General features: G+C 73.6%; 48 protein-coding genes, 1 tRNA gene and 4 pseudogenes (2 of these 53 cut by a window edge). 27 read left to right on the forward strand and 26 right to left on the reverse strand.

What is annotated here, in order from left to right:
• The 3 genes and pseudogenes from eccB to KRR39_RS25320 all read left to right on the forward strand — a co-directional run.
• Positions 1-208: the 3' end of a type VII secretion protein EccB gene (gene eccB, locus KRR39_RS21985; RefSeq protein ID WP_216939501.1), read on the forward strand. Its footprint begins 1,163 nt before the window's first position; 208 of the gene's 1,371 nt are visible here — the last part of the coding sequence; the start codon falls outside the window, past its left edge; its stop codon occupies positions 206-208.
• Between the two features lie 239 nt (positions 209-447).
• Positions 448-783, forward strand: a pseudogene (locus KRR39_RS26390) (S8 family serine peptidase); the annotation flags it as partial.
• Entirely contained in the window at positions 770-1,495 is a 726-nt protein-coding gene (locus KRR39_RS25320; protein WP_302053524.1) for a S8 family serine peptidase, read from the forward strand. The pseudogene KRR39_RS26390 and the gene KRR39_RS25320, both read left to right, overlap by 14 nt.
• Before the next feature lie 9 nt (positions 1,496-1,504).
• On the opposite strand, the gene KRR39_RS21995 is transcribed toward KRR39_RS25320, so the two are convergent.
• The 5 genes from KRR39_RS21995 to KRR39_RS22015 form a co-directional block, all read right to left on the reverse strand.
• Positions 1,505-1,912, reverse strand: a complete 408-nt coding sequence (locus KRR39_RS21995; RefSeq protein ID WP_216939502.1) for a hypothetical protein — start codon at positions 1,910-1,912, stop codon at positions 1,505-1,507.
• A 52-nt stretch (positions 1,913-1,964) separates the two neighbouring features.
• Entirely contained in the window at positions 1,965-2,711 is a 747-nt protein-coding gene (locus KRR39_RS22000; RefSeq protein ID WP_216939503.1) for a hypothetical protein, read from the reverse strand.
• Entirely contained in the window at positions 2,708-3,703 is a 996-nt protein-coding gene (locus KRR39_RS22005) for a hypothetical protein (RefSeq protein WP_216939504.1), read from the reverse strand. The genes KRR39_RS22000 and KRR39_RS22005 overlap by 4 nt, the downstream gene beginning before the upstream one ends.
• Before the next feature lie 70 nt (positions 3,704-3,773).
• Positions 3,774-3,974: a hypothetical protein gene (locus KRR39_RS22010; RefSeq protein ID WP_216939505.1), complete on the reverse strand. Its 201-nt coding sequence runs from the start codon at positions 3,972-3,974 to the stop codon at positions 3,774-3,776.
• Positions 3,975-4,010: 36 nt separating this feature from the next.
• Positions 4,011-4,646, reverse strand: a complete 636-nt coding sequence (locus KRR39_RS22015) for a hypothetical protein (RefSeq protein ID WP_216939506.1) — start codon at positions 4,644-4,646, stop codon at positions 4,011-4,013.
• Positions 4,647-4,739: 93 nt separating this feature from the next.
• Here KRR39_RS22015 and purS point away from each other — a divergent pair, with 93 nt between their 5' ends.
• Together purS and purQ are read left to right on the forward strand one after the other, a co-directional pair.
• Entirely contained in the window at positions 4,740-4,982 is a 243-nt protein-coding gene (purS, locus tag KRR39_RS22020) for a phosphoribosylformylglycinamidine synthase subunit PurS (RefSeq protein WP_216939507.1), read from the forward strand.
• Positions 4,979-5,644: a phosphoribosylformylglycinamidine synthase subunit PurQ gene (purQ, locus tag KRR39_RS22025; RefSeq protein ID WP_216939508.1), complete on the forward strand. Its 666-nt coding sequence runs from the start codon at positions 4,979-4,981 to the stop codon at positions 5,642-5,644. Before purS ends, purQ begins: the two co-directional genes overlap by 4 nt.
• Before the next feature lie 28 nt (positions 5,645-5,672).
• Here purQ and KRR39_RS22030 read toward each other — a convergent pair whose 3' ends face one another.
• Together KRR39_RS22030 and KRR39_RS22035 are read right to left on the reverse strand one after the other, a co-directional pair.
• Entirely contained in the window at positions 5,673-6,683 is a 1,011-nt protein-coding gene (locus tag KRR39_RS22030; RefSeq protein ID WP_254185345.1) for an LLM class flavin-dependent oxidoreductase, read from the reverse strand.
• A 55-nt stretch (positions 6,684-6,738) separates the two neighbouring features.
• Positions 6,739-7,773: a PQQ-dependent sugar dehydrogenase gene (locus tag KRR39_RS22035; protein WP_216939509.1), complete on the reverse strand. Its 1,035-nt coding sequence runs from the start codon at positions 7,771-7,773 to the stop codon at positions 6,739-6,741.
• Between the two features lie 275 nt (positions 7,774-8,048).
• Here KRR39_RS22035 and KRR39_RS22040 point away from each other — a divergent pair, with 275 nt between their 5' ends.
• The 4 genes and pseudogenes from KRR39_RS22040 to purL all read left to right on the forward strand — a co-directional run bounded on the left by KRR39_RS22040 (position 8,049) and on the right by purL (position 12,941).
• On the forward strand, positions 8,049-9,227 hold the full coding sequence (locus tag KRR39_RS22040) for a PAS domain-containing protein (RefSeq protein WP_216939510.1): 1,179 nt from the start codon (positions 8,049-8,051) through the stop codon (positions 9,225-9,227).
• A pseudogene (locus tag KRR39_RS26395) lies at positions 9,224-9,931 on the forward strand (diguanylate cyclase domain-containing protein); the annotation flags it as partial. The gene KRR39_RS22040 and the pseudogene KRR39_RS26395, both read left to right, overlap by 4 nt.
• 19 nt (positions 9,932-9,950) lie before the next feature.
• Positions 9,951-10,568, forward strand: a complete 618-nt coding sequence (locus tag KRR39_RS25325; protein ID WP_302053605.1) for an EAL domain-containing protein — start codon at positions 9,951-9,953, stop codon at positions 10,566-10,568.
• A gap of 90 nt (positions 10,569-10,658) precedes the next feature.
• Positions 10,659-12,941: a phosphoribosylformylglycinamidine synthase subunit PurL gene (gene purL / locus KRR39_RS22055; RefSeq protein WP_216939512.1), complete on the forward strand. Its 2,283-nt coding sequence runs from the start codon at positions 10,659-10,661 to the stop codon at positions 12,939-12,941.
• A 24-nt stretch (positions 12,942-12,965) separates the two neighbouring features.
• Here the strand turns inward: purL and KRR39_RS22060 are convergent, their stop codons facing one another.
• Entirely contained in the window at positions 12,966-14,324 is a 1,359-nt protein-coding gene (locus KRR39_RS22060; RefSeq protein ID WP_216939513.1) for a glycoside hydrolase domain-containing protein, read from the reverse strand.
• Positions 14,325-14,457: 133 nt separating this feature from the next.
• Between KRR39_RS22060 and KRR39_RS22065 the strand changes: the two genes are divergently transcribed.
• From KRR39_RS22065 to KRR39_RS22085, 5 genes are all read left to right on the forward strand, one after another.
• Complete coding sequence (locus KRR39_RS22065) at positions 14,458-14,826, forward strand: sterol carrier family protein (protein WP_254185347.1); 369 nt, start codon at positions 14,458-14,460, stop codon at positions 14,824-14,826.
• A gap of 42 nt (positions 14,827-14,868) precedes the next feature.
• The gene (locus KRR39_RS22070) at positions 14,869-16,224 is read left to right on the forward strand and encodes a dipeptidase (protein ID WP_216939515.1); all 1,356 of its coding nucleotides are present in this window, start codon (positions 14,869-14,871) and stop codon (positions 16,222-16,224) included.
• A 122-nt stretch (positions 16,225-16,346) separates the two neighbouring features.
• Positions 16,347-17,882 carry an amidophosphoribosyltransferase gene (gene purF / locus KRR39_RS22075; RefSeq protein WP_216942936.1) on the forward strand — a complete coding sequence of 512 codons (1,536 nt, stop codon included), beginning with the start codon at positions 16,347-16,349 and terminating at the stop codon, positions 17,880-17,882.
• Between the two features lie 34 nt (positions 17,883-17,916).
• A complete protein-coding gene (purM, locus tag KRR39_RS22080; protein ID WP_216939516.1) occupies positions 17,917-19,011 on the forward strand; it encodes a phosphoribosylformylglycinamidine cyclo-ligase in 1,095 nt (364 codons plus the stop codon).
• Positions 19,012-19,214: 203 nt separating this feature from the next.
• On the forward strand, positions 19,215-19,412 hold the full coding sequence (locus KRR39_RS22085) for a DUF3073 domain-containing protein (protein ID WP_216939517.1): 198 nt from the start codon (positions 19,215-19,217) through the stop codon (positions 19,410-19,412).
• Positions 19,413-19,517: 105 nt separating this feature from the next.
• On the opposite strand, the gene KRR39_RS25710 is transcribed toward KRR39_RS22085, so the two are convergent.
• Complete coding sequence (locus tag KRR39_RS25710; protein WP_367303762.1) at positions 19,518-20,225, reverse strand: Glu/Leu/Phe/Val dehydrogenase family protein; 708 nt, start codon at positions 20,223-20,225, stop codon at positions 19,518-19,520.
• Positions 20,211-20,546, reverse strand: a pseudogene (locus tag KRR39_RS25715) (Glu/Leu/Phe/Val dehydrogenase dimerization domain-containing protein); the annotation flags it as partial. The pseudogene KRR39_RS25715 and the gene KRR39_RS25710, both read right to left, overlap by 15 nt.
• Before the next feature lie 365 nt (positions 20,547-20,911).
• Here KRR39_RS25715 and KRR39_RS22095 point away from each other — a divergent pair.
• Positions 20,912-21,127, forward strand: a complete 216-nt coding sequence (locus tag KRR39_RS22095) for a BldC family transcriptional regulator (RefSeq protein ID WP_216939518.1) — start codon at positions 20,912-20,914, stop codon at positions 21,125-21,127.
• 143 nt (positions 21,128-21,270) lie between these two features.
• Here KRR39_RS22095 and KRR39_RS22100 read toward each other — a convergent pair whose 3' ends face one another.
• The gene (locus KRR39_RS22100) at positions 21,271-23,787 is read right to left on the reverse strand and encodes an SCO7613 C-terminal domain-containing membrane protein (RefSeq protein WP_216939519.1); all 2,517 of its coding nucleotides are present in this window, start codon (positions 23,785-23,787) and stop codon (positions 21,271-21,273) included.
• Positions 23,788-24,017: 230 nt separating this feature from the next.
• Between KRR39_RS22100 and KRR39_RS22105 the strand changes: the two genes are divergently transcribed.
• A complete protein-coding gene (locus tag KRR39_RS22105) occupies positions 24,018-25,058 on the forward strand; it encodes a fatty acid desaturase family protein (RefSeq protein WP_254185348.1) in 1,041 nt (346 codons plus the stop codon).
• A 240-nt stretch (positions 25,059-25,298) separates the two neighbouring features.
• Here KRR39_RS22105 and KRR39_RS22110 read toward each other — a convergent pair whose 3' ends face one another.
• Together KRR39_RS22110 and KRR39_RS22115 are read right to left on the reverse strand one after the other, a co-directional pair.
• Positions 25,299-26,462, reverse strand: coding sequence for a fatty acid desaturase family protein (locus KRR39_RS22110; protein WP_216939520.1), 1,164 nt, complete (start codon positions 26,460-26,462; stop codon positions 25,299-25,301).
• Between the two features lie 76 nt (positions 26,463-26,538).
• Positions 26,539-27,657 carry a ferredoxin reductase gene (locus tag KRR39_RS22115; RefSeq protein WP_216939521.1) on the reverse strand — a complete coding sequence of 373 codons (1,119 nt, stop codon included), beginning with the start codon at positions 27,655-27,657 and terminating at the stop codon, positions 26,539-26,541.
• A gap of 86 nt (positions 27,658-27,743) precedes the next feature.
• On the opposite strand from KRR39_RS22115, the gene KRR39_RS22120 reads away from it, so the two are divergent.
• The 3 genes from KRR39_RS22120 to KRR39_RS22130 all read left to right on the forward strand — a co-directional run bounded on the left by KRR39_RS22120 (position 27,744) and on the right by KRR39_RS22130 (position 33,256).
• Positions 27,744-29,015 (forward strand): PucR family transcriptional regulator, encoded by a 1,272-nt coding sequence (locus KRR39_RS22120; RefSeq protein ID WP_216939522.1) that lies wholly within the window; start codon positions 27,744-27,746, stop codon positions 29,013-29,015.
• Positions 29,016-29,095: 80 nt separating this feature from the next.
• Complete coding sequence (locus KRR39_RS22125; RefSeq protein ID WP_254185781.1) at positions 29,096-32,833, forward strand: SpoIIE family protein phosphatase; 3,738 nt, start codon at positions 29,096-29,098, stop codon at positions 32,831-32,833.
• Positions 32,834-32,836: 3 nt separating this feature from the next.
• Positions 32,837-33,256, forward strand: a complete 420-nt coding sequence (locus KRR39_RS22130) for an acyl-CoA thioesterase (RefSeq protein ID WP_216939524.1) — start codon at positions 32,837-32,839, stop codon at positions 33,254-33,256.
• A gap of 6 nt (positions 33,257-33,262) precedes the next feature.
• On the opposite strand, the gene KRR39_RS22135 is transcribed toward KRR39_RS22130, so the two are convergent.
• From KRR39_RS22135 to KRR39_RS22160, 6 genes are read right to left on the reverse strand one after another with little or no spacing between them, the layout of a single operon-like run.
• Positions 33,263-34,819 (reverse strand): response regulator, encoded by a 1,557-nt coding sequence (locus tag KRR39_RS22135; RefSeq protein WP_216939525.1) that lies wholly within the window; start codon positions 34,817-34,819, stop codon positions 33,263-33,265.
• Positions 34,816-36,186 (reverse strand): sensor histidine kinase, encoded by a 1,371-nt coding sequence (locus tag KRR39_RS22140; protein ID WP_216939526.1) that lies wholly within the window; start codon positions 36,184-36,186, stop codon positions 34,816-34,818. The genes KRR39_RS22135 and KRR39_RS22140 overlap by 4 nt, the downstream gene beginning before the upstream one ends.
• A complete protein-coding gene (locus KRR39_RS22145) occupies positions 36,183-37,211 on the reverse strand; it encodes an ATP-binding SpoIIE family protein phosphatase (protein ID WP_216939527.1) in 1,029 nt (342 codons plus the stop codon). Before KRR39_RS22145 ends, KRR39_RS22140 begins: the two co-directional genes overlap by 4 nt.
• Positions 37,208-37,630: an anti-sigma regulatory factor gene (locus tag KRR39_RS22150; protein ID WP_216939528.1), complete on the reverse strand. Its 423-nt coding sequence runs from the start codon at positions 37,628-37,630 to the stop codon at positions 37,208-37,210. Before KRR39_RS22150 ends, KRR39_RS22145 begins: the two co-directional genes overlap by 4 nt.
• Entirely contained in the window at positions 37,627-38,034 is a 408-nt protein-coding gene (locus KRR39_RS22155; RefSeq protein WP_216939529.1) for an STAS domain-containing protein, read from the reverse strand. Before KRR39_RS22155 ends, KRR39_RS22150 begins: the two co-directional genes overlap by 4 nt.
• Positions 38,034-38,918: an STAS domain-containing protein gene (locus tag KRR39_RS22160; RefSeq protein WP_254185349.1), complete on the reverse strand. Its 885-nt coding sequence runs from the start codon at positions 38,916-38,918 to the stop codon at positions 38,034-38,036. The genes KRR39_RS22155 and KRR39_RS22160 overlap by 1 nt, the downstream gene beginning before the upstream one ends.
• A gap of 141 nt (positions 38,919-39,059) precedes the next feature.
• On the opposite strand from KRR39_RS22160, the gene KRR39_RS22165 reads away from it, so the two are divergent.
• A complete protein-coding gene (locus tag KRR39_RS22165; RefSeq protein WP_216939530.1) occupies positions 39,060-39,983 on the forward strand; it encodes an endonuclease/exonuclease/phosphatase family protein in 924 nt (307 codons plus the stop codon).
• Between the two features lie 86 nt (positions 39,984-40,069).
• Here KRR39_RS22165 and KRR39_RS22170 read toward each other — a convergent pair whose 3' ends face one another.
• The 6 genes and pseudogenes from KRR39_RS22170 to KRR39_RS22195 form a co-directional block, all read right to left on the reverse strand.
• Positions 40,070-40,618 carry a DUF998 domain-containing protein gene (locus KRR39_RS22170; RefSeq protein WP_216939531.1) on the reverse strand — a complete coding sequence of 183 codons (549 nt, stop codon included), beginning with the start codon at positions 40,616-40,618 and terminating at the stop codon, positions 40,070-40,072.
• Between the two features lie 117 nt (positions 40,619-40,735).
• Positions 40,736-41,780 (reverse strand): annotated as a pseudogene (locus tag KRR39_RS22175) (NAD(P)-dependent alcohol dehydrogenase).
• Between the two features lie 77 nt (positions 41,781-41,857).
• On the reverse strand, positions 41,858-43,114 hold the full coding sequence (locus KRR39_RS22180; RefSeq protein WP_216939532.1) for a Bcr/CflA family efflux MFS transporter: 1,257 nt from the start codon (positions 43,112-43,114) through the stop codon (positions 41,858-41,860).
• Between the two features lie 38 nt (positions 43,115-43,152).
• Entirely contained in the window at positions 43,153-44,484 is a 1,332-nt protein-coding gene (locus tag KRR39_RS22185; protein ID WP_216939533.1) for a sugar porter family MFS transporter, read from the reverse strand.
• Between the two features lie 226 nt (positions 44,485-44,710).
• Positions 44,711-44,784 (reverse strand) — tRNA-Phe (locus KRR39_RS22190).
• A 48-nt stretch (positions 44,785-44,832) separates the two neighbouring features.
• On the reverse strand, positions 44,833-47,202 hold the full coding sequence (locus tag KRR39_RS22195) for a putative bifunctional diguanylate cyclase/phosphodiesterase (RefSeq protein WP_216939534.1): 2,370 nt from the start codon (positions 47,200-47,202) through the stop codon (positions 44,833-44,835).
• A gap of 172 nt (positions 47,203-47,374) precedes the next feature.
• Here KRR39_RS22195 and KRR39_RS25330 point away from each other — a divergent pair, with 172 nt between their 5' ends.
• The 3 genes from KRR39_RS25330 to KRR39_RS22205 all read left to right on the forward strand — a co-directional run bounded on the left by KRR39_RS25330 (position 47,375) and on the right by KRR39_RS22205 (position 49,478).
• Positions 47,375-47,770, forward strand: coding sequence for a response regulator transcription factor (locus KRR39_RS25330; protein ID WP_254185350.1), 396 nt, complete (start codon positions 47,375-47,377; stop codon positions 47,768-47,770).
• 4 nt (positions 47,771-47,774) lie between these two features.
• Positions 47,775-48,056: a winged helix-turn-helix domain-containing protein gene (locus KRR39_RS25335; RefSeq protein ID WP_254185351.1), complete on the forward strand. Its 282-nt coding sequence runs from the start codon at positions 47,775-47,777 to the stop codon at positions 48,054-48,056.
• A 519-nt stretch (positions 48,057-48,575) separates the two neighbouring features.
• Positions 48,576-49,478 carry a sensor histidine kinase gene (locus KRR39_RS22205; RefSeq protein WP_216939535.1) on the forward strand — a complete coding sequence of 301 codons (903 nt, stop codon included), beginning with the start codon at positions 48,576-48,578 and terminating at the stop codon, positions 49,476-49,478.
• Positions 49,479-49,583: 105 nt separating this feature from the next.
• Here the strand turns inward: KRR39_RS22205 and KRR39_RS22210 are convergent, their stop codons facing one another.
• Positions 49,584-50,663 carry an inositol-3-phosphate synthase gene (locus KRR39_RS22210; RefSeq protein ID WP_216939536.1) on the reverse strand — a complete coding sequence of 360 codons (1,080 nt, stop codon included), beginning with the start codon at positions 50,661-50,663 and terminating at the stop codon, positions 49,584-49,586.
• Between the two features lie 586 nt (positions 50,664-51,249).
• On the opposite strand from KRR39_RS22210, the gene KRR39_RS22215 reads away from it, so the two are divergent.
• The 4 genes from KRR39_RS22215 to KRR39_RS22230 form a co-directional block, all read left to right on the forward strand.
• Complete coding sequence (locus KRR39_RS22215) at positions 51,250-52,311, forward strand: glycosyltransferase family protein (protein WP_216939537.1); 1,062 nt, start codon at positions 51,250-51,252, stop codon at positions 52,309-52,311.
• 120 nt (positions 52,312-52,431) lie between these two features.
• Positions 52,432-53,700 (forward strand): aminoglycoside phosphotransferase family protein, encoded by a 1,269-nt coding sequence (locus KRR39_RS22220; RefSeq protein ID WP_216939538.1) that lies wholly within the window; start codon positions 52,432-52,434, stop codon positions 53,698-53,700.
• Entirely contained in the window at positions 53,700-55,877 is a 2,178-nt protein-coding gene (locus KRR39_RS22225; protein ID WP_216939539.1) for a phosphotransferase, read from the forward strand. The genes KRR39_RS22220 and KRR39_RS22225 overlap by 1 nt, the downstream gene beginning before the upstream one ends.
• Positions 55,862-57,007 carry the 5' portion of a glycosyltransferase family 4 protein gene (locus tag KRR39_RS22230; RefSeq protein WP_216939540.1) on the forward strand. Its footprint extends 120 nt past the window's final position, so the window shows 1,146 of its 1,266 coding nt (coding positions 1-1,146); the start codon lies at positions 55,862-55,864; its stop codon lies beyond the right edge, outside the window. The genes KRR39_RS22225 and KRR39_RS22230 overlap by 16 nt, the downstream gene beginning before the upstream one ends.

Genomic DNA, 57,007 nt, shown 5'->3' on the forward strand with positions numbered 1-57,007 from the left:
CATCGGTTCCGGCACCACCTTCCTGGTCGACTCCACGGGCACCCGTTACGCCGTGGGCAGCAAGAGCGACGTGCAGGGCGCGCTCTCGGCCCTGGGCTACTCCGCCGACAAGCCGAGGCCGGTGCCGTCCGCGTGGCTCGCGCTGTTCGCCGACGGCCCGGCGCTGACCTCGCAGGCGGCCACCCAGGCGAGCGGCAGCCAGTCGTGACGGTCCGCAGCCCCCGCAGGGCCACCGCGGCGGCGGCGCTGTCGGTGGCGCTGGTCGGCGTCGCCGCCCCGGCTCCGGCCGCCCCGTCGGTGCCGGTGGCAGCCGAGGGGCAGCAGTGCGAGGTCGGGAAGACCCGCTACGTCGCGGAGTCGTCCGCCGCGCTCAGCAGCCTCAGCGTCCCGCAGTCCTGGGCCCTGGCCACCGGCAAGGGCGTCACCGTCGCGGTGGTCGACTCGGGCGTGGACGCCGGGAACGCCCACCTCGGCCGGGCCGTGCTGCCGGGCACCTCGTTCGTGCCGGGTGCCCCGACCGACGACCTGCTCGGCCACGGCACGGGCGTGGCCGGGATCATCGCGGCCCGCTACGTCCGCGGGTCTGCCCTCATCGGGGTGGCGCCCGAGGCCAAGATCCTGCCGGTGCGGGTCTTCCAGGACGAGGACTCCACCGGGACCCAGCCGGTCGCGTACCCGCCCGACACCGGCCGGATGGCGGCCGGCATCGCCTGGGCGGTCCGCCACGGCGCCGACGTGGTCAACGTGTCGATGAGCACCCGCCCCAGCGATGCCGCGCTGCCGCGGCTCAAGGCCGCGCTCGACCTCGCGCACCGCAAGGACGTGGTCGTCGTCGCGTCCGGGGGGGAACCAGGACCAGGACGCCCCGTTCGCCCAGGTCCGCTACCCCGCGGGTGGCCGGGGCGTGATCGGGGTGGCCGCGTCGAGCGGCGTGGGCGAGGTGGACAACTGGTCGATCCACGGGCCGCAGAACGACGTGTCCGCGCCGGGCTCCGAGGTGCTGATCGCGTTCCACGCCAACGGCGACTGCATCGCCGGGCAGGACCACGCCTACACCAGCTGGGCGACCGGCTTCGTCAGCGGACTCGCCGCCCAGCTCCGCGAGCGCTACCCGAAGGAGTCCGCGGACCAGATCGCCTACCGGATCATGGCCTCCGCCGACCGGCCGCGGCTCTCCGAGCGGGACGACGTGCAGGGCTGGGGCGAGATCCGGCCCTACTCCGCGCTCACCATGTCGATCGACCCGAACCGGCCCGGCCCGCCGCTGCCCGGTGCCGCCGCCGGTCCGGAGCAGGCCGCGGTGACGTCGCCGGTGACCCCGCTGGCCGCCCGCAGCGACCCGCTCGCCCCCGCCCGCGAGCAGGCCCTGTGGTGGGGCCTCGCCGCGGTCGGGCTCTGCGCCCTCGCGCTCGTGGTGCGCCCGTGGCTGGGTGGGGTCAGGCTCGGGCGTCGTACGACGCGCGGCCGGCGTCGCCGCACCCCGGACGTGGTCTGAGGGAAGGCGTCAGCCCTCCATCTCCTCACGCAGCCGGACCTGCGCCGCCCGGGCCTCGAGGTCCGCCTCGACGACGTCCGGGTCCTGCTGGGCCTGGGCGGCCATGAGCGGCAGGTTCCGCTGCAGGTCGTGCCGGGCCCGGGCGGCGCTCGGGTGCGTGTCGCGGCCGGACAGGACGTCCTCCCAGGTGGTCTCGCGCAGGTCGATGCGCTGCTGCAGGCGCTGGGCGTCGCGTCCCAGCTCGCCGTCGCGCGCGGCCTTCACGCGGTCCTCCTGGCGCTTGTCGCGCTCCTGCTTGAACTTCTCGTGCTCCTGACGGATGGACGCCGCCATCGAGCGGAGCGACGAGACGGCGTCCGCGGTCTCGCGACGGGAGCTCTCCAGCGCGGCGCGGAGCCGCGGATCCTGCTCGGGCATGAGCTGCTGCCTCCTGGCTGGTGGGTGGATCGACGTACCGCGGACCGGTGGGTCAGCCGAAGCCGTGCTGGCTGGTGTCGTCCATGTGGGTGCCGGCCCGGGTGCTCTCCACGACGTTCCCGAAGTCGAGCACGGTGTCGGCGGCGTTGAGCGCGACGTTGACGTAGCGGAGCACGGTCACCACCGCCTTGACGGCGCGGGTGAACTTCTCGATCGCCTCGATGCCCCGGTGGATCAGGTTGATCACCTTGCGGGCCTTGCCCGGTGCGCTGAACGCACCCTTGGCCCAGCCGAGCGGCCCGGAGGCGGCGTCCAGCAGGAGCTCCTGGATCACGTCGTTGACGAAGCTGACCGCTGCGGCCACCACCTCCGCCGTGGCCTGCGCGACCTCGAGCACGTGTCCCAGCTGGTCCTGGATGTGCTGCGAGGCCTCCTTCTGGCCGTCGTGCATGTCCGCGATGTCGTGCAGCCGCCGGCCGGCCGCGTGCGCGGCGTGGCCGGTCCACACGGACGGGAGCTGGTCGGCGACGCCGTCGTAGTTGTCGGCGATCGCGCCGACCGCCGACCCGACGTTGCCCCACGCCTTCTGCATCGACGCCAGGGCGTTGAAGTCGCCGGCGATGGGCTCGAAGAGCGCCTCGAGCATGCTCCAGCCGGTGAGCTGGTCCACGGCCCAGTCGATGGAGCTGATCAGGAAGCCGCACTGGTCCTTGAGGCCCTCGATGTACTCGCCCATGCCGCCGTCCGGCTGACCGCCGCCGACGGGGGAGCTCGCGTCGTACGTCTCCGAGATCGTCATGGCCGCGCCCAGTCCTGCGCGCTGCGGTCCTCGGGCTGGTCCTCGTAGTCGTCGTACTCGCCGAGGTCCTCGTTGGTCTCGTGCAGCTGCTCGGCACCCGCGACCACGTCGTCGACGTTCGCGACCACGTCGGCGACCTGGTCGTAGGCGCCCTTGTAGGTGCCGGCCGTGCTGAGCACGTCCTGGCGGTGGTGGTAGTCGGCCGAGTCGCCCTGGCGCTGGTCGCTCGCCGCCTCGTGACCTGCCTGGGTCGCCTCCGCCGGGGTCCGGCCGCCGGCGATGGCGTCGTCGTAGGCCCGGGTGAACGCGCCGGCCTGCCGGTCCTGCAGGGAGTCGTAGACCCGACCGTCGGCGACCGAGTCCACGTCACGCTGGGCGTGGCTGAGCGCCTCGGCGGGCGTCATCCCCTGGGAGCGGTACTCCAGGTAGTCGTGGCGGGTCTGCGCGTCGCGGACGTAGGCGAGGACCTGGTCCTTGGCGTAGGTGCGTGGTGACAGGCCGGGTGCCAGCGTGCTCGGGTCGCCGGGGGCGACGCGGTTGACCGGTTCGCTCATCCAGGGCGGCAGCTTGGCCAGCCCGAACGGCTCCCCGTCCTCGCCGGGCGGGACGGCGCCGGCGGGACAGCTCGGGCCCCCGGGCGTGGTGGCGCCGCTCCCCGGGGCGACGTACGGCGGCAGCGCCATCTCGTCGCCGAAGAGCTTCTCGAACACGCGGTGGGAGGAGCGGTCGGACTCCAGGTAGTCGTCCCTGCAGGCGGTGAAGGTCTCGGCGACGGTGTCGGCGACCTTCTTCGAGGTCCGCATGCCTTGCTGGGCGTTGTGCACCGTATCCCGGTAGTTGCCCTCGAAGATGTTCAGCACCCCGCGGAAGGCGTCGAAGCGCGAGCACGCGCTGTCGACGTAGTCGGACACCGCTGCGACGTGGTCGTGCTGTCGTCTGCCCACCTCCGCCGCGGCGGTCAGGCTGTCCGGATCGACGTGGAACTGAACCATGGTTGAACTCCCCCGTGACGTCTACCGCGGGCAGTCTTCCCGGCGCAGCCGCGCGTGAAACCTGACGGCGTCAGGACTCGTGGGTGGGCGGCAGGGCGTCGCGCTCGGCCTGCTCCTTCTGGTAGCGGCGCTCGAGGCGGTCGCCGAGCTGCGCCTTCTGGCGCTGCTCCTCGGTCTCCCAGTCCTTGGACCGGTCGCGCTTGAGGTAGGCGACCAGGGCGGCGCCGAGGCACACGACGAGCACGACAGCGACGAAGATCCAGGTTCCCATGGGTGAGACCTTCCCGACCGGGCGGCCGGTGAAACGTCAGCGGAGAGCGCGGGCGCGCCGGAGCGAGCGGAGGTAGCCCACGGTGATCGCCGGCCACAGCACGAGGCAGACCAGTCCAGCGGCCAGGTAGCCCGGCGACGTCCTGGACGGTGACTCCCAGCCTCCGTCCTGCCGGTAGACGTCGACGCGGTCGCCCGGGCCGGGACCGAACAGCTGCGGCTCGGCGTAGAAGCTGCCGGTGCGGCCGTCGGCCAGCCGGAAGGTCAGCACCGAACCGGTGTTGCGCGTCGTGCGGGTGCGCGAGGCGGAGCTCCGGTCGACGACGGTGGCCGGCAGCACCCGGGTGCCGGCGGGGACGTCGTGGTGATCGACGTACATCCAGACGGGCACCACACCGCTGAGCAGCGTGAGGGCGACGCACGCCACGACGGCGCCGGCGACGCCGCGGCGGGGTGCGGCCGGCCGGGGTACGTCGGGCAGCGACGCCAGGTCGACGACCGACCCGTCGGCACGTTGCACGACGCGGGCCCCGCGGCCCCCGCCGGGACGCTCGAGGACCTGGCGCGCGTCGGCTCCCGGGTCGCGTGGGCGGTCCCGCCGGAGCGACCGGGCGAGCAGGCCGAGGGCGACGAGCACGCCGAGCGCCGCGGCTGCCATCGGGAGGAGGTCCACGCCCGCCATGCTCTCCTCGCGGACGTGCCGCGAAACGTCGGGAGGACCCGCCCTAGACTGACCCGAGTCGTTCCCCCCCACCCAGGAGTAACCGTGGCCCGAGTCGTCGTCGACGTCATGCTCAAGCCGGAGATCCTCGACCCGCAGGGCAAGGCGGTGCAGGGCGCCCTGCCGCGGCTCGGCTTCGAGGGGGTCAGAGAGGTGCGTCAGGGCAAGCGCTTCGAGCTCGAGGTGGACGGCGAGGTCACCGAGGAGCGGCTGGCCCAGCTGCACGAGATCGCCGAGAAGTTGCTGTCCAACCCGGTCATCGAGGACTTCGAGGTGCACGTCTCGTGAAGGTCGGCGTGGTCACCTTCCCGGGCTCCCTCGACGACGTCGACGCCCAGCGCGCGGTCCGGCTCGCCGGCCACGACGTGGTCACCCTCTGGCACCGTGACCACGACCTGCAGCAGGTCGACGCGGTCGTGCTCCCGGGCGGCTTCTCCTACGGCGACTACCTGCGGTGCGGGGCGATCTCCCGGTTCTCCCCGCTGATGACGGAGATCGTCGCCGGCGCGGAGGGCGGGCTGCCCGTGCTCGGCATCTGCAACGGCTTCCAGATCCTCTGCGAGTCCCACCTGCTGCCCGGGGCGCTGGTCCGCAACCAGGCGATGAAGTTCATCTGCCGCGACCAGAGGCTGCGCATCGAGAACACCGGCACGCCCTGGACCGCGTCGTTCACCGCGGGCCAGGAGATCGTCGTGCCGCTGAAGAACGGCGAGGGCTGCTACGTCGCCTCCGAGCCGACGCTCGACGAGCTGGAGGCCGAGGGCCGGGTCGTGGCCCGCTACCTGGGCGCGGACCCCAACGGCTCGATGCGCGGCATCGCCGGCATCACCAACGCCCGCGGCAACGTCGTCGGGCTGATGCCGCACCCCGAGCACGCGGTCGAGGAGGGCTTCGGCTCCGGCGTCGACGGACTCGGGTTCTTCCGGCTCCTCGAGCAGCTCGTCGGCTGACGCTGTCGGTGGCGGCTGCCACCTTGGGTCAGGCGGAGTAGGCCTTCGCGATCAGCTCGTAGGACAGGGCGCGCTCCGCCGCGTCGTGGATCTGCGTGGTGATGACGAGCTCGTCGGCGTCCGCGTAGGTGCGCCGGCGCTCCAGGTCGTCGCGGACCTGGCCGGGCGTGCCGACCGACATGAACCGCCGGCGCTGGGCGGCGAGCTGGAGCTCCTGCTCGCTCCAGTCGTGGGCGGCCGCCTCCTCGGGGGTGGGCAGCGGGCCGGGGCGGTTCTGCATCAGCCGCACCATCGAGAGGTCGTTGGCCCGGGCGAGCGCCTCGGCCCGCTCCTCGGTCTCCGCGGCGATCGCGGCCACCCCGAGGATCGCCCGCGGCTCGGCCAGCCGGGTGGACGGCTCGAAGCGCTCCCGGTAGCCCGCCACCGCCTCGGCCGGGTCGGCCGACCCGAAGTGGCCCGCGAACGCGAACCCGGTGCCGAACGCGGCAGCCGCGTGGCCGCCGTACAGCGACGAGCCGAGGATCCACAACGGCGGCAGCGGTACGTCGTCCGGGATCGCGCGCAGCGGGGCGAAGGGATGGTCGTCGGGGAAGCCGTCGACGTAGGCGAGCAGCTCGGACAGTTGCTGGGGGAACTCCTCGGACTCGACGCGGCCGCGCCGCAGCGCGTAGGCGGTGAGCTGGTCGGTCCCGGGGGCCCGGCCCAGGCCCAGGTCGATCCGGCCGGGGTGCAGGCCCTCGAGGACCCGGAACGACTCGGCCACCGCGAGCGGAGCGTGGTTCGGCAGCATGATGCCGCCGCTGCCGACGCGGATCGTCCGGGTCGCCGCGGCCACCGTCGCGATCATCACCATCGGCGCGCTGCTCGCCACGCTGCCGATGTTGTGGTGCTCGGCCAGCCAGTAGCGCTGGTAGCCGAAGGACTCGGCGGCCCGGGCCAGCGCGACGGTCTCGTGCAGCGCCGCCGAAGCGGGCCGCCCGGACGGGATCGGCGAGAGGTCGAGCACGGACAGCGGGACGGTCGTCGGCAACGGGGTCACGTGTACTGCGAACGCCGCCGGGCGCCCGCGGATTCCCGGGACCCGGCCCGCCGGCTCAGCCGAAGGTGACGCGCAGGACCTTGTCGGTGCCGCCGCCGTTGCTGGTGGTCAGCCACAGCGACCCGTCGGGCGCCCGCTTGACGTTGCGGATCCGGCCGAACGTCCCGTGGAAGTAGCGGGTCTTGCGGCGCAGCCCGCGACCGTCGATGTCGACCGACCAGAGGCACTCCCCGCGCAGCGCGCCCACCCAGGCCCGGCCGTGCAGCGTCGTGACGCCGCTGGGCGAGCAGTCCGCGGGGTGCCACTGCACGAGCGGGTCGCGGAACCCGCCGGCCCGGTCGGTGCCCTCGACCCGCGGCCAGCCGTAGTTGCGGCCCGGGAGGATCCGGTTGAGCTCGTCCCAGGTGTTCTCGCCCAGCTCGCTGGCCCAGAGCCGGCCGCTCGCGTCGACGGTGATGCCCTCGACGTTGCGGTGGCCGAAGGAGTAGACCCGGTTGCCGAACGGGTTGCCCCGCTGCGCCGTCCCGTCCGGCTTCAGCCGCAGCACCTTGCCGGCCAGGGACCCCTTGTTCTGGGCCAGGGCGCTGTTGCGGGTGTCGCCGGTGGTCGCGAACAGGCTGGGGTAGCTCGTGAACCAGAGACCGCCGCCGTTGTGCGTGGAGTCGCTCGGGATGCCGGTCAGGATCGGGTGCGGCGCGCCGGACAGCCGCCCGTCGACGTACCGGATCCGGACGATGCGGTTGTCGCTCGGGGTGGTGAGGAAGAAGTACACCCACCGGTCGCGGCTGAACGTCGGGGAGACCGCCACCCCCATCAGGCCGCCCTCGCCGCCGTCGTTGTGGACGTCGGGCACCACGCCCGCCACCGTGGCCCCGCCGCCGGGCCGGACGTGCAGCACCCGGCCGCTGTTCCGCTCGCTGACCAGCGCACCGCCGCCGGGCAGGAAGTCGAGGCCCCAGGGGTAGTCCAGGCCGGTGGCCAGCGTGCCGCCGAGGCGGGGACGGGCGTCGGCCGGTGCGGCGGCAAGCGCCGAGCCGGTGACCGCAGCGGGCGCCACGAGGCCCGCCTTCAGGACGGTACGACGTTCCACGGGGGGCCTCCGAGCGCGTTGTGCTCACCGTAGCCACCGCCCACCAGCGCTTGACCCCCGACCCGATCCACCGGGTTCTCCCCGGTCCGGTCCAGCCTGGGGTCGCCCGGAGCCGGCACCGGGGGAATCTGACCGATTTAGCCGCGTTCCGCCGCTTGTGCCCCTAGCCTGGTGGGGATGGACCGAACGCTCGCGGGTTCTGGCACGTCGCGGCCCGGCCGCGCGCCAATCACGGGAGGCACGACGCGACACCGGTCGCCCGAGGGGAGCACGCCATGAGCTCCGCGACGGCGCTGCCCTTCGACGGTCCCGGGCGCCCGGCTGTCGAGGCGGACGAACCCGCGACCCCCTCCACGATCCCCGCGGACGTCGCCCAGCAGGTGCCGGCGGCCGTCTACACCGCATGCACCGGTGCCGACGGGGCCTGGCTCTACGCCAGCCCGCAGATCGAGGCCATCTTGGGCTACGGCCCGCAGGAGTTCGTCGACGACCCCGGGCTCTGGGCCCGCCTGCTGCACCCCGAGGACCGGGACTGGGTCCTGGCCGACGAAGAGGCGGCCCACGCACCGGAGGTACGCCGGTCCTACGCGGAGTACCGCCTGATCGCCCGCGACGGTCGCGTGGTCTGGGTGCTCGACGACATCACGGTGCTGCACGAGCCCGGCCACGGCTCGGTGCAGCACGGCCTGCTGTTCGACATCACCGCCCGCAAGCGCACCGAGCTGCTGCTGGCCGAGCAGGCCGCGCTGATGGAGCACATCGCCCGCGGCGGGACCCTCGCGGCCACCCTGCAGGCCCTGGCGGACTCGGTGCTCCGGGTGACGGGAGCCCAGGGCTGTGCGGTGGTGGTGGACCCCGTCGACGACGGTCACGACCGCGACGTCCGCACCTACGTCGCCGGCGCGACGTACCTCGCCCCGACGGCCGCCACCGAGCGGCTGGCGTTCGCGGACCTCGACGGGGTGCCGCTGGGACACCTTGTCCTGCTCGGGCTGCCGGCCGGGCCGGACCTTCGGAGCGAGAGCGGGGCGCCGGCGGTCGGGTGGGCCGGCCGCATCGCGGCCCTGGCGGTGGGCCGCTCCCGTCAGGAGCAGCGCGAGGCCCGGTCCTACTCGCTCCTGGAGGCCACGTTGGAGTCGACCGCCGACGGCATCCTGGTCGTCGACGGCGCCGGCCGGATCGCCGACTTCAACCGCACGTTCAGCCGCATGTGGAACATCCCCCCCCGGAGCTCGTGCAGGCCGGTGACGACGACGCGATGCTGTGCTTCGTCAAGGCTCAGCTGCGGGATCCGGAGGACTTCATGCGCGAGGTGCGCCGGCTCTACGCCCATCCTGAGCTGTGCAGCGACGAGGAGCTCGTCTTCGCGGATGGGCGCGTGTTCCAGAGGTACAGCCAGCCGCAGCTGCTCGACGACGTGCCGGTCGGACGGGTCTGGAGCTTCCGGGACGTGACCGACTACCGCAAGCTGGAGACTGAGCTCAGGCACCAGGCCCACACCGACGCCCTCACCGGACTGGCCAACCGCTACCGGTTCATGGACCAGCTGTCGGGTCTTGCGGTCGGGGACGCCGACGGGGTCGCCGCAGGCCACGCCCTGATCCTCATCGACATCGACGACTTCAAGACCGTCAACGACGGTCTCGGCCACGTCGCGGGTGACGCCGTCCTCGTCGCCCTGGCCGAGCGCGTTGCGGACTGCGTCGGCGCGGGCGATGTCGCGGCCCGGCTCGGAGGCGACGAGTTCGCCGTCCTGCTGCGGGACGCACGGGACGCGAACGGCGCACGCGCCGTCGCCGACCGCATCATCGAACGCCTCGCGCGCCCCGTCGACCTCGAGGGGCGCCGGCTGTCGATCCGGGCGAGCATCGGGATCGCCCTGACCGACGACGTCACCCCGGCCCTCGACCTGGTGCGCAACGCGGACCTGGCGATGTACACCGCGAAGCGCGACGGGGGCGCCTGCCACCGGGTGTACGTCGACAGCATGCACGACGCGGCCATTGCCCGCCTCGACCTGACCGCCGACCTCGACCGCACCCTGGAGGAGGGCGGACTCGACGTGGCCTACCAGCCCGTGGTCGTCCTCGGCACCGGGGCCGTCACCGGCTTCGAGGCGCTCGCCCGCTGGCAGCACCCGGTCCTGGGCGCGATCTCCCCGGCCGAGTTCATCCCCCCTGGCCGAGGAGACCGGCCTGATCGACCGGTTGGGACACTTCGTGCTGTCCCGGGTGTGCGCCGACCTCGCCGCGTGGCGGCACGAGCTCGGCCCCGACGCCGTGCCCGTGGTGAGTGTGAACCTGTCGCCCCAGCAGCTCGCCGACCCGCACCTGCCAGGCCTCGTGGGCGAGGTCCTGAGGACCACCCGGGTCCCCGCCGACCGGCTGTGCCTGGAGGTGACCGAGAGCGGGCTCGGTGGTTCGGACGCCGAGGTGAGCCAGGCCCTCCGGAAGATCCGGGACCTGGGGGTGCAGCTCTCGCTCGACGACTTCGGCACCGGCCACTCGTCCCTGTCGCGGCTCGGCGGCTATCCCTTCGACGTGGTGAAGATCGATCGCAGCTTCGTGTCCCGGCTCGCCGACGGGGTCCAGGACCGCGCGGTCGTGGAGGCGGTCCTGCGGCTGGCCGCGGCCTTTGACCTGGACGTGGTCGCCGAGGGGGTTGAGACCGTGGAGCAGGCGGACATCCTCGCAGCGCTCGGATGCGAGCGCGTCCAGGGCTTCCTGTTCTCGCGCCCCGTCCAGGCCGAGGCCGCCCTGGCCCTGCTGCGCTCCGCGACCATCTTCCGGCGCTGACCGGGAGGTAGGCGGTCCCGGCGAGCCCGGCACCGGTAGATTGAGCGCGCCGACCTCCCGCACCAGCCATCCGATCTGGAGCCTCCCGCGTTGACCGAGCTTCGTCCGCACCTCGACACCGTCGAGACGGCCACCACGACTCCCGACCACGAGCAGCCCTGGTCCGACCTCGGCCTCAAGCCCGACGAGTACACCGAGATCCGGGAGATCCTCGGCCGCCGCCCGACGTCCTCGGAGCTGGCGATGTACTCGGTGATGTGGAGCGAGCACTGCTCCTACAAGTCCTCCAAGGTGCACCTCAAGCAGTTCGGCGAGAAGGTCACCGACGAGATGCGCGAGCACCTGATGGTCGGCATCGGCGAGAACGCCGGCGTCGTCGACATCGGGGACGGCTACGCCGTGACCTTCAAGATCGAGTCGCACAACCACCCGTCCTACGTCGAGCCCTACCAGGGCGCGGCCACCGGGGTCGGCGGCATCGTCCGCGACATCCTCGCGATGGGCGCCCGGCCGGTCGCCGTGATGGACCCGCTGCGCTTCGGGCCGCTCGACGCCCCCGACACCCACCGGGTGCTGCCCGGGATCGTGGCCGGCGTCGGCGGCTACGGCAACTGCCTCGGGCTGCCGAACATCGGCGGCGAGGCGGTCTTCGACGCGACGTACGCCGGGAACCCGCTGGTCAACGCGCTCTGCGTGGGCGTCATGCGGCACGAGCAGATCCACCTCGCCAAGGCGTCCGGCGCCGGCAACCAGGTGATCCTCTACGGCGCCCGCACCGGCGGCGACGGCATCGGCGGCGTGTCCGTGCTCGCGTCGGAGACGTTCGAGTCGACCGGACCGGCGAAGCGGCCCAGCGTGCAGGTCGGCGACCCGTTCCAGGAGAAGCTGCTGATCGAGTGCACCCTGGAGATCTTCGCCGAGGAGCTCGTCGTCGGCATCCAGGACCTCGGCGGTGCGGGCCTGTCCTGCGCTACCTCGGAGCTCGCGTCCGCCGGCGACGGCGGGATGCACGTGTGGCTGGACCGCGTGCCGCTGCGGGACTCCACGCTGGCCCCCGAGGAGATCCTGATGTCGGAGTCCCAGGAGCGGATGATGGCGGTCGTCGAGCCGGCGAACGTCGCGCGCTTCCTGGAGATCTGCGAGAAGTGGGACGTGGAGGCCACGGTCGTCGGCGAGGTCGACGAGTCGAGCCGGCTGACCATCGAGTGGCACGGCGAGACCGTCGTCGACGTACCCCCGCGGTCGGTGGCGCACGACGGCCCGACCTACCACCGGCCCTACGCCCGCCCGGAGTGGCAGGACCGGCTGCAGGACGACACCGCCGCGGCGCTGGCCCGGCCCTCGACCGGCGACGAGCTGCGCGCCACGGTGCTGGCGATGGTCGCCTCGCCGAACCTGTGCGACAAGTCCTGGATCACCGACCAGTACGACCGCTACGTGCAGGGCAACACCGTGCTGGCCCAGCCCGAGGACTCCGGGATGGTGCGCGTCGACGCCGAGTCCGGCCTCGGCGTGGCGGTCTCCACCGACGCCAACGGCCGCTTCGCCATGCTCGACCCGTACGCCGGTGCGCAGCTCGCCCTCGCCGAGGCCTACCGCAACGTGGCCACGTCCGGCGCGCGCCCGCTGGCGATCAGCGACTGCCTGAACTTCGGGTCGCCCGAGGACCCCGACGTGATGTGGCAGTTCGCCGAGGCCACGCGGGGGCTCGCCGACGGCTGCCAGACGCTCGGCATCCCGGTGACCGGCGGCAACGTCAGCCTCTACAACCAGACCGGACAGACCGCGATCCTGCCCACGCCGGTCGTCGCCGTCCTGGGCGTGATCGACGACGTGGCGCGTCGTACCCCGTCCGGCTTCGTCGAGGAGGGCCAGCAGATCTACCTGCTCGGCGCCACCGCCGACGAGCTGTCCGGCTCGGAGTGGGCGCACGTCGTGCACGCCCACCTCGGCGGCCTGCCGCCGCGGGTCGACCTGGCCGCCGAGAAGGAGCTCGCCGACATCCTGGTGAACGCCTCGCGCGACGGCCTGGTGGACGCCGCCCACGACCTGTCCGACGGCGGGCTCGCCCAGGCGCTGGTCGAGTCCTGCCTGCGCAACGACATCGGTGCCCGGGTCTGGCTGCCGGACGGCGTCGACGCCTTCGTCTCGCTGTTCAGCGAGTCGGCCGGCCGGGTGATCGTGGCCGTGCCGCGCTCGGAGGAGGTCCGGTTCACCGACATGTGCGCGGCCCGGGGCTTCCCGCACGCACGGATCGGGGTCACCGACGGCTCGGGTCCCGACGCCGTCCTCGACGTCCAGGGCCAGTTCACGCTGCCGCTGGCCGAGGTCCGCGCCGCCTGGACCGCGACCCTCCCCGACGCCCTCGGCTGACCGCCCGGCCGGAGATTCGGGGGGTCAGGGGGTGCCGGCCACCAGCCTGGACCAGACGGCCGGGGTGACCACGCCGGTCTGCGCGAGGCCGTGGCCGCGCTGGTACGTCTTCACCGCTGCGGTGGTGGCCGCCTCGAAGACCCCGGTGACCGGGAGGCCGGCGGCGTCGGCGGCGTTCAGCCCGCGCTGCACCCGGCGGACGGCCGAGGAGGCGGCGCCGAACTTGAGCAGCGGCGTCGTGCCCCGGGAGAGCAGGGCGACCCACACCCGCGGGCCGACCGTGCCGCCGGCGGGCAGCCGGGTCGCCGCGCGGTAGCGCCGGGCCGCGGCGGACACGTCGGCGTCGTAGGTGCCGTCCACGGGACCGGTGTAGTAACCCTTGGCCTTCAGCAGGCACTGGGCGGCGCTCACCAGCGCGCCGGTGTGGCCGGCACGACGGGTGGGGTAGCGCGGGAAGTTGTACGTCGCCGCGCCGGCGCAGTGCCGCGGCTCCGCGGCGACCGTCGAGCCCCGCCCGACGTCGACCCAGTTCGTGTCGATGTTGATCGTCACGCCGCCGTACGTCTCGTTGTGCCCGCCGCGGTACTGGTGCACCCGGCGGTGCGGGGCCCAGCCGTCGGAGCGGAGGTAGCTCGACCCGGTGTCCGCGCGGCCGTTCCAGTCGGCGACCCAGAGGTGGTCGGGCATCACGTAGGCGCCGGGACGCGTGGCCCGGGCGTCGTCGAGGATCTTGGTGCCGGAGGCGGCGCTGGAGTAGACGCCGGACACGTAGCCCTGGGCGTGCAGCTGCTCGGTCCACCCGGACAGGAACGTCAGCGCGGACTCGCGGCAGTCGGTCTTGGTGATCGCGAAGGCCTCGAGGTCGTACCACAGCGTGCTGCCGGGCGAGATGCCCAGCGCCTGGGCGGCGCCGACGGTCTTGGCGGCCTCGGCGCGGCCCTGGCTGCGGGCGGCGGCGTAGGACGAGGTCGGCGAGGGGTTGATCCGCACCTGGCGCAGGTACCGCTCGCGGGTGGTGCAGGAGGCCTGCGGGCCGAGGGTGATCGGCAGCAGCCGCCAGCCGTTCGCGAGCTGGGTGCCGACCCACGTCGGGGACAGGTTCGGCTGGCTGGTGCAGGCCCGCGAGTCACCGGAGACGTAGATCCCGACCGCCCAGTACGGCGAGCCGGTCAGCCAGGCGTCCATCGCCTTCTGGGTCGGCGCCGTGCACTGGTCGAAGCCGTAGCCGGTGAAGCTGCCGGGCGTCACCCGGTTGCCGGCCTGGGCGGGCGCGGCGAGCACCAGGCCGGCGGCCAGGGTGGCCAGGCAGGCGAGGGCGGCGGTCGCCGTGCGGGCGATCGCCCGGGCGGTCGGGCGTCGCGGGGACCGGGAGAGACGGTGCATCGGGGCTCCTGCTCGTCGGGGAAGCAGGCGTCACTCTAGTCACAAAACCATCAAAGGTAACAAGAGTTTCGCCGATTGCCGGTGAATGACACGCCGGTGGTTCGGGGGTCGCGGGCGGGCGGATACTGGGGTCGTGCCCGTCCGCCTGCGCCCCGCCGACCCCGCCGTCGTGGGTCCCGCGCTGGCCCGGTTCCGGGACGGTGCCGCGGACCGGGACGACCTGCGGCTGCTCACCAAGCACCTGCTCGCGCTGCTGGTCGCCAAGGCTCCCGGCGGCGCGGTCGAGGTGCGGGTGCCGCCGTACGCCGCCGCCCAGTGCCTCACCGGCACCCGGCACACGCGCGGCACGCCGCCGGCCGCCGTCGAGATGGACGCCGCCACCTGGATCGCGCTGGGCACCGGCGACCTGGACTGGGCCGAGGCCGAGCGCGACGGCCGGCTCCTGGCCTCCGGCGAGCGCTCCGGCCTGGGCCCGCTGCTGCCCCTGCTCACGGTCGAGTGAGCCCCCGCCCGACCCGTCGGCACCGCGTCCTAGGGTGTCGCCATGACGAAGACTCCTGACCAGATCCGCGCCGCGGTGCGCGACGTGATGCCGTCCGTGCGCGCCGACCTCGAGGCCCTGGTCCGGATCCCCTCGGTCAGTGCCGACCCCGCCCGCGCCGGCGACGTACGCCGGTCCGCGGAGGCCACCGCGGAGCTGTTCCGGGCCGAGGGCTTCGACGACGTGCAGATCCTGACCGCCGCCGGGGGAGCCCCGGCCGTGGTGGCCCGCCGGCCCGCCCCCGCCGGCGCCCCGACCGTGCTGCTCTACGCCCACCACGACGTGCAGCCCGTCGGCGACCCGGCCGACTGGGACAGCGAGCCGTTCGAGCCGACCGAGCGCGGGGAGCGGCTCTACGCCCGCGGCGCCGCGGACGACAAGGCCGGCATCGCCGCCCACCTGGCGGCGATCCGGGCGCACGGCGACGAGCTCCCGGTGGGCATCACCGTGCTGGTCGAGGGCGAGGAGGAGGTCGGCTCACCGACCCTCGAGGCGTTCCTCGACCAGCACCAGGGCCTGCTGGCCGCCGACGTGATCGTGATCGCCGACTCCGGCAACTGGGACATCGGCGAGCCCGCGCTGACCACCAGCCTGCGCGGCCTGGTCGACTGCTTCGTCGAGGTCCGCACGCTCGACCACGGCGTGCACTCCGGCATGTGGGGCGGCGTCGTCCCGGACGCGGTCACCGTGATGGTGCGGCTGCTCGCCAGCCTGCACGACGACGCCGGCAACGTCGCCGTGGAGGGCCTGCACGCGGGCCCCGCCGCGGACGTGGACTACCCGATGGACCGGATCCGGGCCGAGTCCGGCCTCGCCGAGGGCGTCGAGCTGATCGGCAGCGGCTCGGTCGTCGAGCGGCTGTGGACCAAGCCCGCGATCGCGACCATCGGGTTCGACGCGACCCGCACCGCCGACGCCAGCAACACCCTGATCCCCACCGTCAAGGCCAAGCTCTCGGTGCGGCTCGCCCCCGGCGACTCCTCCAAGGCGGCCATGGAGCGGCTCCGCGAGCACCTCGAGAAGCACGTCCCCTGGGGCGCGCAGCTGACCTTCACCGCCGGCGAGTTCGGCGAGCCCACCCAGATCGACGCCACCGGGCCGGCGTACGACGCCGCGCGGGCCGCCTTCCGCGACGCGTGGGACGGCGTCGAGCCGGTCGACATGGGGGTCGGCGGCTCGATCCCGTTCATCGCGGCGTTCAACGAGGCGTTCCCGGACGCGGCCGTGCTGGTCACCGGCGTCGAGGACCCGGACACCCGGGCGCACGGCGCCAACGAGGGCCTGCACCTGGCGGAGTTCGAGCGGGTCTGCCTGGCCGAGGCGCTGCTGCTGCACAACCTCGCGGAGGCCCTCGGCTGATCCCGACCGTCGAGCGCGGGGCATGGACTGATTCGTCGGAGGCCAGGGACCGGCCGTAGACTCGAGCGGTGCCCGCTCACCAGACGCCCCGCGGCAGCTCAGGCCGGACCGGTGGCGACGGAATGCTCACCCACGAGCTCGACCCGCACGACGCCGGACCGCAGGACGCCTGCGGGGTCTTCGGGGTCTGGGCGCCGGGCGAGGACGTCGCGAAGCTGACGTACTACGGGCTCTACGCCCTGCAGCACCGCGGCCAGGAGTCCGCCGGGATCGCGGTCAGCAACGGCCGGCAGATCCTGGTCTACAAGGACATGGGGCTGGTCTCGCAGGTCTTCGACGAGTCCACGCTGGCCTCCCTGAAGGGCCACCTCGCGGTGGGGCACGCGCGGTACTCGACGACCGGCGCCAGCACCTGGCACAACGCGCAGCCGACGTTCCGGCCCACCGAGACCGGCTCGATCGCGCTGGCGCACAACGGCAACCTGACCAACACCCGCGAGCTGCAGCAGCAGGTCGCCGGGCTGACGAACGTGTTCGGCGAGCTGGACCTGCCGGTCAAGCCGACCCCGGCCGCCACCAACGACACCAGCCTGGTCACCGCGCTCCTCGCGCACCACCCGGACACGAGCCTCGAGGAGCACGCCGTCCGGATCCTGCCCGGGCTGCGCGGCGCGTTCTCCTTCGTCTGGATGGACGAGAACACCCTGTACGCCGCCCGCGACCCCCAGGGCGTCCGGCCGCTGGTGCTCGGCCGCCTCGAGCGCGGCTGGGTGGTCGCCTCGGAGACCGCCGCGCTGGACATCGTCGGCGCCTCGTTCATCCGCGAGCTCGAGCCCGGCGAGATGGTCGCGATCGACGAGGACGGGCTGCGCAGCCGCCGGTTCGCCGAGGCCGCCCCCAAGCACTGCCTGTTCGAGTTCGTCTACCTCGCCCGCCCGGACACGCTGATGAACGACAAGCGCGTGCACAGCGTGCGGGTCGAGATCGGCCGCCGGCTGGCGCGGGAGTTCCCGACCGACGCCGACCTGGTGATGCCGGTCCCGGAGTCCGGTACGCCGGCCGCGATCGGCTACGCCGAGGAGAGCGGCATCCCCTACGGCACCGGCCTGGTGAAGAACTCCTACGTCGGGCGCACGTTCATCCAGCCGTCGCAGACCATCCGGCAGCTCGGCATCCGGCTCAAGCTCAACCCGCTGCGCGACGTCATCGAGGGCAAGCGCCTCGTCGTCGTCGACGACTCGATCGTGCGCGGCAACACCCAGCGCGCCCTGGTGCGGATGCTCCGCGAGGCCGGCGCCCGCGAGGTGCACGTGCGGATCTCCTCGCCGCCGGTGAAGTGGCCGTGCTTCTACGGCATCGACTTCGCGACCCGCGCCGAGCTGATCGCCAACGGTCTGACCTCTGATGAGATCTGCCGCTCGATCGACGCGGACTCGCTCGGCTACATCTCCCTGGAGCAGCTCGTCGAGGCCACCACGGTCCCGATGCCGAACCTGTGCCGGGCCTGCTTCGACGGGGTCTACCCGATCGAGCTGCCCGACCCCGAGCACCTGGGCAAGCACCTCCTGGAGTTCGCCCCGACCACCGGCACGGACGTCGACGGCCTGTCGACCTCGCTGTCCGGTGGCGGCGCCGGCGACTCCCTCGACCGCCCCTGACCGGCCCCCGAACGCACGCGAAGGCAGGAGCCCCATGACCGAGCAGCAGCCGCCGAGCGGTGCGACGTACGAAGCGGCCGGGGTGTCCATCGACGCCGGGGACAAGGCCGTCGAGCTGATGAAGGTGTGGATCGACAAGGCCCGCCGCCCCGAGATGCTGGGCGGGATCGGCGGCTTCGCCGGCCTGTTCGACGCCAGCGCGCTGAAGTCCTTCGACCGCCCGATCCTGGCCACCTCGGCCGACGGGGTGGGCACCAAGGTCGCGATCGCGCAGGCGATGGACATCCACCACACGATCGGCTTCGACCTGGTCGGGATGCTCGTCGACGACCTCGTCGTGTGCGGCGCCGAGCCGCTGTTCCTCACCGACTACATCGCCACCGGCCGGGTCGTCCCCGAGCGGGTGGCCGCGATCGTGCAGGGCATCGCCGAGGCCTGCGTGCAGGCCGGCTGCGCCCTGGTCGGCGGCGAGACCGCCGAGCACCCGGGGCTGCTCGGCCCCGACGAGTACGACGTCGCGGGCTCGACCACCGGCGTGGTGGAGGCCGCCGACCTGCTCGGCCCCGGCCGGGTCGAGGCCGGCGACGTGGTCATCGCGATGGCGTCCAGCGGACTGCACTCCAACGGCTACTCCCTGGTCCGGCACGTGCTGCTGAGCACCGCGGGCTGGTCCCTGGAGCGGCACGTCGACGAGCTCGGCCGCACGCTCGGCGAGGAGCTCCTCGAGCCCACCACGATCTACGCCAAGGCCTGCCTCGACCTGGCGCGCAGCACCGCCACGCACGCGATGTCGCACATCACCGGCGGCGGCCTGGCCGCGAACCTCGAGCGGGTGCTGCCGGACAGCAAGGTGGCCACCCTGGACCGCGGCACCTGGACCCCGGCGCCGATCTTCGACCTGGTCCGCCAGGTCGGCTCGGTGGAGCAGGCGGCGCTGGAGCGCACCCTGAACTGCGGCGTGGGGATGGTCGCGATCACCGCGGCCGCGGACGCCGACCGGGCGCGCAGCGTGCTGGCCGGCCACGGTGTCGACAGCTGGGTGTGCGGCGAGATCGGCGAGGCCACCGGCGCGGTCGGCGCGCCGGCCGGCGGCACGGTCACGTTGCGGGGCCAGCACCCGGGCTGGTGACCGGCTGCGATTAAGCCGACAGCCGACATCGTGCCCATTTCGGGGGCCTGGCGTGCGATATCGACCCCCGGGCAGGTACCGTGGGCCCACGAGAAACTACAGGTGAGACCGGACGCGCGTGTGGCTCAGTCGCGGCTTCGTGAGACGAACCGCCGACACAGGGTCAGACGTGACTCCGGCCGAGTGGCGAGGGGGTCGACCCTATGGGGCGCGGCCGAGCGAAGGCGAAGCAGACGAAGGTTGCCCGCGATCTGAAGTACCGCTCTCACGAGACGGACCTCAGCGCGCTGGCCCAGGAGCTGCACGGCAGAGAGCCGAAGACGTCCGACGGCGCCGGTGACGGCTCCCCGGACGACCACGACGACTGGGCGGACTACTCCGAGTCCCGCAGTCGCGACTAGCAGCAGTCACTTCTCGCCGGTTCCGACCGGCGGCACCGTCAAGACGTCCCGTCCCGCGACCTGGTCGCGGGAGGGACGTCTTGCGGCGCAGTGTCGAGCGCGGGCTCAGCCGAGCCAGATGCCGCGCAGCCGGCCGACCTCGGTCATCCGGCGCTCCGCGAGGCGGTCGGCGGCGACCGCCGGCGGGACACCGTCGGCCTCGGCGAGGTCGAACACCCGGGCGGTGGTGTCGAAGATCTTCTCGGCGCGCTGCCGGGCGCGCTCGAAGGAGAAGCCCTCGAGCTCGTCGGCGACCTGGATCAGGCCACCCGCGTTGACCATGTAGTCGGGGGCGTAGAGCACCCCGCGGTCCTGCAGCTGCTTCTCGATGCCCTCGTGGGCGAGCTGGTTGTTGGCGGCGCCGCAGACGATCTTCGCGGACAGCTGCCCGACGACCTCGTCGGTGAGCGCGCCGCCGAGCGCGCAGGGTGCGTAGACGTCGAGCCCGGAGGCGACCAGCGCGTCCGCGTCGGCGACGGAGCGTACGTCGACGTGCTCGGCCTGCACCGCCGCGACCGCGGCCTGGTCCACGTCGGTCACGACGACCGTCGCGCCGTCCTCGACGAGGTGCCGGACCAGGTGCCGGCCGACCTTGCCGACGCCCGCGACGCCGACCGTGCGGCCGTGCAGCGTGGGGGCGCCCCAGACCCGTTCGGCCGCGGCGCGCATGCCCTGGAACACGCCGTACGCGGTGAGCACCGAGGAGTCCCCGGCCCCGCCGTGCGCGACGGTGCGCCCGGTGACGTAGGAGCACTCCCGGGCGATGTGGTCCATGTCGTCGCTGTTCGTGCCCACGTCGCAGGCCGTGTAGTAGCGGCCGTTGAGGGACTGCACGAAGCGGCCGTAGGCGCGCAGCAGGGCCTCGGTCTTGAGCTGGGCCGGGTCACCGATGATGACCGCCTTGCCGCCGCCGAGGTCGAGCCCGGCCAGCGCTGCCTTGTAGGCCATCCCGCGGGACAGGTTGAGGACGTCCTCGAGGGCGTCCTGCTCGGAGGCGTAGGGGTAGAAGCGGGTGCCGCCGAGGGCGGGGCCGAGGGCAGTGGAGTAGACGGCGATGATCGCCTTGAGGCCGGTCGGCTCGTCGTGGCAGTAGACGACCTGCTCGTGCCCGGAGGCCCGTCCGAAGACGCCCTCCGCGTGCGGGGGGGACCTGTGCTGTGCCGGTCACGGTGGTGACCCTTCCCTGTCGTGCCCGCGGGGTGTGCGAGCGGTTCGTGTCGGTGGTGTGCGCGCGGCCGCGGGGGTGGTGCGGCGCGTTGGGGCCAGCCTACGGAAGCCGGACGGGGGATGCGACCTGGGTCACATCGGGGAAAGACGGGGGCCCGAAATGACTAGTCCGGGAGTGTTGGTGACTCATATAGGCCATTGTCATAGTTTCGCTCAGCCCAATAGTCTGAGACCGAAGGGTGCCCGGAGTCTCGGTGCACCACGGTTAGGAACAACTGTGAGGGAGGCCCGCTATGAATACGCGGCCACCTGAGTCCGAACCGCTGCTCACGCCTGCTGAGGTCGCGGCCATGTTCAGGGTAGACCCGAAGACGGTCACCCGATGGGCCAAAGCCGGCAAGCTGAGCTCGATCCGGACTCTCGGCGGACATCGCCGTTATCGCGAGTCCGAAGTACGCGACCTGCTGACCGGGATGGTTCCCGAGCAGCGGCGCAGCGACGAGGACTGACTCCCCAGGTCAGTTGGACGTCGTTCCACAAGCTTTTGGCCGGTCTGTTGGCGGTTCGCCGCCGGCGAGGGGAACGGGCAAAGGCCTTGGAGAGGCCCCCGAGCCGAAGGCTCGGGGGCTTTCTCGCGCCCGGACGTCCGGGGTCAGCGCAGCGCCCGGACGTAGCCGGCCAGGTGCCGGGCGTCGGCGAGCCGGCGCTCCCAGGTGGCGCCGACCGTGATCAGCACGGCTCCGGCTCCGCCGATCAGCACCCACCGCGGCACCGCGTCCCCGACGTACGGCGCCGCGAGCCGCAGCACGAGCAGCGCGCCCACCGCGGCGCCCAGGGCCAGCGGCGCGGTCCAGCGCAGCCGCAGCCCGGCCAGCACCAGCGCGAAGCAGCCCAGGCCGAGCAGCAGCGCGCGCAGCCCGGTGGGCTCGACGAGCACCCACAGCAGGCTCGGGACCAGGGCCAGCGAGAGCCCGGGTGCCAGGGCGGTCATCGTGCCGGCCTCCGCACGCCGGTGCAGGTGCAGGCCGCCCACCACCAGCAGGGCGAGCGCGGCCGGGAGCGTGTAGGCCTCGGGCTGGTGCACGCCGATGTCCCACAGCCGCACCCAGCTGGCCAGCGCGAGCAGCGCGCCGCCGGCCCAGCCCAGCGCGCGCCGGTCGGCTCGCAGCAGGGAGTTCGCGGTCACCAGCGCACCGGCGACGGTGAGCAGCACCGCGGCCCAGGACGCGGTCTCCGAGACCGGCGCGAGGAGCACCCCGGCCAGGCCCAGCGGCACCGCGGCGGCCGCGGCACCGGCCTCCAGCCCGGTCCGGCAGAGCACCGGGGCGTCCGAGGCCCACCAGCGGTCCGGCAGGTACGGCGCACCGAGGACCAGCGCCCCGAGGGCCAGCAGCCCGGCGGTCGCGACCCAGGACGGCTGGGCGTCCAGGAGGTGACCGAGGCTCCAGACCTCGGCGCCCAGCGCCCCGGCCAGCACCACCCCGGCGCCGGAGGCGAGCACGACCGAGCGGGCGGAGAGGTGCACCAGCCCGGTGAGCGCCAGGGCGACCGCGAGCACGACAGAGGTCAGCACGGCCGCGTGCAGCGACACGACGAGCGCCGCGACCAGGAACACGGCGGCGGGCACCAGCGGACCGAGCGTGCGACCGGCCACGCTCCAGGCGGCGAACGTGGAGGCCAGGACCAGCAGCAGACCCACGACCAGCCAGAGGGCGACGGGGTACAGCGCGACCGCGCCCACCACCGACCCCGCGAGCAGGGTCGGCACCACGACCTGGAGGCCGGGGACCGCGCCCACGGCCCGGTCGACCGCGCGGCTGCTCTCGGCGAGCACCGCCAGCGTCGCGAGCAGGACGAGGACCATCAGCGGCAGCAGCCAGGGGGCCGGCAGGTCGTGCACGGTCGGCAGGGGCAGGGTGTCGGCCGCCCCACCGGACCACACCGGGGTCGCGCCCTCGAGCAGCCGGCCGGCCGCGAACGAGGCGTGCACGGTCACGGCGGTCAGCAGGGCGGTCCCGACGACCGCCTGGGTGGCGGCACCGGTCAGCCCCCAGGGGTGCGGCAGCCGCCAGGAGACCGCGCCGACGACCACGAGGACGACGACCCCGACGAGCACCTGGGTGGTCGCGGTGGCCCCGTCGAACGGCGCCACGACCGCGCAGACCAGCAGCAGCTCCCCGAGGGCAGCCCCGGTCACCCGGGCCGCGCGCGGCAGCCGGGACGCCAGGGCGGGCGCGGCGGCCAGGCCGGCGGCCACGAGCAACGGCCAGACGTGCCGCCCGGCCCACAGCTGCTGCCAGGAGGAATGCGTGAACGTCCGGTCCAGCGCGACCGCGACCAGCCAGACCCAGGCCACCGCGGCGACCACGGCGGCGAGGGCGGTGCCGACCCGGGCCCGGAGCCCGTGCAGCGCCACGACGGCGCCGGCGGCGAGCAGCGTGGCCAGCACCAGGGACGGCGCGACCGGCAGCCAGGCGGCGCTGCCGACCCCGAGGCACACCAGCGCCGCCCCGGTCCCGGCCACGACCTCTCCGGCGACCAGCGCCCGTGCCGCGGTCCGTCGTACGGCGGTCAGGCCGGTGGTGCCCGCCACGGCCAGCACGACGCCGACCAGCACCAGCAGTCCCTCGCCGGACAGGTCGCCGAACCAGCCGGCGTGGTCCGCGCCGACCACGTCGAGGGTGAGCAGGCCGTAGCCGACCAGTGCCAGCGCCTCGGTCGCACCCCGCAGGCCGCGCCGGGCCATCCAGGCCGCGAGCACGCCGGCGACGACCGTGAACCCCACGAGCGTGGCGGTCCGGCCACCGACGCCCATCACCGACCAGGTGACCGCGAGGAACACCAGCGCGGCGACGAGCAGGCAGCCGGCGCCGAGGGCGAGCAGGATCTGCGGCACGGTGGCCGAGCTGAGCCGGCCCCGCGGGGGGCGGGGCGGCGTCGCGGGGGCCGGGGTCAGCGATGCGGTCATCGAGGCGGACGCGGGCACCGCGCCGGGCGTCGGCGCGCGGCGCAGCACGGTCAGCAGCTCGTCGGCCCGGGACAGCGTCGTGAACAGGTCGCGCGCGGTCTCCCCGCGCAGGGACAGCGCGCAGGCGGGGCAGGACGGGGAGCCCGGGGTGATCGAGGCGCCGCAGTCGGGGCAGCGGGTCGGGTCGGCGTAGCGAGTCATGTCCCCATCAACCCACGTGCGGGGCACCCGGCGTCACCGCCGAACGCCTCAGTGCAGCTGAGTACCCGCACTCACCCCCCGAGTTGTCAGGCGGTGGAGCGGCTGGGGCCGCTCCACCGCCTGACAACTCCCGCCGGCGACCCATGGGAAGAGCCTGATTCCCGAGGTACCGTGGGACGTCAGGCTGTTCCGGACCCCGACGGCGTCACGTCCCCGTTCGGAGCGTCCTCGTGTCCCTCGCCGACCCGCCCACCCCGTCCATGCACCCCGGCGGGTACGCCGAGCTGGCCACCGAGATCCGCTCGCTCGGTCTGCTCCGTCCCCAGCCGGGCTTCTACGCCGCGCTCCTGGTCGTCGACCTGGCTGCGCTGGCCGCGATCGTCGCCGGCATGGTGGTGCTGCGCGACTCCTGGTGGGCCGTGCTGCTCGCCCCGGTCCTGGCCGTCGTGTCCACCCAGGTCGGCTTCCTCGGCCACGAGGCGGGGCACCGGCAGGTGACCCGTCGTCGCGGGGTGACGCTGGCGCTCGGGCTGCTGTGCGGCAACCTGCTCAACGGGATGAGCTGGTCCTGGTGGATCGAGAAGCACAACGCGCACCACGCCCGTCCCAACGACCTCGCCACCGACCCGGACGTGCACCCGGGAGCGCTGGTGTTCGACGCCGGCCAGGCGGTCGGCCGTCGCGGGATCGCCGGGTGGACGACCCGGCACCAGGCCTGGCTGTTCTTCCCGTTCCTGACGCTCGAGGCGGTCAACCTGCACGCGTCGAGCGTGCGGGCGCTCGGCCGGCCCGGTGCCCGGCACCGCGTCCTCGAGGGCGCCCTGCTGCTCGCGCACTACGTGGCGTACGGCGCCCTGCTGGTCGGCACGCTGACCTGGCCGCAGGCGCTGGTGTTCGTCGCGGTGCACCAGGCGGTGTTCGGCATCTACCTCGGCTGCTCGTTCGCCCCGGGCCACAAGGGGATGCCGGTGCTGTCGGCCGAGCAGTCCGAGGACCCGCTGCTGCGGCAGGTGCTGACCTCCCGCAACGTGCGCGGCGGGGTCCTCGTGGACTACGCGCTCGGCGGGCTCAACTACCAGATCGAGCACCACCTGTTCCCGAGCATGCCGCGCCCGCACCTGGCGCACGCACAACGCGTGGTGCGCCGGTTCTGCGAGCAGCGCGGCGTGCCCTACGCGGAGACCTCGGCCTGGTCGTCGTACGCCCAGGTGCTCCGGCACCTGGAAGCAGTAGGAGCCGACCTAAGAGCGAAAAGAACCACGACGCCCTAGGCGGCCGACCGCCCCCCGCCGCTGTAACGCGGGGTTATGGACGCTGGACCCGAGGTACGCCGCGTGCGAACCGTCCGCGGCACGTGCGGAGCGAGGCGCCGCGAGGGCGACCGGCCCCGCGGCGTACGACGGGCGCGGGCTGGTCGTGCGCCGTGGACGGTTCGCCGGCGTCATACCTCAGGTCCAGCGTCCATAACCCCGCGTTACAGCTGCGCGCGGGGGGCGCGGTGGCCCCGCGGGTCAGGCGGCGGCGGACGCTTCCGACTCGGCCGGCTGGCGGCCGATCTGCAGCACCTTGGCCTGCGCGGTGCGCGCGAAGTCGTTGGGCAGCGCGAGACGGAAGACCTTCTTCCAGGCCGAGCCGACCTGGCGGGGCAGCGAGCCGGTGGTGTAGGTCAGGCCGTACTTCGCGAACAGCGCCTGCACCTGCGGGGCGATCTCGGCGTACCGGTTGCTCGGCAGGTCGGGGAACAGGTGGTGCTCGACCTGGAACGACAGGTTGCCGGTCATGAAGTGCATCGCCGGGGAGCCGGTGATGTTCGCCGAGCCGAGCATCTGGCGGAGGTACCACTCGCCGCGGGTCTCGCCGGTGATCGAGCGACGCTCGAAGGTCTCGACGCCCTCGGGGAAGTGGCCGCACATGATCACGGAGTGGGTCCACAGGTTGCGGACCAGGTTCGCGGTCGCGTTCGCGGTCAGCGTGCCGAGGAACGACGGGCCGGACAGCAGCGGGTGCACCACGTAGTCCTTGGTGACCTGGCCGCGGATCTTGCGGAGCACCTGCTTGCCGCGGGCCCGGAACTCGGGGCTGGACCGGCGCTTCTTGGTGGCCAGGTTCTTGCCGAGCTCGAGGTCGTAGGCCGCGATGCCGTACTCGAAGAAGCACGCGTTGAGGAAGTTCCACAGCGGCTGCGCGAGGTAGAGCGGCACCCAGCGCTGGTCCTCGTCGACGCGCATGATGCCGTAGCCGAGGTCGTTGTCCTTGCCGATCACGTTCGTGTAGGTGTGGTGCAGCTCGTTGTGCGAGTGCTTCCACTGCTCCGACGGCGACGCGTTGTCCCACTCCCAGGTGGTCGAGTGGATCTTCGGGTCGCGCATCCAGTCCCACTGGCCGTGCATGACGTTGTGGCCGATCTCCATGTTCTCGATGATCTTGGCGATCGAGAGGCCGGCGGTGCCGAGCACCCAGGCCGGCGGGAACAGCGAGACCAGCAGGACCGCGCGGCTGCCGAGCTCGAGCTTGCGCTGGGCGGCGATGACCTTGCGGATGTACGCCGCGTCGTCGGCGCCGCGGGCGTCGATCACGGACTGCCGGATCGCGTCCAGCTCGACGCCGAGCTGCTCGACGTCGGCGGCGCTGAGGTGCGCGGTCGGGTCCTGTGCCTTCTTCTGCATGACGGTCATGGGGATCTCCTTCGGGTCGCGCGGGAACAGGTGAGTGGGGGAGCGGCCGCGACGAGCGCGGCCACCCGGGGTGTCGCTAGTGGTCGAGGTGGCAGGGTCCGGCTGCCGCGTTGATGCAGGTCTGCACGAGCACGTTGTCGCCGGGGGCGGCGGTGGTGACCTCGCCGGTGCGCAGGTCGCGTACGGCGCCCTCGCGCATCGGCAGCACGCAGCCGTAGCAGATGCCCATCCGGCACCCGGACGGCATCAGCACCCCGGCCTCCTCGGCGGCGTCGAGGATCGGCGTGGACCCGTCCACCTCGACCGTCGTACCGGTCTTGCCGAAGGCGACCGTGCCGCCCTCGCCGGCCACGACGGTGGCCACCTTGAACTGCTCGGTGAGCAGCGGGATGCCCAGCTCGGCGTGGTGGGTGCCGAGCGCCTCGAGCAGCCCGGCGGGGCCGCAGGCGAACGTGGTGCGCTCCTGCACGTCGGGCACCAGGTCGACCAGGTCGGCGACGTCGAGCACGCCGTGCACGTCGTCGTAGCGGGCGACGAGCCGGATCATCCCGGCCGCGTGGAGCTCGCGCAGGTTGGCCAGGAAGATCGAGTCCGGCTCGCTCGGGGCGACGTGCACGACGGTGATGTCGTAGCCGGCGCTGCGGGCCAGCCGCACCACGCCGGAGTCGGCGACCGGGAACAGGTTGCGGAGCATCCCGATCACCGGGGTGATCCCGGAGCCGGCGGTCACGAACAGCAGCTTGGTGCCCTCGGCCGGCAGCACGAACTCGCCGGCCGCCTGCTCGAGGTGGACCAGGGTGCCCGGCCGGGCCCGGCGGACCAGGTGGTTGCTGACCTTGCCGTCCGGGACGGCCTTGACGGTGATCGAGATCAGCCCGTCGGGCCGCGGGCCGTGGGTCAGGGAGTAGGCGCGCCACAGCCGGACGCCGTCGACGTCGATGCCGATGCGGACGTACTGGCCCGGCACGTGCCCGGCCCAGTCGGCGCCGGGGCGGATCACCAGGGTGGCTGCGTCGGCGGTCTCGGGCTGGACCTCCACGATCCGGCCGCGCAGGTCGGCGCCGGAGCGCAGCGGGTGGAACAGGTCGAGGTAGTCGGCCGGGAGCAGGGGCGTCGTCGCGCGCTCGGCCAGCCGGGCGACCCGCTGGACGAGCGGGCGGGTGCCGGAGCGGCGGGTCGGGACGGAAGTGCTCATGTATCCATACTGACTGGCTCCACGGGGTAAAGTAATGACCGGTGCGCGTGAAGTTCCGGGCACTCATTGTTCGGAGGGAACAAAAAATGACCTCAGAGGTGCGCAGCGCCACTGCCCGGGGCGCGGCGGCGCTGGAGATGGACGAGCGGGTGGTCCGCGCGCTGCGCGACCGGCTCCCCGACGTGGCCACCCAGACCGTGGCGGCCGTGACGGTCGAGGTGCCCGGCTACACCGGGGCGCTGAGCGGCTCGATGGGGGCCAACATCGAGGCGGCCGTGACGATGGCGCTCGGCGGCTTCCTGAGGCTGGCCGCCGGCAGCCGCGAGTCCGACCCGAGCACCCCGCTCGGTCCCACGCTGGAGGGTGCCTACGCGCTGGGCCGGGGTGAGGCGCGCAGCGGCCGCTCGATGGACGCCCTGCTGGCGGCGTACCGCGTCGGGGCCCGGGTGGCGTGGCGGGAGATGGCCCGGGCCGCGGCGGAGGCCGGGGTCGGTGCGGCGACGATGGCGCAGTTCGCCGAGCTGGTGTTCGCCTACATCGACGAGCTGTCGGCGTCCAGCGTCGCCGGGCACACCGACGAGCTCTCCACCAGCGGCCGGGTGCGCGAGCGCTACCGCGAGCGGCTCGGCCAGCACCTGCTCGCCGGCGCCAACCTCGACGTGCTCACCGCGGCGGCCGAGCGCGCCGGCTGGCCGGTGCCGGAGACCCTGACCGCGGTGCTGCTCCCCGCGGCCCAGGTCCGCGGGGTGCTCGCCTCACTTGGCCCGGACACCGTGCAGGTCGGCGAGGACCTCCCGGGCGCCGAGCCGGTCGACCACGGCCAGCCGTTCGCCCTGCTGCTGGTGCCCGACGTCGAGGCGGCCGGACGCCGGCACCTGCTCCGGGTGCTCGACGGGCGGCAGGCGGTGGTCGGGCCGCCCCGCCCGTGGCTGCGCGCCCGGTCGTCGTACGACCGTGCGGCCCGGACCGCGGCCCTCGCGCCCGCGTCGCGGGAGGGGGCGGCCGTCGACAGCGAGGAGCACCTCGCCGACCTGGTGGTGGGCGCGGACCCCGAGGCGCTCGCCGACCTGCGGGCCCGGGTGCTGGCGCCGCTGGCCGACCTGCGGGCGGCGACCCGGGACCGGCTCGCGGAGACGCTGCGGTCCTGGCTGCTGCACCAGGGCCGGCGCGACGAGGTGGCCGCGGAGCTGCACGTCCACGCGCAGACGGTGCGCTACCGGATGGGGCAGCTGCGGGAGCTGTACGGCGCCCGGCTCGACGACCCGCGGACGGTGCTGGAGGTGGTCGTCGCGCTGCACGGCACGGCGACGGCGTCCGCCGCCGGGGGAACGGCGACCGGTCCGGGGGGTTCGTCCTAGACTCGCGGCAGGCACCGTCCGTGGCAGCGGGTCGGTGCCCTGGTCCCGGTCGACGACGAAGGTGGCTCTCCGTGCAGGGGATGTTTCAGCGATCCGGCGAAGTGGGCAGCGACCTGCTGAAGGTCGACTGGGCCGCGACGCCGCTGGGGCCGTTGGACACCTGGCCGCGCAGCCTCGAGTCGGTCGTCCGCCTGATGCTCACGTCGCGGTTCTCGATGTGGATGGCGTGGGGACCCGAGCTGACCTTCTTGTGCAACGAGGCCTACCGCCGCGACACCCTGGGCGACAAGTACCCGTGGGCGCTCGGCCGGCCGGCCGCCGAGGTGTGGTCGGAGATCTGGGACGACATCTCCGACCGGATCGCGAAGGTCATGTCGACCGGTGTCGCGACCTGGGACGAGTCGCTGATGCTGTTCCTGGAGCGCAGCGGCTACACCGAGGAGTCGTTCCACACCTTCTCCTACAGCCCGATCTTCGACGACTTCGGCGTGGTCGCCGGGATGCTCTGCGTGGTCAAGGAGGACACCGAGGAGGTCGTCGCCCACCGTCGCATGCAGACGCTGCGCGACCTCGGCTCGCGGCGCGCCTCGAACCTCACCGAGACCGAGACGATCTCGGCTGCGTGCGAGGAGCTCGAGTCGTGCCCGTCCGACCTGCCGTTCTCGCTGGTCTACCTGTTCGACGGGGACGAGACCGCCCGGCTGGTCGGCTCGGTCGGGTTCACCGGCGAGCACCCGGGCGCCCCGGACACCATCGCCGTCGGCGCCCCGGACGAGGTCTGGCCGGCCGCGGCCGCCGCGCGGGGTGCCTCCACGGTGGTCCGCGAGCTCGAGGACCGGTTCTTCGACCTGCCCACCGGCTCCTGGCAGGTCAGCCCGCGCGAGGCCCTCGTCCTGCCGCTCGCCGCCAGCGCCGGCGGACGGCCCTACGGCTTCCAGGTGTTCGGGCTGAACCGGTTCCGCCCGCTCGACGACGGCTACCGGGACTTCTGCGACCTGGTCGCCGGCCAGCTCGCCGCCAGCCTCACCGACGCCCGTGCCTACGAGTTCGAGCGGGACCGGGCCGAGACGCTCGCGGAGCTCGACCAGGCCAAGACCGACTTCTTCACCAACGTCAGCCACGAGTTCCGCACCCCGCTGACCCTGCTGCTCGGGCCGGCCGAGGACGCGGTCACCGACGAGGACGACCCGCTGACCGGGCGGCAGCGCGACCGGGTCGAGGTGATCCTGCGCAACGGCCAGCGGCTGCTCAAGCTGGTGAACACCCTGCTGGACTTCTCCCGGCTCGAGTCCGGCCGGGTCGAGGCCCGCTTCGAGCCCGTCGACCTCGGGCAGTACACCCGCGAGCTGGCCAGCATGTTCGACACCGCCGCGCAGCGCCTGGCGCTCGAGCTGACCGTGGACTCGCCGTCGCTGTCCGAGCCGGTGTACGTCGACCGCGACCTCTGGGCCAAGGTGGTCTTGAACCTGCTGTCGAACGCCCTGAAGTTCACCTTCGAGGGCGGGATCACCGTGCGCCTGGCGGTCGGGGACGACGGCGACGCCGAGCTCACGGTCAGCGACACCGGCACCGGCATCCCCGAGCACGAGGTCGGGCACCTCTTCGAGCGGTTCCACCGGGTCTCTGGTGCCCGCTCGCGCACCCACGAGGGATCCGGCATCGGCCTCGCCCTGGTCGCCGAGCTCGTCGCGCTGCACGGCGGCCGGGTCAGCGCCGAGAGCGAGGTGGGCCGGGGGACCACGTTCACGGTGCGGCTGCCGTTGGGCGACACGCACCTGCCCGCCGACCAGGTCGCCGCCCCGCGCGGGAGCACGTCGGCGGCCGTCACCGCGGTGGCCGAGGGGTTCATCGCCGAGGCGACGCACTGGACCGACCCGGACGCCGCCGACCTGTCCCGGGCGCCCGGCGACACCGGCCAGGACCGGCCGCGGATCCTGGTGGTGGACGACAACGCCGACATCCGGGAGTACGTCGCCGGGCTGCTCGCCGACGACTACGCCGTGCAGACCGCCGTGGACGGCGTGGACGGTCTCGAGCAGGCCCGCCGGCTGCCGCCCGACCTGGTGCTGACCGACGTGATGATGCCCCGGATGGACGGCTTCGCGCTGCTGGCCGCGCTCCAGGGCGACGCCACCACGGTCGGCGTCCCGGTCGTGATGCTCTCGGCCCGGGCCGGCGAGGAGGGCACCCTGGAGGGCCTCGACGCCGGCGCGGACGACTACCTGGTCAAGCCGTTCACGGCCCGCGAGCTGCTCGCCCGGGTCCGGTCCAACCTCGAGCTCGACCGTGCCCGTCGTACCCGTCGGCAGCTCGAGCGCAGCCGCAGCCTGCTCGCCGAGGCGCAGCGGCTGGCGCGGGTCGGCAGCTGGGAGATCGACCTGGCCACCGGTCAGGCGGAGTTCTCCGACGAGTACCTCCGGGTGATGGGGCGGACCCGCGAGGAGCTCGCCGGGTGGGCCTGGGGCGAGCTCATCGACCGGGTCGTGCACCCCGAGGACAAGCACCGGGTCGCCGAGGACCTGTCGAACGAGGAGTCCGGCTTCCACTACGAGTTCCGGGTGATCCGCGGTGACGGGTCGGAGATCCTGGTCGCGATCTTCGGCGAGGCGGTGCTCGACGACGACGGCAAGCGGGTCGGGCTGCGCGGGTCGGTGCAGGACATCACCGAGCGCCGGGCCGCCGAGGAGGCCCTGGCGATGGCCGCCGCGAACGCCGAGGCGGCCGCGCGCGAGCACGCGATCGCCGACCAGCTGCAGCGCAGCCTGCTGCCCCAGAAGGGCTTCGACCTCGACCACCTCGAGGTGGCCACCTACTACCGCGCCGGCGTCGAGGGCACCCAGGTCGGCGGCGACTGGTACGACGTCATCGAGCTCGGCGGCGGGCGGACCGCGCTGGTGGTCGGCGACGTGATGGGCCGCGGGGTGCGCGCGGCGGCCGTGATGGGCCAGCTGCGCTCGGCGGTGCGCGCCTACGCCCGGCTGGACCTCCCGCCGGCCGACCTGCTGGAGTCCCTCGACGGCCTGGTCCGCGACCTCGGCGAGGACCAGATCGTCACCTGCATCTACGCCGTCTTCGACCCGGCGGACCGATGCCTGCGGTTCGCCAACGCCGGGCACCTGCCGCCGATCGTGGCCGTCCCGGGCGGCGAGTGCCGGCTGGTCGGCGGCGACGAGAACCCGCCGCTCGGCGTCGGGCCGTTCAACCTCACCCAGCACCACGTCGAGCTCGAGCCCAACGCCCGGGTGGTGCTCTACACCGACGGGCTGGTGGAGCGGCGCGGGGAGGACATCGACGTCGGCATCGAGACGCTGGCCAGCCGGGTCGCGCAGATGGTCGGCCCGGTCGACGGCGTCCCGGAGGAGCTGGTCGCGGCGATGCTGCCCGACGGCCCGGACGACGACGTGGCGATCCTGGTGGCCCGCGTCGACCCGCCGACCGGCGAGGAGAGCCTGTCGCGCAGGCTCGAGCCGAGCGAGACCGCGGTGGCGGTGGCCCGGCACCTGGTCACCTCCTACCTCGAGGAGCGCGCGATGCCGGCCCCGCTGGTCGCCGACGCCGCGCTGGCCACCAGCGAGCTGGTCACCAACGCGGTGCTGCACGGGCGTGCGCCGGTGGAGCTGCGACTGCGGCTCGAGGGCTCCGACGTGCTCGTCGAGGTCCGCGACCGGGCCACCTACCAGCCCCGCAAGCAGCGGCCGGACGAGAACGACGAGCACGGCCGCGGCCTGCAGATCGTCTCGGCGCTGGCGGCCCGCTGGGGCACCCGGCCCACCGAGCACGGCAAGGCCGTCTGGTGCATCCTGTCGGCGAAGGGCTGAGGCATGCCCGACGCCCCTGAAGGCGCTGACGCCGGGACCGTCCGGCTGCCGCTGCGGTTCCGGGACCTCGACGCGTTCGGGCACGTCTACCACGCGGAGTACCTCACCCTGCTCGACGAGGCCCGCACCGCGTGGTTCCGCGACGGGCTGCGCCTCGACGACGCCGGCGACTACGTGCTGGCCCGGGTCGAGGTCGACTACCTGAGCAGCCTGGTCCGCACGGACCGGTGGGTCGGCGCCGTCTTCGCCGTCGAGCGGGTCGGTGGCACCAGCCTGACCCTGCGCGAGGAGCTGCGCGCCGACGACGGCCGGGTGGTCGCCCGCGGCCGCTCGGTGTGCGTGCTGCGCGACCTCGCCACCGGCGGCTCGCGGCCGGTCACCGACGCCGAGCGGGCCCGCATCGAGGCGTACGCCGCGCGCTGAGCCGGGTCAGGCCCCGAGCACGTCCAGGACGATCAGGCAGATGTCGTCCTCGCTGTCGCCCCAGCGCTCCATCAGCGCGTCGCAGAGCGCCTCGGCGTCGACCTCGCTGCGGGCCACCTGCGCGGCCAGCTCGTCCAGCGCGCCGCCGAGCGAGGCGTTGCGCCGCTCGACGAGCCCGTCGGTCATCACCACGATCCGGTCCCCCGGCTGCACCGGGAGCGTGGCGGGCCGCCGTACGCCGCCGTGGACACCGAGCAGGATGCCGCCGGGGTCGAGGTACGTCGCGGCGCCGTCCCGCAGCACCAGCGGCGGCAGGTGGCCGCCGTTGGTGACGGTGACGGTGGCCCGGTCGGGAGGGAACACCAGCACGCACACCGTCGCGGTCATCTCGGGGTGGCTGCGCAGCAGCATCCGGTTGAGCCTGTCCAGGGTCGCGAGCGCGGTGTGCCCCTCGTGCATGAACGCCCGCAGGCCGTAGCGCAGCTCGGCCATCACGATGGCCGCCTCCAGCGAGTGGCCCTGCACGTCGCCGATCACCACCACGCCGTCGCCGTCGTCGGTCTCGAACGCGTCGTAGAAGTCGCCGCCGACCTCGAGCTGCTTGCCGGAGGCCTGGTAGCGAGCGGCCACCGCGAGGCCGGGCAGCGGCGGCAGCCCGGCCGGCAGCAGGCTGCGCTGCAGGGTGAGCGCCGTGCGGTGCTCCTCCTCGAAGATCCGCAGGTTGCCGAGCGCGACCGCCGTGGTCTGCGCCAGCCGGACCAGCAGCACCTGGTCCTCGTCGTGGGGGGCCTCCTCGGCCGGGACCGCGAGCAGGCCGACCGGGCCGGCGGCCCCGGGGACCGGCACCACCCACCACCGCGGCACCTGCGTGCCGCCGAGCAGCGTGGGCCAGGGACCCTCGGCGGGGTCGACGAGCCGGGCCCCGGCGGCGGCGGCCAGCAGGGCAGCCGCCGTCCCGGGCGAGAGCCCCCAGGCCGTCGTGGTCCCGTCTGCGGTGGTCCGCGCGGCGCTGCTGGCGTCGACGTCCTCGACCAGCAGGACGGCCGCCTCGGTGTCGAAGAGCCGCCCGGCGCCCTCGACGGAGGCCGCGGCCAGCCGGGGAGCCGTCATCGCGACGTTGATGCGCAGGCTCGCCGCGCCCAGGCGGTCCAGGCGTACGGCGAGCCGCTCGGCGCTGCGCCGGGCGCTCGCCGAGCGGAGCAGGGAGCGGACCGTCGCGAGCATCTCCTGCGGCTCGATCGGGTCGGTGAGGTAGGCGTCCGCGCCGCCGTCCAGCCCGGCGGTGCGGTCGCGGGGCTCCACCGCGACGGCGGAGATGTGCACCACCGGCGTCGACGCGGTGCGGGGGTCCGCCTTGATCCGGGCGCAGACGTCGAGGCCGTTCATGTCCGGCAGGTGCACGTCGAGCACGGCGAGGTCGACGGTGCCCTCGGCGACCAGGGCCAGGGCCTGGCCCCCGGTCTCGGCCTCCAGGACGTCGTACCCGTCACGGCGCAGCCAGCTGGAGATGACGTAGCGCTTCGCGGCGGTGTCGTCGCAGACCAGGACGGAGACCGGGCTCACGCGGGCCGCACCGCCTCGGGCTCCGGGCCGGCCAGGGGCAGCGCGAACGAGAACGTGGTGCCCTGGCCGGGAGCGCTGGCCAGCCGCAGGTCGCCGCCGAGGATCCGGCACACGCGGCGGGCGAACGGCAGCCCCAGGCCGGAGCCGGTCACGGAGGACTGCAGCCGCCCGCGGACCTGGAAGAACTCCTCGAACACCTTGGCCTGGTCGGCCCCGGCGATGCCCACCCCGGTGTCGCGGACCCGGAACGTCACCGTGGCGTCGGTGCCGGCCTCGGCGGTCATCGTGACGCTGCCGGACTCGGTGAACTTCACGGCGTTGCTGAGCAGGTTGCGCAGCAGGTGGCGCAGCAGGGTGCGGTCCGTGCGGAAGCCGGTCACGCCGCGGGGCGGCTCGACGACGAGCGCCACCCCGGGCCGGGTCACCAGCGGCGCGGTGGTGCCGCGCAGCTCGTCGAACAGGGCCGCGAGGTCGACGTCGTCGACGGCCACCTCCAGCCGCCCGGACTCGGCCTTGGCCAGGTCGAGCAGCTCGTTGACCAGGCGGAGCAGGTCCTCGGCGCTGGTCGAGATGAGCTGCACCTGGTGGCGCTGCTCGTCGGTCAGCAGCTCGGCGGCCGGGTCCAGCAGCAGCCGGGAGAGCCCGAGCACGGAGTTGCCGGGGGTGCGCAGCTCGTGGCTGATGTTGTTCAGGAACCGGGTCTTGGACTCGCTGGCCTCGGCCAGCAGCCGGTTCTTGTCGTCGATCTCGGCGTAGAGCGCGACCACGCCCTGGTTGGTGCGCTCGAGCTCGTCGGAGAGCTCGCCGTAGAGCGCGAGCACGCCCTTGTTGGTCTCCTCGAGCTCGGCGTTGACCCGCTCGAGCTCCTCCTTGCGGGCCTGCACCTCCTCCAGGACCGCGACCAGGTCGCGGTTCTGCAGCCGCAGCTCGTCGACCGAGGTCCGGCCGGCGGTGTCGCTGAGCCGCCGGCGCAGCTCGCGGCGCAGGTGCTCGTCGACGGGCCGGACGGACCGGGCGCGCTTCTCCAGGACGACGACCGTCCGGCCGCCCTCGTCACCGGCCACCGTGACGGTGTCCATCAGCCGGCGGGCGGCGTCGAGACCGCTCGCGGAGTGCCACGCGGTCCCGGGGCCCGAGGCATCCCCGGTCAGGGTCACCCGCAGCAGGTCGGGCGCCACCGAGGTGAACGACACCCGGCCGCCGCCCGCGGCGAGCAGGTCCCGGGTCACCTCGCTGAGCGCGGTGGCCACCCGGATCACGTCCTGGCCCTCGACACCGACCGCGGTGGCCACGTCCCGGGCGGCCTGCCGGGAGGCGAAGACGTCGGTCTCGTGGTGCACCTCGAGACCGTAGATCTCGCCGGTCACCGGGCACCTGCCCGGCAGACCAGCACGCCCGCGTCGTCGCGCCGGACGGCCGCGTCGCGCAGCAGGGTGGCGCCGACGACCAGCGGAGAGCAGGCCAGCAGGCCGGGGTAGTCCCCGACGTCCCACTTGTCGGTCAGGCCGTCGCTGTGCATCACCACCCAGGAGTCCGGGGCCAGGTCGTAGACCGTCTCGCGGGCGTTGCGGATGTTCTGCCCGACGATGCCGGGCATCGACACCAGGCCCTGCGGACGCCCGGCGCCCACCACCCGGCCGGCGATGTTGCCGATCCCGGCGTAGGTCAGCCGGCCGGCCGCGACGTCGAGGTGCCCGATGGCGGTGGCGGCCCCGCGGGTGCCCGACATCCGGGTGTGCAGCTCGCGCAGCAGCGCCAGCGGCGACTCCTGCTCGGACTCCCGGAACGCCCGCAGCGCCTCGGCCGAGGCCCGCGCCGCCAGCGGCCCGTGGCCGAGCCCGTCGTTGACCAGCAGCAGCAGCCCGCGCCCGGTCCGTCGTACCTGGTAGGCGTCACCGCACTCGGTCTCGCCCTCGATCGGACGGGTCATCCCGGCGGCCGGCTCGTCGGCGTCCACCCCGGCGGGCCAGAACGTCGCGGTCAGCACGGTGCCCTGGCCGGGCAGCGAGTAGACGTCGTAGGCGTTCGCCAGCCGTCGTACGGCGCCCAGGCCGATGCCGAGCGTCCCCGACGTGGACGTGCCGTCCACGAACAGGGAGCGGGCGTCCCGCATGCCCGGGCCGCGGTCGAGGGCCACGATCTCCACGCCCCCGAGCGTGTCGCGGCGCAGCAGCCGCAGCACCATCACGCCCTGCTGGGCGTACTTCGTCAGGTTGGTCGCCAGCTCGGTCACCACGATCGCGATCTCCCCGGTGCGCTGCTCGTCGAGGCCGACGCGCTCCGCGAGCTCGACGGCGCGCCGCCGCAGGGCTCCGGGACTGCTCTCGTCCTCGACCCGCACCCAGGCGACGTCCTCGGCCCGCAGCTCCCCGGGCCGGTCCGGGTCGGTCATCGGGTCCACTTGACGATCCGGACGACGGTGCCCTCCCCGGAGCTGGTCTGCAGGTCGAAGTCGTCGACCAGCCGCTTGGCGCCGGACAGCCCGAGGCCCATGCCGGTGCCGCTGGTCCAGCCGTCGGTCAGGGCCAGGGACACGTCGGCGATGCCCGGGCCCCGGTCGGCGAAGGAGGCCCGCACGCCCCGGCGCAGGCCGGCGCGGATCAGCTCGACGGTGACGGTCCCGCCGCCGCCGTACACCAGGGTGTTGCGGGCCAGCTCGCTCGCGGCGGTGACCAGCTTGGTCTGGTCGACCAGCGAGAGCTTGGCGTCGACGGCCAGCGCCCGGACGGCCTGGCGCACCCGGACGACGTCGGCGTCGGACGCGATGGCGTGGGACGCCTCGCTCTCGACGTCGACGGCGGCCTCACTCATCCAACGGGCCCGCTGGTCTCGTCCTCGACGTGGTCGACCCGGACCGCGTGCTCGAGGTCGGCCTGCAGCATCGCCATGCCGCGGTCGACGTCCAGGGCGGTGCGGACCCCGTCGAGGGACAGGCCGAGCTCGACCAGGGTGATCGCCACGGCCGGACGCATGCCGACCACGACGGTCTGGGCGTCGAGCACCCGGGACACCGACGCGATCGTGGAGATCATCCGGCCGATGAAGCTGTCGACGATCTCCAGCGCCGAGATGTCGATGAGCACGCCGTGCGAGCCGCTGCTGACGATCCGCTCGGCGAGGTCCTCCTGGAGCGCCACCGCGATGTGGTCCTGCAGGTCGACCTGGATCGAGACCAGCAGGATGTCGCCGATGCGCAGGATCGGGATGCGCTCCATCAGCCGTTCCCGGGGGAGCCGGCCGCGCCGCCCGCGCGGGCCGAGCCGGAGCGACGTACGACGTCGGAGCCCGAGCGGCGCAGCGCGAGGAGCAGCGCGTCGGCCAGGCTCGCCTTGGTGGCCACGTCGCCGAACTCGATGCCGAGGGCGACCACGGTCTGGGCGATCTGCGGGCGGATGCCGGAGATGATGCACTCGGCGCCGAGCAGCCGCGCCGCCATCACGGTCTTGAGCAGGTGCTGGGCGACCTGGGTGTCCACGGCCGAGACGCCGGTGATGTCGATGATGGCGTGCTCGGAGCCGGTGTCGACCAGCGCCTGGAGCAGCTTCTCCATCACCACCTGGGTGCGTGCCGAGTCCAGCGTGCCGACCAGCGGCAGCGCGACGATGCCGTCCCAGAGCTTGACCACCGGCGTGGACAGCTCGAGGAGCGCGTCGGCCTGCTCGGAGATCACCTGCTCGCGGGCCTGCGAGTAGGTCTCGAGCATCAGCAGGCCGAGCTCGTCGACGAACCGGGAGAACTCGGCGAAGAACCGGTACGACGCGAGGTCGCCCTGGCCGCCGAGCACGTCGAGCACCGCCTCCTTGACCGCGAACACGCTGACCGCCGTCTCGGTGGGGGAGAACCCCTGGCGGGCCCGGGTGCGGGCCAGGTCCGCGAGCAGCCCGCGCAGCGGCGCCGAGCTGGTGCCGTCGGCCTCGTGGCTGCCGCCGTCGGTGGCCGCGATCATCCCGTCGAGCATCTCGGCGACGTCGCGCTGCAGCTCGGCGTGGGTCATCCGGCCGGCCAGCGACCGGCTCGCGGCGGCGACCCATCCCTCGGTGATGGCGGTGCGGTTCTGCTCGAGTACTGCCCAGCCGCCGGCTGCGGACGTGTCGTTCACGTGGACCCTCTCTGGTCGCGCAAGGGGGGTCCTCGACCCCGATCTTGGCGCTGATCCTTCCACGGCCCGCGCGCGGGAGGGAGGACCCCGCGCGGTCTGGGCCGATTTGCCGTCTCGGACGAGGTTTCCTACGGTCGATCGATGCCCCCCCGCACCGCACGCCCCCTGTTCCGCCGCACCGCCGGCCTCGGCGCGCTGCTCGCCGTCACGGTCGGAGGCGGGGCGTTGACGCCCGCCGACGCGGCCGACGTGCCGGCCGCGGCGCCGGCGACCTCCCAGCAGCCCGCGCCGACCGACCTGACCCTCGCGTCGTTCAACGTGCTCGGCAGCAGCCACACCCGCGGTCCCGGCGGCTACGCCAGCGGCGTGCGTCGTACCGCGGGGGTGGTGCGGCTGCTGGCCCGCCACCACGTCGAGGTCGTCGGGCTGCAGGAGATGCAGGCGGACCAGATGCGCAGCTTCCGCCGGCGCACCGACGGCCGGTACGCGATGTTCCCCGGGCCGAACGGGAGGCGCGAGATCGACGGCGAGAACTCGGTGGCCTGGGACCGCTCGGCCTGGCAGGCCGTGGAGACCCGCACCTTCTCGATCCCCTACTTCCACGGCAACCGGCGCGCGATGCCGCTGGTCAAGCTGCAGAACCGGGAGACCGGGATGACCGCCTGGTTCGCGAACGTGCACAACCCGGCGTCGACCACGGGCCACCGGGGCTCCGCGAAGTGGCGCGCGAAGGCGATCGCCCAGGAGGCCCGGCTGGTCCGCCGGCTGCACGACACCGGCCTGCCGGTGTTCCTGACCGGTGACATGAACGAGCGCGAGCAGGCGTTCTGCCCGCTCACCGCCCGGGCGCCGCTCCAGGCCGCACGCGGTGGCAGCCACGCCGGCGGCGCCTGCCGGGCGGGCAACCCGCGCTACGTGGACTGGGCGTTCGGCAGCCCGGACCTCACGTTCAGCGGGTACGTCGAGGACCGCGGCCCGCTGGACAAGCGGACCAGCGACCACCCGATGATCGTCACCCAGGCCAGCATCGACAGCACGGAGTACGCCGGCGCCTCCCAGCCCTGACGGCCGACCCGGGCCGGAGTCCGGGCCGACCCGGGCCGGAGTTCATGCCGACCCGGGTCGGAGTCCGGGCCGACCCGGGTCCCGGGTCAGGCCCGGGTGCGGCGGGCGCCGGCGCGGACGCCCAGCACCACGGCGAGCGGCCAGAGCGCCTCGGCGCCGGCCACCACGCGCTCGCTGAGGCCGAGCAGGTCGCCGTCGCCGAGCTCGACCGTGAGCCAGCCGAGCATCGCGAGCAGCCCGGCGGTGGCCCACCGTCCGGCCGCCCGGGTCGGCAGGCCCGAGAGGGCCGGCCACAGGGCGAGCGCCGCGAAGCTGGCCGTGGCGGCGGGGAAGTGGCCGGCAGCCGGCTGCGGGAACGCTGCGACCAGGACGGCGGTCACTCCGCCGACCGCCAGCGCGACCCGTCCCGCGGGCGCGGCCTCCTCGAGCCCGGCCGCGGTGGCGACGTGGGCGCCGCCGAGGACGACGAGCGCCGAGGTCATCAGCCAGCGGTCGTCGGCACCGTGCGCGGCCAGGGCGCTGATGGTGTCGCGCACCTGGTCGAACCCGCCACGCTGCCGGGAGGCGGCCAGCGTCCATCCGCCGACCAACGCCGTCGGAGCAACCGTGGCCGAGGCGAGCACCCATCTGCGCATCCGGCGAGTATGCCGGGTCCGTCGTACGACGTCCGGGTCGGACTGACAGGAGGCCCGGGTCGGGGTGGACCGGGGCCCGGGTCGACCCGCCACGGGGGTGGCGGGTCGACCGGTGGGTCAGAGGGTCGCGAGGTCGATCACGAAGCGGTAGCGCACGTCGCTCTTCACGACGCGGTCGTAGGCGCCGTCCACGTCGTCCGCACCGATGGTCTCGATCTCGGCGCCCAGGCCGTGCTCGGCGCAGAAGTCCAGCATCTCCTGGGTCTCGCGGATGCCACCGATCTTCGAGCCGGCCATCCGGCGGCGCATCGCGGCCAGCGAGAACGCCTGGAAGCTGTCGGGGCTCTCCGGGATGCCCACGTTGACCATCGTGCCGTCCAGCCGGAGCAGCGACAGGTAGTCGTCGACCGGCAGGTTCGCCGCGACCGTGTTCACGATCAGGTCGAAGCTGTTGGCCAGCGTCTCGAAGGTCTTCGGGTCGCTGGTCGCGTAGTAGTGGTCCGCCCCGAACCGCTTGCCGTCGTCCTCCTTGGAGAGCGTCTGGCTGAGCACGGTCACCTCGGCGCCGAGGGCGTGCGCGATCTTGACGCCCATGTGGCCGAGGCCGCCCATGCCGACGATCGCGACCTTCTGCCCCGGGCCGGCGCCCCAGTGCTTGAGCGGGGGAGTACAGCGTGATGCCGGCGCACAGCAGCGGCGCCGCCTCGTCGAGACCGATGCCCTCGGGGATCCCGAGGACGTAGTTCTCGTCGACCACGACGGACTTGCTGTAGCCGCCGAACGTGGGCTCGCCGTCGTACCCGGTCCCGTTGTACGTCGCCACCTCACCCTTGAGGCAGTACTGCTCCTCGCCGGCCTTGCAGTTCTCGCACTCGCGGCAGGAGTCCACGAAGCAGCCCACGCCGACGCGGTCGCCGACGGCGTACCTCGAGACCTCGCTGCCGACCTCGCGGACCACGCCGGCGATCTCGTGGCCGGGCACCATCGGGAACAGCGCGGTGCCCCACTCCTCGCGGGCCTGGTGGATGTCGCTGTGGCAGATGCCGGCGTAGGCGATGTCGATCACCACGTCGTGCGGGCGCGGGTCGCGGCGCTCGATGGTGCCCCGCTCGAACGGCTTGCTCGCGCCGGCGGTCACCAGGGCGTCAACGGTCTGCGTCATACGGGATGTCTCCTCGGGGGGTGCGGGGGTCGAACCGGTCGAACCAGGCACAACGTCGTGCGGGGGCCCGGACATTCCTAGGGGTGCCCCACGAGCTCCGGTTCGATGAGCGTGACGTCCCGCACAGGGCGGTCGTCGGGCGTGAGGTGCCGGAACCGCCAGGCGGCCAGCAGGGCGAGCACGTAGAAGAAGAACGTCCCGGACGCCATCGTCAGCACGGTCTGGCTGCCGAGCAGCCCGGTCAGCGGCGTGGTCAGCGCGCCGACGAAGAACGGCACCCCGCCCCCGAGCGCCGCGGCGGTGCCGGCCGACCGCCGTCCCGCCGCCTGGACGATCGCGGTGCTGGCCGGCAGGAACATCCCCAGGCCGCCGAGCATGACGGCCAGCGGTGCCCACACGAGCGGCAGCGCCGGGGTGTGGTCCGGGGCGACCAGGCAGACCAGGAACAGCACCGCGCCTGCGGAGATCGCGACGGTGAGGGCCACCCGGCGCAGCACGGCCGCCCCGGTGCGTACGACGAGCAGGCGGAACGTCACGCTGGCCGAGACCATCACGAGCGCGTTGGACGCGAACACCAGCGCGTAGCGACCCGGGCTCAGGTCGAGCTGCGACTGCAGCACGATCGACGAGCCGCCGATGTAGACGAAGAAGCCGGCGCTGACCAGGCACTGCACGAGCACCGGCGCGACGAAGGCCCGGTCGCCGATCAGGTCGCGCATCCGCAGCCCCACGTCGTGGAGCCCGGTCGCCTGGCGTCGCTCGACGGGCAGCGTCTCGGGGATGCCCAGGAACGCCAGCCCGGTCATCAGCACGCCGAGGCCGCCCAGGAACAGGAAGACCGTCCGCCAGTCGCCGACCGTCAGCAGCGCGCTGCCGATCGCGGGGGCGACGACCGGCCCGATCAGCGAGAAGGACGCCAGCGTGCCGAACATCGCGGCGGCCCGCGGACCGGCGTACCGGTCGCTGACCACCGCGCGGCCCACGGCGACGCCGACGCCCGCGACCAGGCCCTGCACGCCCCGCTCGGCCACCAGCGTCCAGCCGGTCGGTGCGAACGCGCAGAGCACCGACACCGCCGTGAAGGTGGCGGTGCCGCCCAGGATCATCCCGCGCCGGCCCCGGCCGTCGCTGACCGGTCCGGCGAGCAGCTGGCCGACGGCCATCCCGGCGATGAAGAACGTCATCGTCAGCTGGACCACCGTGGAGCTGGTGCCGAGGCTCGCGCGCACCTGGGGGAGCGAGGCGAGGTACGTGTCGGTGGCGAGCGGGCCGACGCCGGTCACGAGGACGAGCGCGAGCACCCAGGGCCGCCCGGTGCGGAGGGGGAGGGGCATCACCCCTACTGTACCGGTAGAGAGAAGCGCGCCGGTCCTCAGCTGGTGCGGAAGTCCGCGGGCCGGAACGCGCCGTCCTGCAGGTGCTGCTCGACGTCCTCCAGGCTGTGGCCGGTCAGCTCGGGCATCCGGCGCCACACGAAGACGAACGCGGCGACGTTGAACAGCCCGTAGATCCAGAACACCTGGCCCACGCCGAACGTGTCGATCATCGTCAGCAACGTGAGGGTGATCAGCAGGTTCGTGCCCCAGAGGCTGGCCGACTGCACGCTGGTGCCGGCGCCCCGGACCGCCAGCGGGTAGATCTCCGACCCGGTCAGCCAGCCCATCAGCTGCAGCCCGCCGGCGTTGAAGAACATGAACACCATCAGCGTGGCGATGATGTACGGCGTGCTGGCGCGGCCGTCGTTGCCGGTGACGAAGAACGCACCCAGCACGAACAGGCTCAGCGCGGCCCCCGGCACCATGATCATCGTCAGGCGGCGGCGGCCGACCCGGTCCACGACGGCCAGTCCGACGACCATCATCACCAGGTAGGTCAGGCCCAGCCCGACGCTGACCCGCAGCGCCGCGGTCGTGGAGAACCCGTTGTCGGTCAGGATCGTCGGCGAGTAGTAGATGATCATCTCGATCCCGGACAGCTGGGTGAAGACCGCGATCCCGCAGCCCACGACCAGCGCCGGACGCACCCACGGCTGGCGCAATCCGCTCCAGCCCCGGTGGCTGCGGCTGGTCTCCTGCTTGCGCTCCTCCAGCTCGACGATGCTGCGCAGCTCGGGGTCGACCTCGTAGTCGGCGGGCCGCACCGACTCCAGCACGCGCCGGGCGGCGTCCGGCTCGTCGTGCTTGACCAGCCAGCGGGGGCTCTCCGGCAGCCGGAGCATCACCAGCAGCATCAGCAGGGCCGGCACGGCGGCCGCGCCGATGGAGATCCGCCAGGACACCGACTCGCTCGCGCCCACGAGCGTGGAGATCACGATGCCCACGCCGATCGCCAGCTGGAAGCAGAGCACCAGCCGCCCGCGCAGGTTGGCCGGCGCCAGCTCGGCGACGTACATCGGGACGGTCTGGGTCGCGCCGCCCACCGCGAACCCGAGGACCACCCGGCCCAGGGCGAGCAGCAGAGGGGCGGGCGCCAGGGCGCTGGCCAGCGTGCCGGCCACGAACACCGCGCAGACCACCAGGATCGTGCGCTTGCGGCCCAGCCGCTCGGACAGCAGGCTGCAGGTCAGCGCGCCGATCACGGCGCCGAGCAGGATGCTGGCGGCGATCACCTGCTCCATGCCGTTGCCGGTGTCGAACTCCTTGCTGATCTGCAGCAGTGCGCCGGAGATGATCCCGGTGTCGTAGCCGTAGAGCAGCCCGGACACCCGGAGACGACCGCGGCGGCGAGCATCAGCCCGGTCAGCCCGGCGGGTGGCACGTCCTGGCCGGTGCCGCGTCGCTGCTGCGTGGACTCGGCCATGGTGCCTCCCGGGTGCGGACGTCGTGGAGGACGCCGTACCCGGTCGGCGAGATCCGACACCGGTGCGTACCGGAGGGGTCCGGGAAGACGAACCGCAGGCCAGCCGGGGGCTGACCTGCGGTCGCTGCTTGTGGGCAGGGGCGGGGTCGAACCGCCGACCTTCCACTTTTCAGGCGGACGCTCGTACCAACTGAGCTACCTGCCCAAGCGAGGCGAAACTCTACAACAGGCGTACGTCGATCCCGGAATCGGTTCAGCCCGCCGAGGCCACGTCGACCTCGGCCGCGGACCCGGCGTCTGCGCGGTTCCAGCGCTGGAGATAGGGCTCGAGGTCCTCGGGGGAGGCCGGCCGGGCGAACAGGTAGCCCTGCCCGAGCTGGCAGCCGAGGCCGCGCAGCGTGTCGGACTCGGCGGTCTGCTCGATGCCCTCGGCGACGACGAGGTAGCCGAGGCTCTCACCGAGGGAGAGCACCGCCTGCGCCACCGAGAGGTTGTCGCCGCCGCGGTCCACGCCGTCGACGAACGGGGCCGCGAGCTTCAGGATGTCGATGGGCAGCTGGGTGAGGTAGGCCAGCGAGGAGAACCCGGTGCCGAAGTCGTCGATGGCGATCCGGCAGCCGCGGCGGCGCAGCTCGTGCAGCACCTCGACGTCGGCGGCGCTGCCGATCAGCGAGGACTCGGTGAGCTCGAGCACCAGCACCCGGTCCTGGCCGAGCGCCGCGACCGCCCGGGTGACGGCCTCGACGAAGCCGGGGTCGCGGAGCTGCTGGCCGGACACGTTGACGGCGATGTTCAGCTGGATCCCGCGCTCCCGCCAGGCCCGGGCCTGGGCGGTCGCCTGGCGCAGGACGTAGCGCCCGAGCGGCCGGATCAGGCCGGTCTCCTCGGCCAGCTCGATGAAGTCCGGGGTGGGCACCACCGTCCCGTCGCGCCGGGTCCAGCGGACCAGCGCCTCGATGCCGTCGACGCGGCCGCTGTTCAGGTCCACGACCGGCTGGTAGACCACGTGCAGCTCGTCGTGGTCGATGGCAGCGCGCAGCTCGGACCGCAGGTCGATCCGGTCCAGTCGGCTGCGACGCATGGAGTCCTCGAACACCGCCAGCCGGGACTTGCCGGACTCCTTGGCGTGGTACATCGCGATGTCCGCGTTGCGGAGCAGGTCGTCCTTGTCCTCGGCGTCCCGGGAGTGCGCGATGCCGAGGCTGATGCCGAGGTCCAGCGTCGTACCGCCCGCGACGACCGGCTCGCGCGCCGCGGCCAGCAGCCGCTCGCCCAGCATCAGCAGGCCGTCGTCGCTGGGGTCGGGGACGAGGACGGCGAACTCGTCGCCGCCGAGCCGGGCCACGACGTCGTCGGTGCGCAGGTGCTCCTCGATCCGCCGGGCCAGCGCGACCAGGGCCAGGTCGCCGACGGCGTGCCCGAGGGAGTCGTTGATGTTCTTGAAGTCGTCGAGGTCGATGAACATCACCGCGCAGGTGCGGCCGTCGAGGGCCAGCGCCTGGTCGAGCCGCTCCTGGAACAGCCGGCGGTTGGCGAGCCCGGTCAGGGGGTCGTAGAGCGCGGTGTGCAGCAGCTCCTCGTGCAGCTGCTCGCGCTCGAACAGCGCCTCGGTGAGCCGGGCGCTCAGCGCCTGGGACGCCTCGGCGGTGTTGCGGGACTGGCGCACCATCTCCGCGGTCCGGGCCACCCCGGCCACGGCGAGCAGCGTGGAGCCGGCCAGGACCACCGGCATGGCCTGCTCGATGGAGCCGCCGAGCAGGGCGAGCGCGGAGATCGCGATCGGCACCGAGAACGCGCCGAAGCCGACCAGGAACACCCGTATCCAGGTGATCCGCAGGTGGTCGCCCTGCCGGGCGGCGGCGAACTCGCGCATCGTCGGGTGCAGCGCCGCGGCGCCCAGGCAGGTCATCGGCAGGACCCAGAACGCGTCGCTGACGCTGCCCCACACGTAGCCGCCACTGGTGGCCGTCGTGGCGTACCAGAAGTCGGTGATCACGCTGGAGGCCAGCGCCGCGGACACCATCACGAACGGGAACTGCCGCGAGATCGACGAGGTGGTGATCCGGATCAGCACCACGATCAGCAGCAGGTCGTAGATCGGCCAGACCACGCCGGTCACCACGGAGTGGAAGGACAGCGTGGTGGTCAGGGTCGGGTCGACCTCGTAGTACCAGAACAGCGTGGCGCCGGCGATCGCCATCGTGACGGCGTCGAGGATGCCGGCCCAGTCGCGGTCCGGGCCGCGCCGCGGGAGCGCCACGAGCCCGGCGACGACCAGCATCGTGTAGCCCAGCAGGTACGTCGCGTCGATCAGCGTCACCGTGCGAGGGCTGACCGGGAGCGTGACGGTGAACAGGCCGGCCAGCACGCTGGCGCCGAGCGCCCAGGCGCACAGCGACCAGAACCGTCGGTTGAGCGGCCGGTGCCGGCGGATGCCGACCACGATGGAGACGATCGCGCCCACCGAGACCACCGTGAGGGCGGCCCCGGTGTACGCGGCGTCGCGGACCAGGGACACGCTCGCGGCCAGCAGCAGGCCGAGCGCGAGCAGCGTCCAGGCGGCGACCGGCCGGCGGGCAGGGGCCGCCGTCCGCTCCGCCTGGTGCGTGGGCGCGAGTGTCATGGGTCCGTTTCGTCGGGTAGTGGTGTCCTAGGACTATCGACCCTGGGTGGTTTCGCATGAAAGACGCCCCGGAATCGTCGCGATCGGTCTAGACCACCCGCGGACCCAGGGCGTCCGCGGACTAGCCCGTTCGAGCCTTTCCCGGGCCCGCGCGGCGGCGCACGATCGAGAGATGGACAGCCTGCTCCTGGTGGACGACGAGGTCGCCTTCGCCCGCACGCTGGCGGAGGGCATGGCCGACCGCGGGTTCGACGTGCACCTCGCCCACGACGGGTTCGAGGGTTACCGGCAGGCCAAGCAGCCCGGCTTCGACGTGGTCGTCCTCGACATCATGCTGCCCCGGATGTCCGGGGTGGAGGTCTGCCGACGGCTGCGCACCGAGGACGTCACGACGCCGATCCTGATGCTCACCGCGCGCGAGGGCGACTCGGACGAGGCGGACTCGCTGGACTCGGGGGCGGACGACTACCTGCGCAAGCCGTTCTCCTTCCAGGTGCTGGTCGCCCGGTGCCGCGCCCTCGTGAGGCGAGGGGGGGCGGGAGGGCTGGTCCGAGCTGATCGCCGGTGACCTCGTGCTCGAGCCCGCACGGCGCGAGGTCCGGCTGGGACGGAGCGAGCCCGTCCACCTGAGCCGTCGGGAGTCCGCGCTGCTCGAGTACCTCATCCGGACCGGCGGTGACGTGCGGTCCAAGGAGGAGATCCTCGAGAACGTGTGGGGCGACGTCCAGGATCCCGGGGCGAACCTGGTCGAGGTGTACATCGGGTACCTCAGGCGGAAGCTCGACCCGCCGGGCGCCGACAGCCTGATCCGCACGCACCGCGGGCAGGGCTACCGGCTGGTGGTCCCTTCGTGAGCCGGCGGGGCCGCCCTCGCCGCGAGCCGTCGATGCGCTGGCGCATGGTCGTGGTGGCGACCTCGCTCGTCGCCGTGGTGGTCGCCCTCACCGGGGTGCTCGTCGGCATCGCCATCCGCGAGGAGCTGGTCGACAACGCCGACGAGGTGGCCCTGGCGCGGGCCGAGCAGCTCTCGGAGCTCGCGGCCCGCGGCGTGCTCCCCGCGGGGATCGCGCGGGCGGACGAGTTCGAGGCCGCCGTACAGGTGGTTCGCGCGGGCCGGGTGATCAGCTCCACGTCGAACGCGCCCGGCACCGACTTCTTCCACCTGCCCGCGCAGCCCGTCGGTGAGGAGGACGTGACCCCGGTGGGCTACCTGCCGATCGACGACGACGGGCCCTACCGGGTGGCTGCAGTGGGGATCGCGACGCCCCGGGGGGACGCCACGGTGTACGTCGCGGTCGACGTCGAGGACATCGGCGAGTTCCTGGCGACGCTGGCCCGCAAGGGGGGCCGTCGGGCTGACGGTCCTGCTCGCCGTGTTCGCCTGCGCGCTCTGGCTGGTCGTCGGGCGGACGATCGGCTCGGTGGAGGCGATCCGCCGGCGCGCGGAGCTGATCACCGGGCGACGGCTGGACGAGCGCGTCCCGGAGCCGACCACGCAGGACGAGATCTTCCGTCTGGCCCGCACGCTCAACGGCATGCTCAGCCGGTTGGAGCGCAGCGCGAAGCGGCAGGAGCGCTTCGTCGCCGACGCCGCGCACGAGCTCAGGACCCCGCTGACGACGCTGCGCACGCGGCTCGAGACCGCGATGCTGCGCGGCGGCGGCGACGGCGACCCGGACCCGGCGCTGCTGTCGGAGCTGTGGAGCCAGACGGTGCGGATGGGCTCGCTGGTCGACCAGCTGCTGCTGCTCGCGCGCAGCGACGCCGGGACGCTCCCGCACCTCGACCAGCCGGTGGACCTCGAGGACGTGCTGCACGACGTCGTGACGTCCACCCCGTCGGACGGGGTGTCCGTCCGGACCGGGCACGTGGAGCCCGTGCAGGTGCGGGGCAACGCGGCGCTGCTCGAGCTGGTGGTGCGCAACCTGGTGGAGAACGCGGTGCGGCACGCGACCAGCACGGTGGACCTGTCGTCCAGCTCGGACGGCACGACCGCGGTGCTCACGGTGGACGACGACGGACCGGGCGTCGCGCCCACGGACCGCGCGGACGTGTTCCATCGGTTCGTCCGGCTCGACACCTCCCGGGACCGCTCCCGAGGAGGTGTCGGTCTGGGCCTGGCCATCGTGGCCGAGATCGTCCGGATCCACTCCGGGTCGGTGCAGGTGACCGACTCGCCGGCCGGCGGCGCGAGGTTCACCGTCCGGCTCCCCGCCGGGCGGCCACCCGCCGAGCACGACGCACCTGCGCCCCAGCGGGTCACCTCGCTCCGCTGACCCGGCGCCTCCGGCGGCGAAAGCACCGTCGACCCGGCGACTCTGGCGGCGGGGCGCCGCCAGACCCGCCGGGTCGACGGGCCGGGCGCCGCCAGACGCGCCGGGTCAGCGGTCGACGTCGCCGCGGATGAAGGCTTCGAGTGCGAGCCGGCCTTGGTCGTCGGCCATCTGCACGGGTGGGGACTTCATCAGGTAGGTCGAGGCGGACAGGATGGGTCCGCCGATGCCGCGGTCCAGGGCGATCTTGGCGGCGCGGACGGCGTCGATGATGATGCCGGCGCTGTTGGGGGAGTCCCAGACCTCGAGCTTGTACTCCAGGTTGAGGGGGACGTCGCCGAACGCGCGGCCCTCGAGGCGGACGTAGGCCCACTTGCGGTCGTCGAGCCAGGCGACGTAGTCGGAGGGGCCGATGTGCACGTTGCGGGCGCCCATGTCGTGGGTCATGTTGGAGGTGACGGCCTGGGTCTTGGAGATCTTCTTGGACTCCAGGCGGTCGCGTTCGAGCATGTTCTTGAAGTCCATGTTGCCGCCGACGTTGAGCTGGTAGGTGCGGTCCAGGACCACGCCGCGGTCCTCGAAGAGCTTGGCCATCACCCGGTGGGTGATGGTGGCGCCGACCTGGGACTTGATGTCGTCGCCGACGATGGGGATGCCGGCGTCGGTGAACTTCTGGGCCCACACGGGGTCCGAGGCGATGAACACCGGCAGGGCGTTGACGAAGGCGACGCCGGCGTCGATGGCGCACTGGGCGTAGAACTTGTCGGCCTGCTCGGAGCCGACCGGGAGGTAGGCGACCAGGACGTCGACCTGCTGCTCCTTGAGGACCGCGACGACGTCGACGGGGTCGGCGTCGGACTCCTCGATGGTCTCGCGGTAGTACTTGCCGAGCCCGTCGTAGGTGGGGCCGCGTTGCACGCTGACACCCAGCGGTGGGACGTCGGCGATCTTGATGGTGTTGTTCTCGGAGTTGTTGATCGCCTCGGACAGGTCGAAGCCGACCTTCTTGGCGTCCACGTCGAAGGCGGCCACGAACTCCACGTCGGAGACGTGGTAGTCGCCGAACTTGACGTGCATCAGCCCGGGCACCGCAGCGCTCGGGTCGGCGTCGCGGTAGTACTCGACGCCCTGGACCAGGGAGCTCGCGCAGTTGCCGACCCCCACGACGGCCAGTCGGAGCAGACCCATCTTCGCCACCTCTTCCCTCGATTCCGAAGAGGGCGGAATGAGTCACGGGCCGGGCAGACGGCTGTTGGGATGAGGGAGACCCTATCCCCGACGGGCTCCACGAGTCAGAGCCCAGACAGACCATCCACCGGGCCCGGACAGTCCGAGCGGACCATCCCATCAGGCCATGGGCGGTGGTAGGTCCCAGGGTGAAAGTTAAGAAGAGGGCGGAAAATTCACAGGCTGTAGGCGAGACGTTCGCCCGCTGCCCAGCCAGCGTTCAACCGGAAACCACTCGTTCGCCTTGAGTCGGGGGGGGCAACCCACATGACGCGAACTCTTCTCAGCGTTCCTACGCCTGCCAGGGGTCATCATCCTCGGACAGGCGGTCACTGATGCGCACCGATCCTTCCGAGCCGCGCCTGCTGATCTACTCGCAGGACGGGCTCGGCCTGGGGCACCTGCGCCGGACGACCCTGCTCGCAGGGGAGTTCCTGGCCACACGGCCGGGGGGGCAGCGTGCTGACGATCTCGGACTCCCCCGCTCGGCCAGTTCTTCACCGCCGCCGCGGGGCACGACTACCTCAAGCTGCCGTCGATCCGGAAGGTGCGGCCGGGCCACTGGGCACCGGTCTCGCTGTCCGCGCCGTTCCAGGACGTGCTGGCGCTCCGCAAGGAGACCATCCGCAGCGTCGCGTCGAGCTTCGTGCCGGACGTGGTGCTCGTGGACCACATGCCGCACGGGGCGATGGGCGAGCTCGTCCCGACCCTCCAGGCACTGTCGGAGACGCCGGCGCGGATGGTGCTCGGGCTGCGCGACATCCTGGACGCGCCGGCCACCGTCCGCCGCCGCTGGCGGCTGGAGGGAGCGCTCGAGGCCCTCGAGAGCTACTTCGACGAGGTGCTGGTCTACGGCTCGGAGGACGTCTTCGACGTCGCGGGGCAGTACGCCTGGCCCACCAGCATCCGGGACCGGCTCCGCTACTGCGGCTACGTCTGCGCCCCGGCCCCGGCTCCGCTGGCCGACACGGTGCGGCGGCTGCACCTGGCCGACCATCCGGACGCCCAGCTCCTGGTGGCGATGGCCGGCGGCGGTGCGGACGGGTTCGAGCTGTTCGACGCGCTGCTGCGGGCCCTCCCGGCCGTCGCGGAGGAGCAGCCCTGCGTCCTGGTCCTCGTCACCGGTCCCTTCCTCCCCGAGGAGGAACGCGCGCGCCTGGAGCGGCTCGCCGTCGGGCTGCCGGTGCACATCCTTCACCAGGTCGACGACTCCCTGAGCTACCTGAGCGCGGCCGACCTGGTGATCGCGATGGCGGGCTACAACACCACCTCGGAGATCCTGAGCACGGGTGCCCGGGCCCTGCTCGTGCCCCGGAAGGGACCCAGCGCCGAGCAGCAGATGCGGGCCAGCCGCTTCGCTGAGCGAGGGTGGGTGAAGTGGCTTCCCCCGGCCGAGCTGTCGAGCACCACCCTGGCGGCCGCGGTCCTGGACGCCCTGGACCGGCCGGTCGGCTGCGCGGGTCGTCCCCCGGACCTGCTGGGCCGCCAGCGTGCCGCGCGCCACCTGCTCAACGGCGGTGCCCAGGAGGACACGGACGCAGCGGTGCTGTCCGCGACCGGGTCCGACGACCTTCTCGGGGTGGGCCCGCAGCTGCTCGGCAAGGTCTGACCGTGGAGCTGTCGGAACGCCCCAGGAGCGCGGGGCCGGCCGCGCTCGGCCCGCTGCTGGGGGGGGACCCTCGGGCAGGACCCGGTACGTCGCCTGTGCGCGGACCCGCTCGGGCACGGCGTGGGCGAGCTGCTCGGCGAGTGCCTGTCGGACGCCGGGGCCTGGCGGCTGGACCTGCTGCAGTCGAAGTTCAAGCCGGGCCGCAAGCTGACCGCCTACTACCGCCTGGCGCCCGCCCGGCCCTCCCCGCCGACCGCCGGCGAGGACGGGGTCCGCGCCCGGCACCTGGCCGTCACCTGGTCCGTGGACCGGCAGCCGGCGGCGTCCGCGATGCCCGGGACCGGGCGTCCCCAGCCACCCTTCGAGCGGCTGGTCACGGCCTCCGAGGACGGCCGGATCGTCGTCCGCATCTGCCCCGACGACCCGGCGATGCCGCAGCTGCCGCGGCTGGCCGACCCCGGCCACCTCGCCGGCCTGGTCGCGGACCTGTGCGGGCGCCGCTTCGCCACCCGGCAGCTCACGGTCGACACCGTGCGGTACCGGCCCGGGCAACGTCACGTCGAGCGGGTCCGGCTCGACGGCCACCCGTGGATGTACGTGAAGACGGACCGGGACTGCTCCGGTGCGCGCGCCGTCGCCGTCGCGACGTACCTGCGCGACCTCGTCGGCCAGCACCCCGTGCACGCAGCGGTCGCGCTGCCGCTGGGGTACGTCGCCGAGGACGCCGCGGCCCTCTGGTGGAACGTGCCCGGGGTGCCGCTGTCGACGCGGCTGCGGGCGCCCCGCGCGGACGGATCGGTGCGGGCGGTCGCCCAGGCCGGCCGGGTGCTCAGGGTGCTGCACGAGAGCCCGACCGGGCCCGAGTCGTTGCGGGACAGGGGCGGGCCGGAGGCGGTGCACGTCGAGGCGGAGGAGACGCTCCGGGCCGGCGAGCACGTGCGGGCGCTGCTCCCGGACGTCGGCCCGGCCTACGAGGACGCCGTCGAGCAAGTGGTCGAGGAGCTGGACCGGATGCCGGGGGAGGCCGCGGTCGTCAGCCACGGCGACTTCAAGTCGGACAACCTCGTCGTCGGCGACGACCGGCTCACGGTCCTCGACCTTGACCGGGCGGCGTGGGCGGACCCGGCGAGGGACCTCGGCAAGCTCCTGGCGGACCTGCACTGGTGGTGCCCCGACCCGTCCGCCGCCACCGTCCTCGGCAGGTCGTTCCGCGAGGGGTACGGCGCCTGCGACCCGGCCCGGTGGGGCCGGGCCCGGCTCTGGACGGCGCTGTTCCGGCTCCGGATGACCGCGCGCCGCCTCCCGGTGCACGACGTCGACTGGGCCGACCGGGCCCGCGGCGGGGTCGCCGACGTCGTCGAGGGCCTGCGGGCGTCGCGAGGCTCCTGATGGCCGGACCAGCGACGCTCGACACCTCCACGGCCCGCCGCCTCGCGAGGCTCGACCCCGCGCTACGGCTGCTGCCGCACGCGCTCCCCGCGGCCTGGACGACCGCCCCGTACGTGCTGCACGACCTCCAGTGGGCACCCGGCGAGCGGTGCCGGCTCGTCGTGCGGCTCCGGGACCCGAGCGGGGCCGGGACGTTCGTGTCCGTCGACGTACGGCCGGACGGCTGGTCGCGCCACGACTACCGCGACGACGCCGGGCTGCCCGGCCTGCCGGGCGCCGCGGACCCCGAGCAGGTGTGCGCCCTGCTGGCGCCGCGGCTCGACGGCCCGGTCCGCACGTGCCGGGTCGAGGCGGTCCGCTACCGGCCGGGTTCGAGGTGCGTGCTGCGCTACGACGTCCGGACCGGGACGACCTGGACGGCCCTGTACGCCAAGGTCCTGGCGCCCGCCCCGTTCGTCGAGGCGGTCCGCGTGCAGCAGGCGCTGGCCGCTCCCGTCGACGACCGGCCGGTGCTGGTGCCGCGGCTCGTGTCGGTCTGGCCGGACCAGCAGACGATGGTCGCCGAGGCGGTGCCCGGGAGCTCCGTGTCCACGCTGATCGCCGGACCGGGGACGACGGAGGGTGGGCGGCTGCGCGTCGCCCACGACCTCGGCGCCCTGCTCGCCGCCTTCCACGCCCACCGGGCCGCTCCCGCGCGCCGGTGGTGCCCGTCCGAGCAGCTCGCCGCGCTGGAGTCCCTGCTCGCCGCCGCCCGGGTCTGCGACCCCGCCACGGCCGACCGGGCGAGCCAGCTGCTGGACCGGCTGGCCTCCCGGCCTCCGCCGCCCCCCGCCGAGGTGCTGGCGCACGGCGGCTTCCGGGCAGGGCAGGTGCTCCGCTCTCCCGCGGGGCGGCTGGTGGTCCTCGACACCGACGGCGCCCGCAGGTCGGACCCGTGCGCGGACCTGGGCACCGCCCTGGCCCACCTGCGCTGGTGCGCGGTGCGCAGCCCCGGCCGGCGCACCACGCTGCTCGGGGCGGAGCAGGCCTTCCTCTCGGGGTACGCCGCCGGGGCCGGCGACCCGGACCCGGCGGCGCTCGCGTGGTGGCACGCCGCCGGGCTGCTGCAGGTGGCGTTGCGGCGCTATCGGCGGCTGGAGGTGGCCGCGTGGGGACGGCTGCCCGCGCTCGTCGACGCAGCCTCGGACCTGCTGGACCGTCACCGCCACCCGGGAGCGTCGACGGTGGCCGACCCGCTCGACGTCCGGCAGATGACCCGGGTGCTGCGAGAGGCGGTGACCCGGCGCGCGGGGTGCGGGACGCCCGTCGTGGTCGAGTCGGCCACCGAGCTCCGCTCCGCGCACGGCGGGCGCAGCGTCGTCCGGTACTCCGTGCGGGGTCTCGACGGTGCCGCGCCGGTGTCGGTCGTCGCCAAGCGGTTCACCGAGCAGCGGCGCGCCCAGCTGCTCTACGACCACCTCGGCCAGCTCGACGCCGGGCCGTTCGCCGACGGACCGCTCCGGGTCCCCGCCCCGGTCGCCTGGGTCCCCGACCTGCGGCTGGTCGTCTACCGGCACTGCGAGGGACTCCCGCTGCACCGGCTCACGCCGCCCGCGAGCGCGGTGCACGGCGCCCGCCGGGCCGCGCGGTGGCTGGCGCGCCTGCACGCGTCCGACGTACGCCTGCCGCGGACCCTCTCGCTGGACCAGGAGGCGCGCAGCACCCGGGAGTGGGCGTGGCTGATCGGCGACCGTCACCCCCGCCTGGCCGCGCAGGCCGACGAGCTCGCGCAGGCCTGGCTGGCCGCGGCCCGGGCCGCCACCGGGGTGACCGTCGTGCCGATCCACAAGGACTTCCACCCGGGGCACGTGCTCGTCGGCGGCGACCTCTCGGTCATCGACCTCGACGAGGCGCGGAGCGGCGACCCGACCTTCGACGTCGCGCACTTCTGCTGCTACCTCGGGCTGCTGTCCCCGGACGGGGGCGGAGCCGCCCGGGACGCCTTCCTCGCGGAGTACGTGGGAGCGACGGGCTGGCGGGACCCCGGCAGCCGCGGCGCGTTCTCCGCCTACACGTGGCTCAAGATCGCCAAGCAGTACGCCGTCGGCACCGGACCCCAGCAGCCCGTCCCGGCCGCGCGGCGTGCCGACGAGGTCGGGCGAGCGCTCGCCGAGGGGGCGCGATGCCTGAGCGGGTGATCTACGTGGTCCGGAGCTGGCCCCGGCTCTCGCAGACCTTCATCGTGAACGAGGTGCTGGCACTGGAGCGCCGGGGGCTGGAGCTGGTCGTCTGCAGCCTGGTGCGCTCCGGGGAGGTCATCGTCCAGCCGCAGGTCGCGGACGTGCGCGCCGAGGTGCGCTACCTCGACGACCTCGAGCACGGTGCGCGCAGCGTCCGCCGGCAGCTGGCCTCGTGCGTCCGCGCGCCGGTCCGGTCGCTGCGCGCGCTGCTCGAGTGCCTGCGCCACCCGCGGCTGGCCGCCGGGTACGGCGAGTGCTCGGCGCTCGAGTGCCTCCGGCACGCGACGTCCCTCGCGGCCGTCGTCCGGGAGATCCGCGCGCACGGCGACGAGCCGGTCCGGGTGCACGCGCACTTCGCCCACGACCCGGCGCTGGTCGGGATGCTCGCCGCCCGGCTCACCGGCGTCCCCTTCAGCTTCACCGCGCACGCCCGCGACCTGTTCGAGATCCCCCCGGAGAGCCTGGCGGCCCGGGCCCGGGAGGCGACCGCCGTGGTGACGTGCTGCGCGGTGAACGCCGCCTACATCGAGTCGGTGGTCCCGCCCGGGGACAGGCCGCCGGTGCGGGTGATCCACCACGGCGTCGACCTGCGGCGGTTCGCGCCCTCGGGGCACCCGGCCCCGGGCCCGGTCCCGCTCCTGGTGTCGGTGGGCCGGCTGGTCGAGAAGAAGGGGTTCCCCGACCTGCTCCGCGCACTGCGCCTGGTCAAGGAGCGCGGGCTGCGGTTCCAGGTCCGCGTCCTCGGTGACGGACCGCTGCTCGGTGAGCTGGTCCGGCTGCGCGACGAGCTCGGCCTGACCGGCGACGTCGAGCTGCCGGGGGCGGAGGACAGCGACGCCGTCGTCCGGGCGCTGCGGGACGCCACCGCGTTCGCGCTGACCCCGCGGGTGCTGGCCGACGGCGACCGGGACGGGATCCCGAACGTGCTCGTGGAGGCGATGGCGTGCGGGCTGCCCGTGGTGACCACCACCGCGGGCGGGATCACCGAGCTCGTCGCGCACGACGTGAACGGCCTCCTCGCCGAGCCCGGGGACGTCCCCGGCATCGCCGACTCGCTCGCCCGGGTGCTGACCGACGCGGGGTCGCGG

Source organism: Nocardioides panacis, from assembly GCF_019039255.1.
Taxonomy (GTDB): Bacteria; Actinomycetota; Actinomycetes; order Propionibacteriales; family Nocardioidaceae; genus Nocardioides_B; species Nocardioides_B panacis.

Bases quoted from the DNA above. Each gene is read 5' to 3' on its own strand.
- KRR39_RS21995 (WP_216939502.1), bottom strand. From the start codon at position 1,912: ATGCCCGAGCAGGATCCGCGGCTCCGCGCCGCGCTGGAGAGCTCCCGT.
- KRR39_RS25330 (WP_254185350.1), top strand. From the start codon at position 47,375: ATGGACAGCCTGCTCCTGGTGGACGACGAGGTCGCCTTCGCCCGCACG.
- KRR39_RS25320 (WP_302053524.1), top strand. From the start codon at position 770: ATGCCGCGCTGCCGCGGCTCAAGGCCGCGCTCGACCTCGCGCACCGCA.
- KRR39_RS22130 (WP_216939524.1), top strand. From the start codon at position 32,837: ATGCCCGACGCCCCTGAAGGCGCTGACGCCGGGACCGTCCGGCTGCCG.
- KRR39_RS22180 (WP_216939532.1), bottom strand. From the start codon at position 43,114: ATGCCCCTCCCCCTCCGCACCGGGCGGCCCTGGGTGCTCGCGCTCGTC.
- KRR39_RS22155 (WP_216939529.1), bottom strand. From the start codon at position 38,034: ATGGAGCGCATCCCGATCCTGCGCATCGGCGACATCCTGCTGGTCTCG.
- KRR39_RS22110 (WP_216939520.1), bottom strand. From the start codon at position 26,462: ATGACCGTCATGCAGAAGAAGGCACAGGACCCGACCGCGCACCTCAGC.
- KRR39_RS22225 (WP_216939539.1), top strand. From the start codon at position 53,700: ATGGCCGGACCAGCGACGCTCGACACCTCCACGGCCCGCCGCCTCGCG.
- KRR39_RS22040 (WP_216939510.1), top strand. From the start codon at position 8,049: ATGAGCTCCGCGACGGCGCTGCCCTTCGACGGTCCCGGGCGCCCGGCT.
- KRR39_RS25710 (WP_367303762.1), bottom strand. From the start codon at position 20,225: ATGGACCACATCGCCCGGGAGTGCTCCTACGTCACCGGGCGCACCGTC.
- KRR39_RS22070 (WP_216939515.1), top strand. From the start codon at position 14,869: ATGACGAAGACTCCTGACCAGATCCGCGCCGCGGTGCGCGACGTGATG.
- purF (WP_216942936.1), top strand. From the start codon at position 16,347: ATGCTCACCCACGAGCTCGACCCGCACGACGCCGGACCGCAGGACGCC.
- KRR39_RS22060 (WP_216939513.1), bottom strand. From the start codon at position 14,324: ATGCACCGTCTCTCCCGGTCCCCGCGACGCCCGACCGCCCGGGCGATC.
- KRR39_RS22120 (WP_216939522.1), top strand. From the start codon at position 27,744: ATGACCTCAGAGGTGCGCAGCGCCACTGCCCGGGGCGCGGCGGCGCTG.
- purM (WP_216939516.1), top strand. From the start codon at position 17,917: ATGACCGAGCAGCAGCCGCCGAGCGGTGCGACGTACGAAGCGGCCGGG.
- KRR39_RS22210 (WP_216939536.1), bottom strand. From the start codon at position 50,663: ATGGGTCTGCTCCGACTGGCCGTCGTGGGGGTCGGCAACTGCGCGAGC.
- KRR39_RS22145 (WP_216939527.1), bottom strand. From the start codon at position 37,211: ATGACCGACCCGGACCGGCCCGGGGAGCTGCGGGCCGAGGACGTCGCC.
- KRR39_RS22100 (WP_216939519.1), bottom strand. From the start codon at position 23,787: ATGACTCGCTACGCCGACCCGACCCGCTGCCCCGACTGCGGCGCCTCG.
- KRR39_RS22115 (WP_216939521.1), bottom strand. From the start codon at position 27,657: ATGAGCACTTCCGTCCCGACCCGCCGCTCCGGCACCCGCCCGCTCGTC.
- KRR39_RS22195 (WP_216939534.1), bottom strand. From the start codon at position 47,202: ATGACACTCGCGCCCACGCACCAGGCGGAGCGGACGGCGGCCCCTGCC.
- KRR39_RS22095 (WP_216939518.1), top strand. From the start codon at position 20,912: ATGAATACGCGGCCACCTGAGTCCGAACCGCTGCTCACGCCTGCTGAG.
- KRR39_RS22170 (WP_216939531.1), bottom strand. From the start codon at position 40,618: ATGCGCAGATGGGTGCTCGCCTCGGCCACGGTTGCTCCGACGGCGTTG.
- KRR39_RS22005 (WP_216939504.1), bottom strand. From the start codon at position 3,703: ATGGTTCAGTTCCACGTCGATCCGGACAGCCTGACCGCCGCGGCGGAG.
- KRR39_RS22000 (WP_216939503.1), bottom strand. From the start codon at position 2,711: ATGACGATCTCGGAGACGTACGACGCGAGCTCCCCCGTCGGCGGCGGT.
- KRR39_RS22150 (WP_216939528.1), bottom strand. From the start codon at position 37,630: ATGAGTGAGGCCGCCGTCGACGTCGAGAGCGAGGCGTCCCACGCCATC.
- KRR39_RS22165 (WP_216939530.1), top strand. From the start codon at position 39,060: ATGCCCCCCCGCACCGCACGCCCCCTGTTCCGCCGCACCGCCGGCCTC.
- KRR39_RS22125 (WP_254185781.1), top strand. From the start codon at position 29,096: ATGTTTCAGCGATCCGGCGAAGTGGGCAGCGACCTGCTGAAGGTCGAC.
- KRR39_RS22085 (WP_216939517.1), top strand. From the start codon at position 19,215: ATGGGGCGCGGCCGAGCGAAGGCGAAGCAGACGAAGGTTGCCCGCGAT.
- KRR39_RS22010 (WP_216939505.1), bottom strand. From the start codon at position 3,974: ATGGGAACCTGGATCTTCGTCGCTGTCGTGCTCGTCGTGTGCCTCGGC.